At 43.1% G+C, this 57,671-nt stretch carries 54 protein-coding genes and 3 tRNA genes (1 of these 57 running past the window's edge); 47 read left to right on the top strand and 10 right to left on the bottom strand.

Features of this window, described 5'->3' with window-relative positions; translation table 11 throughout:
* The 6 genes from BMY75_RS14205 to BMY75_RS14180 all read left to right on the top strand — a co-directional run.
* On the top strand, nucleotides 1–426 hold the 3' portion of the coding sequence (locus tag BMY75_RS14205; RefSeq protein WP_074834986.1) for an amino acid ABC transporter ATP-binding protein. 303 nt of this gene lie to the left of the window's left edge; the window shows 426 of its 729 coding nt (coding positions 304–729); the start codon falls outside the window, past its left edge; its stop codon occupies nucleotides 424–426.
* 417 nt (nucleotides 427–843) lie between these two features.
* Nucleotides 844–1,317: a glutathione peroxidase gene (locus BMY75_RS14200; RefSeq protein ID WP_074834983.1), complete on the top strand. Its 474-nt coding sequence runs from the start codon at nucleotides 844–846 to the stop codon at nucleotides 1,315–1,317.
* Between the two features lies 1 nt (nucleotide 1,318).
* Nucleotides 1,319–2,404: a radical SAM protein gene (locus tag BMY75_RS14195; protein ID WP_074834980.1), complete on the top strand. Its 1,086-nt coding sequence runs from the start codon at nucleotides 1,319–1,321 to the stop codon at nucleotides 2,402–2,404.
* Nucleotides 2,405–2,835: 431 nt separating this feature from the next.
* Complete coding sequence (locus tag BMY75_RS14190; RefSeq protein WP_074834977.1) at nucleotides 2,836–3,495, top strand: epoxyqueuosine reductase QueH; 660 nt, start codon at nucleotides 2,836–2,838, stop codon at nucleotides 3,493–3,495.
* Between the two features lie 180 nt (nucleotides 3,496–3,675).
* Nucleotides 3,676–4,656 carry a dockerin type I repeat-containing protein gene (locus BMY75_RS18505; protein ID WP_074834974.1) on the top strand — a complete coding sequence of 327 codons (981 nt, stop codon included), beginning with the start codon at nucleotides 3,676–3,678 and terminating at the stop codon, nucleotides 4,654–4,656.
* Between the two features lie 90 nt (nucleotides 4,657–4,746).
* Nucleotides 4,747–4,819, top strand: a tRNA-Thr gene (locus tag BMY75_RS14180).
* 113 nt (nucleotides 4,820–4,932) lie between these two features.
* On the opposite strand, the gene BMY75_RS14175 is transcribed toward BMY75_RS14180, so the two are convergent.
* Together BMY75_RS14175 and BMY75_RS14170 are read right to left on the bottom strand one after the other, a co-directional pair.
* Nucleotides 4,933–5,796 (bottom strand): phosphoribosylaminoimidazolesuccinocarboxamide synthase, encoded by an 864-nt coding sequence (locus BMY75_RS14175; protein WP_074834971.1) that lies wholly within the window; start codon nucleotides 5,794–5,796, stop codon nucleotides 4,933–4,935.
* Nucleotides 5,797–6,038: 242 nt separating this feature from the next.
* Nucleotides 6,039–6,127, bottom strand: a tRNA-Ser gene (locus BMY75_RS14170).
* A gap of 166 nt (nucleotides 6,128–6,293) precedes the next feature.
* Here BMY75_RS14170 and BMY75_RS14165 point away from each other — a divergent pair.
* From BMY75_RS14165 to BMY75_RS14155, 3 genes are read left to right on the top strand one after another with little or no spacing between them, the layout of a single operon-like run.
* On the top strand, nucleotides 6,294–6,773 hold the full coding sequence (locus BMY75_RS14165; protein WP_074834967.1) for a MarR family winged helix-turn-helix transcriptional regulator: 480 nt from the start codon (nucleotides 6,294–6,296) through the stop codon (nucleotides 6,771–6,773).
* Entirely contained in the window at nucleotides 6,770–8,497 is a 1,728-nt protein-coding gene (locus BMY75_RS14160) for an ABC transporter ATP-binding protein (RefSeq protein WP_170844312.1), read from the top strand. Before BMY75_RS14165 ends, BMY75_RS14160 begins: the two co-directional genes overlap by 4 nt.
* Nucleotides 8,497–10,332 carry an ABC transporter ATP-binding protein gene (locus tag BMY75_RS14155; RefSeq protein ID WP_074834964.1) on the top strand — a complete coding sequence of 612 codons (1,836 nt, stop codon included), beginning with the start codon at nucleotides 8,497–8,499 and terminating at the stop codon, nucleotides 10,330–10,332. Before BMY75_RS14160 ends, BMY75_RS14155 begins: the two co-directional genes overlap by 1 nt.
* Nucleotides 10,333–10,410: 78 nt before the next feature.
* Here the strand turns inward: BMY75_RS14155 and BMY75_RS14150 are convergent, their stop codons facing one another.
* Both BMY75_RS14150 and BMY75_RS14145 read right to left on the bottom strand, forming a co-directional pair.
* Nucleotides 10,411–10,764 (bottom strand): hypothetical protein, encoded by a 354-nt coding sequence (locus BMY75_RS14150; protein ID WP_074834961.1) that lies wholly within the window; start codon nucleotides 10,762–10,764, stop codon nucleotides 10,411–10,413.
* Nucleotides 10,765–10,912: 148 nt separating this feature from the next.
* Nucleotides 10,913–11,803, bottom strand: a complete 891-nt coding sequence (locus BMY75_RS14145; RefSeq protein WP_074834958.1) for a DUF445 domain-containing protein — start codon at nucleotides 11,801–11,803, stop codon at nucleotides 10,913–10,915.
* Between the two features lie 320 nt (nucleotides 11,804–12,123).
* On the opposite strand from BMY75_RS14145, the gene BMY75_RS14140 reads away from it, so the two are divergent.
* From BMY75_RS14140 to BMY75_RS14055, 18 genes are all read left to right on the top strand, one after another.
* Nucleotides 12,124–13,494, top strand: coding sequence for a carboxyl transferase domain-containing protein (locus tag BMY75_RS14140; RefSeq protein WP_074834956.1), 1,371 nt, complete (start codon nucleotides 12,124–12,126; stop codon nucleotides 13,492–13,494).
* Nucleotides 13,495–13,525: 31 nt separating this feature from the next.
* On the top strand, nucleotides 13,526–13,897 hold the full coding sequence (locus BMY75_RS14135; RefSeq protein WP_037284343.1) for a biotin/lipoyl-containing protein: 372 nt from the start codon (nucleotides 13,526–13,528) through the stop codon (nucleotides 13,895–13,897).
* 32 nt (nucleotides 13,898–13,929) lie between these two features.
* A complete protein-coding gene (locus tag BMY75_RS14130) occupies nucleotides 13,930–15,327 on the top strand; it encodes an oxaloacetate decarboxylase subunit alpha (RefSeq protein WP_074834953.1) in 1,398 nt (465 codons plus the stop codon).
* Nucleotides 15,328–15,596: 269 nt separating this feature from the next.
* A complete protein-coding gene (gene gap, locus BMY75_RS14125) occupies nucleotides 15,597–16,637 on the top strand; it encodes a type I glyceraldehyde-3-phosphate dehydrogenase (RefSeq protein ID WP_074834949.1) in 1,041 nt (346 codons plus the stop codon).
* A gap of 124 nt (nucleotides 16,638–16,761) precedes the next feature.
* On the top strand, nucleotides 16,762–17,634 hold the full coding sequence (locus BMY75_RS14120; RefSeq protein WP_074834947.1) for a dipicolinate synthase subunit DpsA: 873 nt from the start codon (nucleotides 16,762–16,764) through the stop codon (nucleotides 17,632–17,634).
* On the top strand, nucleotides 17,613–18,224 hold the full coding sequence (locus BMY75_RS14115) for a dipicolinate synthase subunit B (RefSeq protein ID WP_081350569.1): 612 nt from the start codon (nucleotides 17,613–17,615) through the stop codon (nucleotides 18,222–18,224). The genes BMY75_RS14120 and BMY75_RS14115 overlap by 22 nt, the downstream gene beginning before the upstream one ends.
* 79 nt (nucleotides 18,225–18,303) lie before the next feature.
* Nucleotides 18,304–19,392 carry an AAA family ATPase gene (locus BMY75_RS14110; RefSeq protein WP_074834945.1) on the top strand — a complete coding sequence of 363 codons (1,089 nt, stop codon included), beginning with the start codon at nucleotides 18,304–18,306 and terminating at the stop codon, nucleotides 19,390–19,392.
* A gap of 166 nt (nucleotides 19,393–19,558) precedes the next feature.
* Nucleotides 19,559–21,841 (top strand): Tex family protein, encoded by a 2,283-nt coding sequence (locus BMY75_RS14105; RefSeq protein ID WP_074834943.1) that lies wholly within the window; start codon nucleotides 19,559–19,561, stop codon nucleotides 21,839–21,841.
* Between the two features lie 195 nt (nucleotides 21,842–22,036).
* Nucleotides 22,037–23,026 (top strand): hypothetical protein, encoded by a 990-nt coding sequence (locus BMY75_RS14100; protein ID WP_074834941.1) that lies wholly within the window; start codon nucleotides 22,037–22,039, stop codon nucleotides 23,024–23,026.
* A 193-nt stretch (nucleotides 23,027–23,219) separates the two neighbouring features.
* The gene (locus tag BMY75_RS14095; RefSeq protein WP_074834939.1) at nucleotides 23,220–23,840 is read left to right on the top strand and encodes a hypothetical protein; all 621 of its coding nucleotides are present in this window, start codon (nucleotides 23,220–23,222) and stop codon (nucleotides 23,838–23,840) included.
* Between the two features lie 12 nt (nucleotides 23,841–23,852).
* Nucleotides 23,853–25,160 carry a glutamine synthetase family protein gene (locus tag BMY75_RS14090; RefSeq protein ID WP_074834937.1) on the top strand — a complete coding sequence of 436 codons (1,308 nt, stop codon included), beginning with the start codon at nucleotides 23,853–23,855 and terminating at the stop codon, nucleotides 25,158–25,160.
* A complete protein-coding gene (locus tag BMY75_RS14085; protein ID WP_074834935.1) occupies nucleotides 25,160–25,384 on the top strand; it encodes a hypothetical protein in 225 nt (74 codons plus the stop codon). Before BMY75_RS14090 ends, BMY75_RS14085 begins: the two co-directional genes overlap by 1 nt.
* 84 nt (nucleotides 25,385–25,468) lie before the next feature.
* Complete coding sequence (locus BMY75_RS14080; protein ID WP_074834933.1) at nucleotides 25,469–26,041, top strand: ANTAR domain-containing response regulator; 573 nt, start codon at nucleotides 25,469–25,471, stop codon at nucleotides 26,039–26,041.
* Between the two features lie 115 nt (nucleotides 26,042–26,156).
* Nucleotides 26,157–26,690, top strand: coding sequence for a hypothetical protein (locus tag BMY75_RS18065; RefSeq protein WP_074834931.1), 534 nt, complete (start codon nucleotides 26,157–26,159; stop codon nucleotides 26,688–26,690).
* Nucleotides 26,691–26,703: 13 nt separating this feature from the next.
* On the top strand, nucleotides 26,704–27,411 hold the full coding sequence (locus tag BMY75_RS14070; RefSeq protein WP_081350568.1) for a hypothetical protein: 708 nt from the start codon (nucleotides 26,704–26,706) through the stop codon (nucleotides 27,409–27,411).
* 154 nt (nucleotides 27,412–27,565) lie between these two features.
* Complete coding sequence (gene fba, locus BMY75_RS14065; RefSeq protein WP_024857302.1) at nucleotides 27,566–28,429, top strand: class II fructose-1,6-bisphosphate aldolase; 864 nt, start codon at nucleotides 27,566–27,568, stop codon at nucleotides 28,427–28,429.
* 97 nt (nucleotides 28,430–28,526) lie between these two features.
* Nucleotides 28,527–29,030 carry a QueT transporter family protein gene (locus BMY75_RS14060; protein WP_074834929.1) on the top strand — a complete coding sequence of 168 codons (504 nt, stop codon included), beginning with the start codon at nucleotides 28,527–28,529 and terminating at the stop codon, nucleotides 29,028–29,030.
* A gap of 186 nt (nucleotides 29,031–29,216) precedes the next feature.
* Nucleotides 29,217–29,303, top strand: a tRNA-Leu gene (locus BMY75_RS14055).
* 401 nt (nucleotides 29,304–29,704) lie between these two features.
* On the opposite strand, the gene BMY75_RS14045 is transcribed toward BMY75_RS14055, so the two are convergent.
* Complete coding sequence (locus BMY75_RS14045) at nucleotides 29,705–31,279, bottom strand: leucine-rich repeat domain-containing protein (protein WP_074834925.1); 1,575 nt, start codon at nucleotides 31,277–31,279, stop codon at nucleotides 29,705–29,707.
* Nucleotides 31,280–32,042: 763 nt separating this feature from the next.
* Nucleotides 32,043–32,489, bottom strand: coding sequence for a dockerin type I repeat-containing protein (locus tag BMY75_RS14040; RefSeq protein WP_074834923.1), 447 nt, complete (start codon nucleotides 32,487–32,489; stop codon nucleotides 32,043–32,045).
* 415 nt (nucleotides 32,490–32,904) lie between these two features.
* Between BMY75_RS14040 and greA the strand changes: the two genes are divergently transcribed.
* From greA to BMY75_RS14000, 7 genes are all read left to right on the top strand, one after another.
* Nucleotides 32,905–33,381: a transcription elongation factor GreA gene (greA, locus tag BMY75_RS14035; protein WP_074834921.1), complete on the top strand. Its 477-nt coding sequence runs from the start codon at nucleotides 32,905–32,907 to the stop codon at nucleotides 33,379–33,381.
* The gene (locus BMY75_RS14030; protein WP_074834919.1) at nucleotides 33,381–33,728 is read left to right on the top strand and encodes a hypothetical protein; all 348 of its coding nucleotides are present in this window, start codon (nucleotides 33,381–33,383) and stop codon (nucleotides 33,726–33,728) included. Before greA ends, BMY75_RS14030 begins: the two co-directional genes overlap by 1 nt.
* A 41-nt stretch (nucleotides 33,729–33,769) precedes the next feature.
* Nucleotides 33,770–34,216, top strand: coding sequence for a hypothetical protein (locus BMY75_RS14025; RefSeq protein ID WP_074834917.1), 447 nt, complete (start codon nucleotides 33,770–33,772; stop codon nucleotides 34,214–34,216).
* Nucleotides 34,217–34,276: 60 nt separating this feature from the next.
* Nucleotides 34,277–35,854: a lysine--tRNA ligase gene (gene lysS, locus BMY75_RS14020; protein ID WP_074834914.1), complete on the top strand. Its 1,578-nt coding sequence runs from the start codon at nucleotides 34,277–34,279 to the stop codon at nucleotides 35,852–35,854.
* 748 nt (nucleotides 35,855–36,602) lie between these two features.
* Nucleotides 36,603–38,507: a P-loop NTPase family protein gene (locus tag BMY75_RS14010; RefSeq protein WP_074834908.1), complete on the top strand. Its 1,905-nt coding sequence runs from the start codon at nucleotides 36,603–36,605 to the stop codon at nucleotides 38,505–38,507.
* A gap of 115 nt (nucleotides 38,508–38,622) precedes the next feature.
* Nucleotides 38,623–38,871 carry an excisionase gene (locus BMY75_RS14005; RefSeq protein ID WP_170844311.1) on the top strand — a complete coding sequence of 83 codons (249 nt, stop codon included), beginning with the start codon at nucleotides 38,623–38,625 and terminating at the stop codon, nucleotides 38,869–38,871.
* 64 nt (nucleotides 38,872–38,935) lie between these two features.
* Nucleotides 38,936–40,177 carry a tyrosine-type recombinase/integrase gene (locus tag BMY75_RS14000; RefSeq protein WP_074834905.1) on the top strand — a complete coding sequence of 414 codons (1,242 nt, stop codon included), beginning with the start codon at nucleotides 38,936–38,938 and terminating at the stop codon, nucleotides 40,175–40,177.
* Nucleotides 40,178–40,391: 214 nt separating this feature from the next.
* On the opposite strand, the gene BMY75_RS13995 is transcribed toward BMY75_RS14000, so the two are convergent.
* The gene (locus tag BMY75_RS13995) at nucleotides 40,392–41,531 is read right to left on the bottom strand and encodes a hypothetical protein (RefSeq protein ID WP_074834903.1); all 1,140 of its coding nucleotides are present in this window, start codon (nucleotides 41,529–41,531) and stop codon (nucleotides 40,392–40,394) included.
* A 532-nt stretch (nucleotides 41,532–42,063) separates the two neighbouring features.
* Between BMY75_RS13995 and BMY75_RS13990 the strand changes: the two genes are divergently transcribed.
* The 3 genes from BMY75_RS13990 (at nucleotide 42,064) to BMY75_RS13980 (ending at nucleotide 45,385) form a co-directional block, all read left to right on the top strand.
* Nucleotides 42,064–43,203, top strand: coding sequence for a hypothetical protein (locus BMY75_RS13990; protein WP_074834900.1), 1,140 nt, complete (start codon nucleotides 42,064–42,066; stop codon nucleotides 43,201–43,203).
* The gene (locus BMY75_RS13985; RefSeq protein ID WP_074834899.1) at nucleotides 43,187–43,369 is read left to right on the top strand and encodes a helix-turn-helix domain-containing protein; all 183 of its coding nucleotides are present in this window, start codon (nucleotides 43,187–43,189) and stop codon (nucleotides 43,367–43,369) included. The genes BMY75_RS13990 and BMY75_RS13985 overlap by 17 nt, the downstream gene beginning before the upstream one ends.
* An 864-nt stretch (nucleotides 43,370–44,233) precedes the next feature.
* Nucleotides 44,234–45,385: a CHAP domain-containing protein gene (locus BMY75_RS13980; protein ID WP_074834897.1), complete on the top strand. Its 1,152-nt coding sequence runs from the start codon at nucleotides 44,234–44,236 to the stop codon at nucleotides 45,383–45,385.
* A gap of 164 nt (nucleotides 45,386–45,549) precedes the next feature.
* Here BMY75_RS13980 and BMY75_RS13975 read toward each other — a convergent pair whose 3' ends face one another.
* A complete protein-coding gene (locus BMY75_RS13975; RefSeq protein ID WP_242940246.1) occupies nucleotides 45,550–45,702 on the bottom strand; it encodes an IS66 family transposase in 153 nt (50 codons plus the stop codon).
* On the opposite strand from BMY75_RS13975, the gene BMY75_RS13970 reads away from it, so the two are divergent.
* Nucleotides 45,683–46,060 carry a DUF2130 domain-containing protein gene (locus BMY75_RS13970; protein ID WP_081350567.1) on the top strand — a complete coding sequence of 126 codons (378 nt, stop codon included), beginning with the start codon at nucleotides 45,683–45,685 and terminating at the stop codon, nucleotides 46,058–46,060. The genes BMY75_RS13975 and BMY75_RS13970 overlap by 20 nt on opposite strands.
* 184 nt (nucleotides 46,061–46,244) lie before the next feature.
* Here BMY75_RS13970 and BMY75_RS13965 read toward each other — a convergent pair whose 3' ends face one another.
* Nucleotides 46,245–47,183 (bottom strand): HNH endonuclease, encoded by a 939-nt coding sequence (locus BMY75_RS13965; protein WP_074834893.1) that lies wholly within the window; start codon nucleotides 47,181–47,183, stop codon nucleotides 46,245–46,247.
* A gap of 355 nt (nucleotides 47,184–47,538) precedes the next feature.
* Entirely contained in the window at nucleotides 47,539–47,712 is a 174-nt protein-coding gene (locus BMY75_RS13960; RefSeq protein WP_013497820.1) for a helix-turn-helix domain-containing protein, read from the bottom strand.
* A gap of 255 nt (nucleotides 47,713–47,967) precedes the next feature.
* Here BMY75_RS13960 and BMY75_RS13955 point away from each other — a divergent pair, with 255 nt between their 5' ends.
* The 9 genes from BMY75_RS13955 to cas2 all read left to right on the top strand — a co-directional run bounded on the left by BMY75_RS13955 (nucleotide 47,968) and on the right by cas2 (nucleotide 57,528).
* Nucleotides 47,968–48,921, top strand: a complete 954-nt coding sequence (locus BMY75_RS13955) for a YqaJ viral recombinase family nuclease (RefSeq protein ID WP_242940245.1) — start codon at nucleotides 47,968–47,970, stop codon at nucleotides 48,919–48,921.
* Nucleotides 48,918–49,454 carry a hypothetical protein gene (locus tag BMY75_RS13950; RefSeq protein WP_074834889.1) on the top strand — a complete coding sequence of 179 codons (537 nt, stop codon included), beginning with the start codon at nucleotides 48,918–48,920 and terminating at the stop codon, nucleotides 49,452–49,454. Before BMY75_RS13955 ends, BMY75_RS13950 begins: the two co-directional genes overlap by 4 nt.
* Nucleotides 49,455–49,509: 55 nt before the next feature.
* Nucleotides 49,510–50,628, top strand: a complete 1,119-nt coding sequence (locus BMY75_RS13945; RefSeq protein WP_074834886.1) for a zinc-binding protein — start codon at nucleotides 49,510–49,512, stop codon at nucleotides 50,626–50,628.
* 1 nt (nucleotide 50,629) lies between these two features.
* Complete coding sequence (locus BMY75_RS13940; protein ID WP_074834885.1) at nucleotides 50,630–51,598, top strand: class II glutamine amidotransferase; 969 nt, start codon at nucleotides 50,630–50,632, stop codon at nucleotides 51,596–51,598.
* A 15-nt stretch (nucleotides 51,599–51,613) separates the two neighbouring features.
* Nucleotides 51,614–51,928, top strand: a complete 315-nt coding sequence (locus BMY75_RS13935) for a DUF960 family protein (RefSeq protein WP_074834884.1) — start codon at nucleotides 51,614–51,616, stop codon at nucleotides 51,926–51,928.
* Nucleotides 51,929–51,966: 38 nt separating this feature from the next.
* Entirely contained in the window at nucleotides 51,967–52,362 is a 396-nt protein-coding gene (locus BMY75_RS13930) for a hypothetical protein (protein WP_074834882.1), read from the top strand.
* 519 nt (nucleotides 52,363–52,881) lie between these two features.
* The gene (gene cas9 / locus BMY75_RS13925; protein ID WP_074834880.1) at nucleotides 52,882–56,331 is read left to right on the top strand and encodes a type II CRISPR RNA-guided endonuclease Cas9; all 3,450 of its coding nucleotides are present in this window, start codon (nucleotides 52,882–52,884) and stop codon (nucleotides 56,329–56,331) included.
* Nucleotides 56,292–57,212 (top strand): type II CRISPR-associated endonuclease Cas1, encoded by a 921-nt coding sequence (gene cas1 / locus BMY75_RS13920; protein WP_081350565.1) that lies wholly within the window; start codon nucleotides 56,292–56,294, stop codon nucleotides 57,210–57,212. Before cas9 ends, cas1 begins: the two co-directional genes overlap by 40 nt.
* Nucleotides 57,205–57,528, top strand: coding sequence for a CRISPR-associated endonuclease Cas2 (gene cas2, locus BMY75_RS13915; RefSeq protein WP_074834874.1), 324 nt, complete (start codon nucleotides 57,205–57,207; stop codon nucleotides 57,526–57,528). Before cas1 ends, cas2 begins: the two co-directional genes overlap by 8 nt.
* The last annotated feature ends 143 nt before the right edge of the window (nucleotides 57,529–57,671 follow it).

Below are 57,671 nucleotides of genomic sequence, written 5' to 3'. Positions count from 1 at the left end.
GCACCAGTAAAGCTGGGACTTATGACAAAAGAGGAAGCAGATGTAAAGGCTGAAGAGCTTCTGAAAAGGGTTGGTCTGCCCGATAAGGCAGACGAGTATCCAACCAGACTTTCGGGTGGACAGAAACAGCGTATCGCCATAGCAAGAGCGCTGGCTATGAATCCCGAAGTTATACTTTTTGATGAGCCGACCTCGGCGCTTGACCCTGAAATGGTGGGCGAGGTGCTGGAGCTTATGAAACAGCTTGCTGACGCAGGTATGACCATGGTCGTGGTAACTCATGAGATGGGCTTTGCAAGGGAAGTGGCATCGCGTGTGCTGTTCATGGCTGACGGCTATGTAATGGAGCAGAACACTCCCAAGGAATTCTTTGAAAATCCTCAGAATCCAAGGCTCAAGGAGTTTCTCTCAAAGGTACTTGTATGATATTTCAATATATATCTTATGAAAGCAGTCACAGAGATGTGGCTGCTTTCTTTCGTCAGAATGGCTAATTGAAAAGGTGGAAAAAACAGTAAAAAAGAGGTGGATAATATTAAAAATATTACCGAATTATGCTGTAATATATATTAATATTTTAATATTCTGCCTATAGATTATTTCGCAAATCATTTAACATATCGCCTAATGAGTGAGAAATGCGCCTAGATAGGCACTTTTATCAATATTCTACAAATGGCAATGAATGTATAGCACATTTTGACCTTATCGCTAAGTTAACGTTAGTATTATTTAGAGAAAATTCACAATTAAGTATCAATAGTTACTTGAATATTTTGAGGCTGTCGGATATAATTATAGCAACAGGAATATAACAATTACTCGCGAAACGGAGGTTTTGTTATGGGCATATATGATATTACAGTGAAGGACGCAAAGGGTAACAATGTTTGTATGTCAGAGTACAAGGGCAAAGTGCTTCTGGTAGTCAACACCGCAACGCGCTGCGGATTCACTCCGCAGTACGAGGGATTGGAAAAACTTTACGAGAAGCACAAGGACAAAGGGTTTGAGGTGCTTGATTTCCCCTGCAACCAGTTTGCGAATGAAGCCCCCGAATCCGAGGAAGAGATCATGGCTTTCTGCTCAGCACATTTCGGCGTGACTTTCAGGCAGTTTGCCAAGATCGACGTTAACGGTGAGAACGAATCGCCGCTGTACACCGCACTGAAATCCAAGCGCGGCGGAGTGCTGGGCAACAATATCAAGTGGAATTTCACTAAGTTCCTCGTTAACCGTGAGGGTGAGGTCGTGGAGCGTTTCGCTTCTGCAACTACCCCCGAAAAGCTGGAGAAGAAGCTTCTGGAGGTGCTGTAAGATGGACAGCTACGCGCTGGAAAGCTTTCTGGCTCAGGGCGTGGAGCGCTTAATGCGGGATATTATACGTGTGAGCGCCCGCGACCCTAGATCGAGTGCGTTTATACTGAAGTTTTCAGCCGAATGTATGAGAGCTTCAAAGAAAAGAGAACGTTCAAACAGGAAGGGCAGCCATGTGCCGCCCTTTTTGATATGCAGTCTGACCGATGACTGCGGTATGGACTGTGAGGGCTGTTATGCTAAGATAAACAGCTGTCACAATGCGGAGGGGGAGAGCCTCAGTGCCAATGACTGGCTCGATGTTTTTGTTCAGGCGGCGGAATGCGGTGTGAATTTTATACTGCTGGCGGGCGGTGAGCCGCTTCTTCGGCGCGATGTTATCTTTACAGCGGCAAGGTGTAAGAATTTATTTTTCCCCATCTTTACTAGCGGCACAGTCATAGACAGCGAATATGTGGAGCTTTTTGACAAGCACAGGAATCTTTTTCCGCTGATAAGCATTGAGGGCGAGAAGATATCCACCGACAGCAGACGCGGTGACGGTGTTTATGACACAGTTACTGAGAAAATGGTGGAACTTAAAAACAGCAGCGTCCTTTTCGGTGTGTCGGTCACGGTGACTAAAGAGAATGTCAAAGAAGTCTTCGGCGATGAGTTTATCAGTGATCTAAATGAAAAAGGCTGCAAAGCCGTGGTGTATGTGGAGTATGTTCCCGTTGACGGCAGAGATGAGATAGCGCCTGATGAGGAAACACGCGCCTATATGGCACTGCGCCTTGCCGAACTCAGGAAAGACCATCATGAGATGATGTACATATCCTTTCCCGGTGATGAAAAAGCATCGGGAGGGTGTCTGTCTTCGGGCAGAGGTTTCTTTCACATCAATTCCCGCGGCGGTGCTGAGCCATGTCCATTTGCGCCTTATTCAGACTGCAACGTTCGGGACATGACCTTTGATGAGGTGATGAAGTCCCCGCTCTTTTCAAGGATACGCGATTTCACTCTGCTTGAATGTGAGCATGGTGGCGGCTGTGTGCTTTTTGAAAGGCAGGGGCTGATAAATGCTCTCATGCCTGAGGATCGATAGGCTTATATTTTTTGATCTCGGGTGACAGCGATTTGTGCTGCCACCTGTTTTTTTGATCTGTTCATCCCTTGACACGTTGGCGCAGGGGTGATATAATCTACTTATCGGCTCTATGAGCATAGTTCCCACCACAAAATTGACAGGGTAGTACGGAAACTTTAAAAAATAAATTTACCATATATTGGATAATAACTCCTATTTTTACATTTTTATGGCTATCAAATTCATGAGAGAGCGTACCACTGTCAACTTTGTCAATTTTCTAAAAAACACAGCTAAAACCCCGTAAAATAGGGCTTTTAAAAGTTGACAAAACAGTGTCAGTTTGTGTCAATTTTGTCAATTTTCGTATTAACACACTAAAGCGAAATATGACTGACCGATGATATTGCTCGGGATAGTCAGTGATCTTTTATCAGCGAGGTAAGTACATGGAACAGAAAGTTAAGATCAATTATCAGCGCAAGCTTGATGATATCATTCGCGGGCTCGACCCTGCATCTCCGCCGCCGAGGCTTTTGCTGCACAGCTGCTGTGCGCCCTGTTCCTCCTATGTGCTTGAATATCTCTCGCAGTATTTCAGTATCACGGTGTTTTACTATAACCCGAATATCTACCCGCCCGAGGAGTACGACCACAGGGTCAAGGAGCTTGAACGCCTTATCGCGGAGCTTCCGGTGAAGAACCCGATCACCCTTGTGGAGCGTGGCTATGACCCGAAAGAGTTTTATGATGCTGTAAAGGGGCTTGAAAATATCCCCGAGGGCGGAGAGCGCTGCTTTGCCTGCTATCGTTTGCGCCTTGAACGTACTGCTCAGCTGGCTGAAGAGCTGGGTGCGGACTATTTTACTACGACCCTCTCCATATCGCCCTACAAAAATGCTGCAAAGCTTAATGAGATATCCGAGGAACTTGCGCAGATATATCCCACAGCGGCACTGCCTGCTGATTTCAAGAAAAAGAACGGCTACAAGCGTTCAGTTGAGCTTTCGGAGATATACGGACTTTACCGTCAGGATTACTGCGGGTGTGTATTTTCAAAGCGTGAGCGGGAAATATCGGTAAATAACAAAACGCCCCATGAGCATTGAGCTTATCGGGTGTTTTTCTTTTATTCTATTATATAAGTTCTTTGAACGTTGTGTATACAATTTCTGCCAATTTCATAGAGAAGGTTGACAAAGCGGTGCGAATGTAGTAAAATGTAGAGGTACAACAAAATCGAACACCTTTGTGAAAAGAGAAAAATGTGTAAAAAACGGAGGATTATCATGAAAAAGAAAACAATAGCATCATTACTGACAGCGCTGGCTGTTTGCGCAAATACAGCAGTATGTGTATCTGCTGAAAAAAAGACAGTGTATAATGTACGCACTGCGCTGGCAAGTTCAGACCTCAGTCTGCAGTCGTGGGACAATATCACGATATCCGAGGGTCAGAATACTCTGACATTCACCACGCCCAAGGATGGTAAGGGCGACTATTCAAACATCAAGGGCATAGGTTTGCTTGCGATCGACCTTGAAGACTGCTATTTTGATATAGGTACAGTCAGGGTCGACAGCATTGTCGTTGATGGCAAGCCTCTCAAATTTAATTCTGATGCCGTAGTATACGGTGCAGATGACGGTGCGAATAATAATGATTTCCGTATAGAGCTATTTAACAGTTTCGGTGAGACCAAGAATGATCCGCCTTTTAATGCATCATCTGTGACTGTCAATGAAAAGGTTGAGGTTACTTTCACTTTCAGCACTGAGGGCTACAGCGGCGGCACCCGCAGGATAGGCGGAAATGTTATTGAAAAGAAAAAGACATCAAGCCCTCAGGCTCTTAAAGGCTGCAGCGTTAGTCTGAACAGGCACAAAAAGGACGGCAGCGCTTCGCCTGACGAAGAAGTGACCTGTACAGTCAGCGGAGGTCAGTTCTATGCCGATGTTGAGCGCGGCTACTATGATGTTACCATAAGCAAGCCCGGTTATGCCACCAAGAGGATCGAGAACGTTCCGGCTGGCAAGCGTATGCCTTCCGAACTCAAGAATGTTGATCTCAGAGCCTACGGCGATGTCAACGGCGATGGCAAGATAAACATTACTGATGTTACACTTGTTGCGGCTTATGTTAAGCAGGTAAGGATGTTCAGTGATAAATATCAGTTCAGCGTAGCGGACGTAAACCACGATAACAAGGTAAATATAACCGATGTTACTACGATCGCGGCTGCTGCAAAAGGACTCAAAAAAATAAAATAAAAAAATTGAAAAAAAGACTTGACAAATCAAGTTAAATGGTGTATAATATATAAGTCGGTTGACGAGAGTGATCAAAACGACCGACTGTTAGCTGCTATGGCTCAGGTGGTAGAGCACATCCTTGGTAAGGATGAGGTCCCCAGTTCGAATCTGGGTAGCAGCTCTTTTATGACCGATATCCTTTATGGATGTCGGTTTTTTGTTTTGTAAAAAATAGTGTAATAAAAATAATGTCCCGCAGACTTTTCTGACTGCGGGACTGTTTTTATATTTGTATTACTTGTAGGAATCTCTGCCTGTGATCTTGGTGTAGCATTCCTTGTAGAGAGCAGCGGTTTTCTCTGCGATCTCCTCGGGGAGCTTGGGAGCGGGTGTAACACCGTTGAGGTTGTTCTCGATGAGCCAGTCACGAACGAACTGCTTGTCGTAAGATCTGGGAGATACGCCTGTCTTGTAATCCTCAGCTGCCCAGAAACGGCTGGAATCGGGAGTCATTACCTCATCACCCAGGGTAAGAACGCCGTTCTCATCGTAACCGAATTCAAACTTGGTGTCAGCGATGATAAGACCCTTCTTCTGAGCGTCCTCATAGCACTTGTTGTAGATCTTAACGCAGATATCAGCGATCCTGTCAGCTTCTTCAGCACCGATCTCAGCTCTGAGTCTGTCGAGAGTGATGTTCTCGTCGTGACCCTCATTATTCTTAACGGAAGGTGTTACCATAGGCTGAGCAAGCTTTTCAGCAAGCTGATATTCGCCTTCAACGGGCTGACCGCAGAATGTCTTGGTCTTCTGGTATTCGCCCCACATACTGCCGAACATATAGCCTCTTACAATGAACTCGTAGGGGAGCATCTTCAGCTTCTTGGACATGATAGTTCTGCCCTCGTACTGCTCCTTATCCTGTGATATTTCAGCAGGCATTTTGGAGATATCGTCTGTGATGATGTGGTTGGGAACGATATCCTTTGTAAGGTCGAACCAGTAAAGTGCTATCTGATTCAGCGCCTTGCCCTTGTTGGGTATGGTGGAATCAAGAATAACATCGAATGCGGAGATCCTGTCGGTGGTGACCATGATAAGCTCGCCGCCGTCTGTTTCGTATACCTCTCTTACCTTGCCTGAAATGATCTTCTTCATAATGAAACACCTCGAACCTTTCTGTTTTAGATAAGTATATCCAAATGTTCTGATGCAGCGGATATGCCATAGAGATTATCGCTGATCATGATGATACCATTCTATTATATCACAGTTGAAACGGATAATCAATCCTTTTTGTGATTATTTTTCTGTGTTTGTCTGAATTTTTTCTGGTTAAATCGATGAAGAATAAAAAAAGAAAAGCTCTCTCACATATCCTGCAAGAGAGCATTATAGAGCGCAGATGGAGAGATTTGAACTCTCGCGACGGTATTACCGCCCTACCGCATTTCGAGTGCGGACCCTTCAGCCACTTGGGTACATCTGCGTACTGTATTAAAACAGCTTAATTATTATAGCATACTTTTTCAGAAAAATCAAGTGGTTTGAAGAAATTTTTCGGCGTGACGGGAAAAATCATGAAATACGGTTGACAAATTTCTTGCGCAGTGATATTATTAGTTAGTAAACTAACTAATATAGGAGGAGAGTTGATGGGTCACAAAAACGATCACACAAAAATGCCGCGTATGCTGCTTGAAAGACCCGATGCAAAGCCGTCGATGTTCATCAATGACATCTCGCGGCTGTTTATGCACCGCGTAAGGCGCGAATGTGAACGCTGCGGGATATCCCACGGGCATCACAAGCTTCTGATGGAGCTTTTCCAGAATGAGGGCGCGACACAGCTTCAGCTGGTTCAGCGCACTCATCTTACAGCACCCACTGTTTCTGTGGCGCTGGGCAAGATGGAAAGCGAGGGACTTGTCCGTCGTGAAGCCGATACCGAGGATATGCGTCAGGTGAAAGTCTACCTTACAGACGAGGGACGCGAAAAAGTCGGTCAGGTGCGAAGCATATTCCGCGGAGCGGACGCTGATATGGTGAAAGGCATACCGCAGGAGGAGCTTGATGCCATGACGGCGACAATGCGGAAAATACTGAAAAATCTGCTGGAGGAGGAAGATAAGTGAAGCTTGCAAAATACATAAGACCATATCTGCCTTTTGTACTGCTGGCACCCATCAGCATGGTGGGAGAAGTATCCATGGACCTGCTCCAGCCAAAGCTTATGTCCAAAATAGTGGACGATGGTGTTCTGGGCAGTGATTACGGGTTGATAATAAGAACGGGCATATTAATGCTGTGTACCGTTATTTTCGGAGCTCTCTGCGGCTCGGCATCTGCGTTTTTTGCGGGGTGCGCCTCACAGGGATTTTCGAGAGATGTGAGGAATGACCTCTTCAAACGTGTGATGGGGCTGTCATTCCAGCAGACGGATAAATTCACCACAGGTTCGCTGGTAACAAGGATAACCGCCGATGTTACTGCGATACAGCAGATGGTGGATTTTCTCATACGAGGATTCGTGCGAAACATAATAATGTTCATCGGCGGCATAATAATGATGCTGACCCTTGCAAGGAGCTTCGGCACGATAATCGCAGTGGCGCTGCCTGTTGAAGCTCTTATCGTTATACTGATAATGCGCAAGGCAAATCCGCTTTATGCCGTAGTTGCAAGTCGGCTGGACAGCGTGAACTCCGTTATGCAGGAGAATGTCACAGGTGCCAGAGTGGTAAAGGCGTATGTACGTGAAAAGCACGAGCAGGAGCGTTTTGAGGGCGCAAATATGGGTCTTACCGTAGCTAACCTGAAAGTACAGGAGCTTATGGCACTGCTTTCGCCGATACTTATGGTGATAATGAACCTCTCGGTGATAGCGGTCATATACATCGGCGGCTGGCAGGTCCAGGCTAAGGAGATGAAAGTCGGCGAAGTAATGGCGGCTATAACCTATCTCACTCAGGTGCTCCACGGTATTATGATGATCTCCATGATGTTCCAGACCATGGCAAGGGCGAGCGCGTCTGCAAAGCGTATCAACGAGGTGCTTGATACCGAGCCTGTTATAAAGGACGGCAACGGCGGAGATATCGGTACTAAAAAAGGTACAGTTACATTCAGGGACGTTACCTTTGCATATCCCGAATCCAGCGGTGAGCCTGTGCTTACGGACATTGACCTTGATATCGCAGCTGGGGAGAACATAGCGATCCTCGGTGCCACAGGTTCGGGCAAATCATCGCTGGTGAACCTGATACCCCGCTTTTACGATGCTGACCAAGGCGAAGTTCTGGTGGATGGTGTAAATGTCCGTGAATTTGGACTGGAAGATCTCAGACAAAGGGTGGGCATAGTTTTGCAGAAGAGCGAGCTTTTCTCTGCTACGGTAGCTGAAAATATCCGCTGGGGCAAAGACGATGCCACCGATGAGGAAGTCATCGGCGCGGCGAAGATAGCTCAGGCTGACGAATTCATAAGCCGTATGCCCGATGGCTACGACAGCATGATAGCGGAAAAAGGCGCATCACTTTCGGGCGGACAGAAACAGCGTATGTCCATAGCGAGAGCGGTACTGAAAAAGCCCGAGATACTTATATTTGACGATTCGACATCTGCCCTTGACCTGGGCACGGAAGCAAGGCTGAGAGCTCAGCTGAGAGAAAGGCTCAAAGGCACAACGGTCATAACCATCGCACAGCGTATCGCCAGTGTAAAAAGCTGTGACAGGATAGTGGTTCTTGACCGCGGCAGGATAGTGGGCTGTGACAGCCATGACGCACTGCTGAAAAACTGCGAGGTCTACAGAGATATTTACAACTCGCAGATAAAAACTCAGGGAGGTGAAGCATAATGCCCCCTATGCCACCAAATCCGAACGGCAAGCAGCAGCTCGGCGGAAGACAGTCTGCTCTGATAAACGCAGAAAAGCCCAAAAACGCACGTGAAACTCTGGGCAAGCTGCTGAGATACATCGGCAGGAGCAAATACCTGTTCTTCGGGCTTATGGCTGTTATGCTGATGATAACTCTGCTTGGTCTGGCTGCACCGTACATCCAGCAGATAGCCATAGACTGCATAACCCTTGATGATAAGAAGCTGAATGTTGATACCGAAAAGCTCATTAAGATACTTATAGCCCTTGGCACAGTTTATCTGCTGAACTCGGTATTCTCGTATATGCAGGGGATATTCTCCGCAAGGCTTTCACAGAAGACGGTATCGACCATGAGGCGCGACCTCTTCGGCGACCTTGTCAAACTTCCGATAAAGTACTTTGATACTCACCGCCACGGTGACATAATGAGCCGTATGACCAACGATGTTGAGAATATCTCAAACACGGTTTCGCAGTCCATAGGCTCACTGATATCGGGTGTACTGACGGTCGTGGGTTCTATAATAATAATGCTGACCTACTCGCCGCTGCTTACGCTGATATCACTTTCTACCGTAGTGCTGACTGTTTTCGTATCGGCAAAGATGACCAAGTATATGCGCAGATATTTCCTGAAACAGCAGATAATACTGGGCAAGCTGAACGGTCATGTTGAAGAGATGGTCACGGGACACCGCACTGTTGTTTCTTACTCAAAGGAACAGGCGGCTGTTGAGGATTTTAACGTTATGAGCGATGAACTGCGCAGGACGGGTATCCGTGCGCAGATATGTGCGGGCGTTATGGGTCCGCTGATGAACTGCATAGGAAACTTCGGCTTTGTTATGATAGCAGCATTTGGCGGATGGTTCAGCTATAAAGGCTGGATAACCGTGGGCACGATACAGGCGTTCATACTCTACTCAAAGCAGTTTTCAAGACCAATAAATGAGATTGCGAACCAGTATGCGAATATCCAGACTGCCATCGCAGGTGCCGAGCGTATTTTTGAGGTAATGGAAACTCCTCCCGAAACGGACGAGGGCACAAACGCCATGACAGCTGAGGACATTCGCGGCGAGATAAAGTTCGAGGACATACATTTCAGCTATGATCCCGAGAAGCCTGTGCTAAAAGGGCTTGATCTCGATATTGCACAGGGTATGAAGATAGCAATAGTTGGCGCGACAGGTTCGGGCAAGACCACTGTTGTAAATCTGCTGACCAGATTCTATGAAGCCGACAGCGGCCGCATAACCGTTGACGGCGTAGATATCAGGGATATGCGCATGGACGAGCTGAGAAAGTCGGTCGGTATAGTTTTGCAGGATACTGTGCTTTTCAAGGGCAGTATCGAGGAGAATATCCGTTACGGCAAGGAAGATGCTCCTGATGAAGCTGTGCGCCGTGCAGCGGCTCATGCAAATGCAGATGCGTTTATAAGGCATCTGCCAGAGGGATACAAAACTCAGCTTGCTGAGGGCGGCTCGAATCTATCTCAGGGACAAAGACAGCTTCTTGCCATAGCAAGGGCAGTTCTTGCAGACCCCAAGATACTTATTCTCGATGAAGCCACATCCAGCGTTGATACCAGAACGGAGATGCACATACAGTCCGCTATGGTGGCACTGATGAAGAACCGCACATCGCTGATAATCGCACATCGTCTTTCAACCATACGCGATGCTGATATGATAGTCGTCATCGACGGCGGAAAGGTCGCCGAAAAGGGAAGACACGAGGAACTTATCGCCCAGAAAGGCTGTTACTACGAGCTTTATCGTACACAGTTCGCGGGCAACAAGACCTGATATGATCACAATAAAACAAAAATCGGAGAACGGCTGTACTTTTTTGTACGGCTGTTCTCCGTTTGTTTTAGTATTTCATCAGAGCTTTATCTGCCAGTAGTAGCGGCGGTTTGAGGCGGGAAAATCCGACATCACTCCGTGTTCGGGGTCGTAGAAAGTCCCCTCACAGTAAAGCGACCAGTGCCAGCATCTTGGAGTTTCAAGGCTGAGCATACACAGGGTCGGGAGCTGTTCTTTGTCTGTGACTGGTACGCGCTCATCGGATATCCACGCGCCGTGGCTTCGCAGATATGATTTCATTTCTTTTAGAGTGGTCTCGCGGTCGTTGTTCAGGTCGCTTACCACTTGTTCGACGGAAAGTCCCAGTACCATAGCAAGCACAGCCTGCCCGCACTGAAGGTCGGTGGGTTCGTGGATATATGTGATATTCATCGGTATGCCTCGTTTCGGTAGTATTAGAAATTATCATTCTATTCTAACATGAGATATTTGGTCTGTCAATAGGCGTGGAACTATCGGATAAAAAATATGGGATGACCATTACAGCGGTCATCCCATTTATCTTGTCTGAATTTATTTGTCATTTCAGGATAAGGTTGAAAAGTCCGAGGACGAAACCTATCAGCGCACCGAGGTTTACTATGGTGCTCAGTTCCTTTTTCATTACAGTCTGCACAAGGTCTTCCATTTTTTCAACGGACATATCGTTGATCTTGTCTTCCACCATTACTGCAAAATCCAGCTTTTCAAAAAGCTTGTCGATGTAGTTGTTAACGGCACTGCGGTAGACTTTTCCTGCCATTTCTGTAAGGCGGGCCTCATCTACATTTATCAGTTCAAGCAGTTCAAGTCCGCTTTTCTCGCTGATATCCGAGATCTTGTTCTCAATGACAGGCTTCACACAGTCCATTCCGTCGCGGTCGATCATAGAACGTATCTTGCCGACCAGTGGGGCGGTGAAAGATTGTATCTTCTCCTCGGGGATAAGCTTTGCGAACATGGTATTACTCAGCTTTTCTTCGATGGAATCGTTGCATTTATTAACAACTATCTCGGGCAGCTGAGAAGCCGAAAGTTCATCGACTATCTGGCGGCTCAGCATCTCGCTGAGCTTTGAACTGCCCTCTGCGTAGGTCTCATCGGAGCATTTTGTCAGCTTGCATATCTCATCACGGATATTGTTTGAAAGCTCCTGCGTTATAGCCCCTGTTATGCGTTCTTCGATCTCGCCCCCCAGAAGCTTTGCTTTGATGTCGTCTTTTGTGACAAGCTCATTGCCAACGACCCTGCCCACAGCTTTTGCAAGACGAGGTTTGCCCTTGGGTATGGCACCCGGGGTGAAGGGAACGCGGTGTCCCAGCAGATATACCTCGTGATGAGGGAAGAAAAGCATCTTCACCGCGATAAAGTTCGTAAAATAACCAATGACCGCACCTATCAGCGGCGCAGCCAGCATTTTCAGTATCTCCATTTGTATGCACTCCTCGTTTGTTGTCTGTTTTGCTGTTCTTTTGTTTTGAAGTATTTCTTTATTGAGGAATAGTATAGCATTTATTTCAGCGGTTGTCAATAAAAATTAATGTCATTATGAGGTATGAAAAGTTAAAAATCAGCTTTGAATTTGTATCAATATTTATCGAAATGTTAACAAAAAGTAAAAAGAGGTTTTTTCGCAGATTCGGGCTTGAAAAGTTGGAAGATAAATGTTATAATGGTATCCGTGTAATTATGATAAAAACTATATTATGTAAGTTTTTTATCCCGCAAATTAAATCGATTGGAGGAAACTGTATGTCTGAAACAAAAAAGTCTCTGGCAGAGCTTCAGGCGCTTATCGCTGACAGCGCTGCGAGAACAAGGCTGACATATCTGTTTGATGAAGGAAAATTTACCGAGCTTGACGCTTTCGCGGGCGAGGCTGCGGGCGTTATAACTGCCTACGGCTATGCTGACGGCGAACCTGTCTATGCGTTCTCTCAGGATGTTTCCGTTAAGAGCGGCGCTATGACCGAGGCAGGCGCAAGAAAGATAGCTAAGATCTATGATCTGGCTGCCAAGACAGGTACTCCTGTTGTAGGTATTTACGATTCTTACGGCGCTGATGTCAATGACAGCGCTGCTGCACTGAGAGCTTACGGCGAGCTGATGCTGTGGACTGCTAATCTTTCCGGTGTTGTACCCCAGATAGCTGTTGTAGCAGGCGTATGCTCCGGCACTGCCGCACTGCTGGCTGAGGCTGCTGATTTCGTTGTAATGGCTAAGGACGCAAGCTTGTATGCCGCTCCCAATGCTAAGAGCAACGGTTCTGCTGAAAATGCTGCTGCAAACGGCACGGTATGTGCTGTTTGCGATGATGATAAGGCTGCTGTTGAGAAGGCGAGAGCTATCCTGCTGAAGCTTCCTGCAAACAACCTTTCTCCTGTACCCGTATATGAGTATGAAGAGCCCGCTGCTGCTGCAGGCAGCGATATCGAGAGCCTGACAAAGGCTGTTTTCGATGCTGACAGCGTTATCGAACTCAGCGAGGGCTTCGGCGGTGCTGCTTATACAGCTCTGGCAACTGTAAACGGCGAGACTGTTGGTGTTGCTGCAACTAACAAGACTAAGGACAAGCTGACAGAGGACGACTGCGCTAAGCTCGCAAGATTCGTTCGTACCTGTGATGCTTTCGCTGTTCCTGTAGTTACCTTCGTTGATACCGAGGGCTTCGCAGGAAACGATGAGACCGAGGCTGCAGGCGCTGTAAAGAGCATGAGCAAGCTGGCTCACGCTTACGCTGAGGCTACCACCGCTAAGGTATCCGTAGTTACAGGCAAGGCTTACGGCGCAGCTTATATAGCACTTGCAGGCAAGGGCGCAAATGCTGATGTTGCATATGCTCTGCCCACAGCTGTTATCTCCGCACTTGACCCCGTTACCGCTGTTGAGTTCATGGAGCATGACAAGCTTGCAGGCGCATCCGATCTTGCTTCTGCAAGACAGGCACTGGCTGATGAGTTTGCAAAGACTCAGGCAAGCGCAGCAAATGCTGCTGTGAACGGTCTGGTAGACGGCATCGTTGATGTTTCTCAGCTGAGAACAGCTGTTGTTGACGCTCTGGCTATGATGAGCGGCAAGAGGATATCCAGACTGCCCAAGAAGCACAGCAATATCCAGCTTTAATAAGTAATTAATTGTAAAGGACGGTATAGTTATGAAAAGATATAATATCACTGTTAACGGTAAGGCTTATGATGTAGCTGTTGAGGAGGTAGGCGCTGACGCTGCTGCTCCTGTGGCTGCTGCTCCCGCACCTGCTGCAAAGCCCGCTGCTGCACCTGCACCCGCTGCTGCTCCCGCAGCTAATGTTGAGGGTACAAAGGTAACTGCTCCTATGCCCGGCAACGTACTTGATATAAAGGTAGCTGTTGGCGATACAGTTACAGCAGGTCAGGCTATCGTAGTGCTTGAAGCTATGAAGATGGAGAACGACATCAATGCTCCTGTAGCAGGCAAGGTCCTGAGCATCAATGCTACAAAGGGTTCACAGGTTGATACAGGCGCAGTTCTGGCTGTTATCGGCTGATGACATCTTATCACTGAAAGGAACGATATATAATGGCTAAGCTTAAAATTACCGAGACAGTTCTCCGTGACGCTCATCAGTCTCTGCTGGCAACGAGAATGTCTATGGACGATATGAAGCCGATCCTCTCCGCAATGGACAAGATAGGTTTCTATTCCGCCGAGTGCTGGGGCGGTGCTACATTTGATTCCTGCATACGTTTTCTTAATGAGGATCCCTGGGAGAGACTGAGGACACTCAGAAAGGAAATGCCCAATACCAAGCTGCAGATGCTGTTCAGAGGACAGAATATGCTGGGTTACCGTCACTATGCTGACGACCTGGTTGAGTACTTTGTTCAGAAGTCTATTGCTAACGGTATCGACATCATCAGAATATTCGATGCACTGAACGATATCAGAAACCTCCAGACAGCTATCAAGGCTGCCAACAAGGAGAAGGGTCACGCTCAGGTAGCTATCTCTTATACTCTGGGTGAAGTATTCACTCATCAGTACTATATGGATTATGCTAAGCGCATCCAGGAGGCAGGCGCTGACTCCATCTGCATCAAGGATATGGCTGCGCTGCTGACTCCTTATGAGGCTGAAACACTGGTTAGAGATATCAAGTCTGTTGTTTCCATACCTGTACAGCTGCACACTCACTACACCTCAGGTCTGGCTTCCATGTGTATCATGAAGGCTGTTGAGGCTGGTGTTGACGCAGTTGATACCGCTATGTCACCTCTGGCACTGGGTACTTCTCATGCACCTACCGAGTCCATCGTTGCTACATTCCAGGGCACCGAGTATGACACAGGTCTTGACCTTGTTAAGCTGAACGAAGTAAGAGATTACTTCATGGGTCTGAGAAAGAAGTACATCGACAATGGTCTGTTGGATCCTTCCATGCTGGCTACAAATACGAACGCACTTCTGTATCAGGTTCCCGGCGGAATGCTTTCCAACCTGCTCAGCCAGCTGAAGCAGGCAGGCAAGGCAGATCAGCTTGAGGACGTTCTGAAGGAAGTTCCTAAGGTTCGTAAGGATTCCGGCTTCCCCCCTCTGGTTACTCCTACTTCCCAGATCGTTGGTACACAGGCTGTGTTCAACGTTATCATGGGCGAGAGATACAAGACCGTTACCAAGGAGTTCAAGGGTCTTGTAAAGGGCGAATACGGCAAGACTCCCGTGGCTATCGATCCCGAGTTCCGCAAGATGATACTCAAGGGCGAAGAGCCTATCGACTGCCGTCCTGCTGACCTGCTCAAGCCTGAGTTTGAGACAATGAAGAAGGAATGCGCTGAGTGGACAGAGCAGGAGGAGGATATCCTGACCTACGCTATGTTCCCGAAGGTAGCTCCCAAGTTCTTCAAGGACAGACGCGACAAGAAGTACGGTGTTGACGGCGCTCATTCCGACGCTGACAACAAGGTACACCCTGTTTAATAGATTATTTACGTGCGGAGAGCTGATGCTTTCCGCACGTTTTTGTGTGTACGGGAACGATATGCATCAGGTGAAAAGGTATATGTATATAATGTGATTTGTTATATATGATATGTGAATTTGGTATGCTGTACCGAAATATCAGCCGTAATGCGCATTTTTCGGGAAAAGATGTAAAAAATAATAAGTTTTTTTGGAAAAGGGCTTGAAATATTTTCTGAAATGGTGTATAATAGATTCAGAAATTTTTTTCTAGGAGGTACAATACAATGGCAAATGTAAAAGTTGCAATTAATGGTTTTGGTCGTATCGGCCGTCTGGCTTTCAGACAGATGTTCGGTGCAGAGGGTTATGAGATCGTTGCTATCAACGACCTGACTAAGCCTTCCATGCTGGCTAACCTGCTGAAGTTCGACACCGCTCAGGGTGGTTACTGTGGTAGAATAGGTGAGAATACTCACACTGTTTCTGCTGATGATGAGGCTAACACCATCACTGTTGATGGCAAGACTCTTCAGATCTATGCAAAGGCTAACGCTGCTGAGCTGCCTTGGGGCGAGCTGGGCGTTGACGTTGTTCTGGAGTGCACAGGTTTCTACTGCTCTAAGGCTAAGAGCCAGGCTCACATCGACGCTGGCGCTAAGAAGGTAGTTATCTCTGCTCCTGCAGGCAATGATCTGCCTACAATCGTTTTCTCTGTTAACGAGAAGACTCTGACTAAGGATGACAAGATCATTTCTGCTGCTTCCTGCACAACTAACTGCCTCGCACCTATGGCTAAGGCTCTGAACGACTATGCTCCTATCCAGAGCGGTATCATGAGCACAATCCACGCTTACACCGGCGATCAGATGATCCTCGATGGTCCTCACAGAAAGGGCGATATGAGAAGAGCTAGAGCTGGCGCTGCTAACATCGTTCCTAACAGCACAGGTGCTGCTAAGGCAATCGGTCTGGTTATCCCTGAGCTGAACGGCAAGCTGATCGGTTCTGCACAGAGAGTTCCTGTTCCTACAGGTTCTACAACTATCCTGACTGCAGTTGTTAAGAAGGCTGACGTTACTGTTGACGGCATCAACGCTGCTATGAAGGCTGCTGCTTCTGAGAGCTTCGGTTACAACACCGATCCTATCGTTTCTTCTGACGTTATCGGCATGAGATATGGTTCTCTGTTCGATGCTACTCAGACAATGGTTTCCAAGATCTCTGATGACCTCTTCGAGGTACAGGTTGTTTCTTGGTACGACAACGAGAATTCTTACACATCTCAGATGGTAAGAACTATCAAGTACTTTGCAGAACTGGGCTAATCCCAATTAATTGCAACAATATATCCCCCGAGGTCTCAGGACTTCGGGGGATTTTTTGTACGCATTCACCCGACCTGTCTCTCCCGCATACTATAAAATACAGTAACGAACGGGAGGTCGCGGCATGGAAAAAGCTGTGTTTTTATGTGCGGGCGGAGACCTGCGTCAGGTATATATGTGTGAAGAGCTATGCACTTTCGGAAAAGTATACGCGCTGGGTATAGATGGGGCGGAGGAAACAGAGAAGCTGATCTCATTCGAGGATATGCCCGAAATGGCAGATGTGCTTGTACTGCCGCTTTTATCGGGCGGTGACAGTATCGATATCGGCGGTGAGAAGATAAGCCTTGAAAAGCTGGCTTCTCAGGTGAAATCGGGCGGTCTTGTACTTGGTGGCAGGATCTCCGCCAAGCAGGAAAACCTGTTTTCGCAGATGGGTCTGCAAGTCGAAGATTATTTCAAGCGGGAAAGCTTGGCTGTTAAAAATAGTATCCCCACGGCTGAGGGTGCGCTGATGATAGCAATGGGTAACAGCGCAGACACTGTTTTCAGCAGCAAGGTGTTGATCATCGGTTTTGGAAGAACAGGCAAGTGCTGCGGGTGGCTTTTTAAAGCGGCGGGAGCAAAATGTTCAGTCACCGCAAGACGACCCGAAGTACTTGCGCAGGTATGGTCGGAGGGTTTCGACAGTTTTCCGATGACAGAACTTGCTGAGAATATCGGCAGATTTGATACTATTATAAATACAGTCCCCGCGATGGTTCTTACGGAAGATATTCTGGCATCGGTCAAGACCGGGTGTACGGTGATAGACCTGGCTTCAAAGCCCGGCGGAACTGACTTCGCGGCGGCAAAAAGATTAGAGATAAATGCGATACACGCTCTTGCACTGCCTGGAAAAGCCGCACCTGCGGCGGCAGGCAGGATTATCGCGGAATCGATAAGGGAGATAACAGACGAGAGGGGGATAACAAATTGCCGACAGAAAACAGACTGAAAGGTGTCAGGATAGGCTATGGGCTGTCGGGGTCTTTCTGCACATTTGAGAAAAGTTTTTCCGCGGCTGAAAGGCTTCGGAATATGGGCGCGGAGCTTCTGCCAATAATGTCATTCAATGCCGCAGAGGTGGATACTCGATTCGGAAAAGCGGCAAACAATATCAAACGGCTGGAAAACATCGCAGGCAGAAAGGTCATAAAGACCATCGAAGATTCGGAACCTATAGGTCCGAAAAGAATGTGCGATGTAATGGTCGTGGCACCTTGTACAGCGAATTCGGCGGCGAAGCTGGCGGTGGGCATAACCGACACGCCATTGACCATGGCTGTGAAAAGCCATCTGCGGAGCTGTCTGCCTGTGGTGATAGCCATATCGACAAATGATGCGCTTGGAGCTTGTGCAAAAAACATAGGCATTTTGCAGAATTATCGCAACTACTATTTTGTGCCCTATGCTCAGGACGATATCGTGAAAAAGCCTGCTTCCATGGTTGCTGACCTTTCGCTTCTGCCCGAAACGGTGGAAATGGCGCTGAAAGGCGTTCAGATACAGCCTGTTGTCGGAGTTAAACAGGGGCGTGACTATTGACTTTTGAACGGCGGTGTTTTATAATATAATTGCGTGAGCGGCTTGCCGCCTGCGTGAGACATCGTCTGGAGGTCAGGGTATGGATATCAAAAAGATAGTAATCACGGGCGGACCGTGCGGAGGAAAATCAACGGCTATGAGCCGTATTATGAAAGAGTTTGACAAACTGGGCTACACAGTGCTTTTCGTGCCCGAAACAGCCAGTGAGCTGATAGGCGGCGGAGTTGCGCCCTGGACTTGCGGCAGCAACGTGGATTTTCAGAAGAGCCTGTTTGCTTTGCAGCTTGAAAAGGAAAGAGTTTTCCAGCGTGCGGCTTCGACTATGGGCAAGGATAAGTATCTTATCGTATGTGACAGGGGTGCTCTGGATAACAAGGCTTATATGTCGAAAGAGGAATTTGCCGAGGTGCTTGACAGCATCGGCATGAAAGAAGTCGAACTCCGTGACAACTACGATGCGGTGTTCCATCTGGTGACTGCGGCTAAGGGCGCTGAGAAGTTCTATACGCTGTCCAACAATTCAGCGAGAACGGAAACTCCCGAGCAGGCTTGTGAGATAGATGAAAAACTCATAGCTTCATGGACGGGTCATCCCCATCTCAGGGTAATAGACAATTCCACCGATTTTGAGGGAAAGATGCAGCGTCTGATGTCGGAGATAGCTTCGTTCCTTGGAGAACCTGAACCTCTGGAGATAGAACGTAAATTCCTTATAGAGTACCCCGACACAGTTCAGCTTGAAGCTTTGCCGAACTGTTCCCGTGTGGAGATAATCCAGACTTATCTTAAATCGGATAACGGCGACGAAGTCAGGGTGCGCCAGCGCGGTACAGGCGGAAGCTTTGTGTATTATCTCACCAGAAAGAAAAAGATTACGGATATGAAGCGTGTCGAGATAGAGCGCAGGCTGACTCAGGAAGAGTACCTCGCACTGCTGATGGATGCCGATACCTCCCGCAGGCAGATAAGAAAGACAAGATACTGTCTTTCGGAGAATAATCTGTATTACGAGATAGATGTTTATCCATTCTGGGACGACAAGGCTATTGCTGAGATCGAACTAAGTGACGAGAATACTGAGATAGTTTTCCCTGATTTTATCAAGGTGATAAAGGAAGTCACTGATGATGAGAACTACAAAAATGCGGCTCTGGCGCTGATAAAGTGATATTTGCCCGAAAGAGGTGATCGCCTTTTTCGGGCTTTTTCGCGTTGTGGACAGGCTGACTGGAATATTTGTTCATCTGCGTCTTTACAATCTGCTCATTTTGTGGTATAATTATTAGATACCGCATGATACCGCATGTGAAGTCTGCGGGGAAAGGAAAGAAAATATGGATATTAATAAAGTTCTTGCACAGGAATTCAATTTAAGACAGGAACAGGTGGACAACACTGTTGCCCTGCTGGATGACGACAAGACCATACCCTTTATTGCCCGTTACCGTAAGGAAGTTACGGGTTCACTGGACGATCAGGTGATCCGTGAGCTTTATGACAGGCTGACTTACTTGCGCAATCTTGAAAAGCGCAAGGAGGAAGTCGTTAACGCCATAACCGAACAGGAAAAGATGACCGACGAGATCGCCGCTGCTATCGAAAAGGCTGTTACGCTGGTGGAAGTTGAGGACATCTACCGTCCATACAAGCCCAAGAGAAAGACCAGAGCTTCTATCGCACGAGAGAAGGGTCTTGAACCTCTTGCTGAACTTATCATGGCACAGTCTGCCGATACCGATCCCAACGCTGAAGCTGCTGCTTTTGTTAATGAAGAAAAGGGCGTTTCCGACGCAGCTGCGGCTGTTCAGGGCGCTATGGATATAATCGCTGAGGACGTTTCCGATAATGCCGAGCTGAGAAAGGCTCTGCGTGAAGCTTATAACAAGTCGGGCAAGATAACCTCTGCTGCAGCTTCCGAGGAAGCTGACGTGGTTTACAAGAACTACTTCGAGTACAGCGAGAATGTATCGAAGACTGCGGGTCACCGCGTACTTGCACTTGACCGCGGTGAGAAAGAGGGCGCGCTGAAAGTCAGCATAGATATCCCCGAGGGAATGGGCGAAGAGATATGCCGCGGACAGTATGTTAAGAATGATTCCGCCTGCGGCAAGCTGGTGGCTGCTGCCTGCGATGACAGTTTCAGCAGACTTATCGCTCCATCTGTTGAGCGTGAGATAAGGGCTGAACTTTCTGCGAATGCGCAGGAGGGCGCTATCAAGGTGTTCTCGTCCAATCTTCGTCAGCTGTTGATGGCACCGCCTGTTAAGAATACCGTAACACTTGGTCTTGACCCCGGATATGCCCACGGCTGTAAGGTGGCTACCGTTGACGAAACAGGTAAGGTGCTGGATACTGCCATAGTCTACCTGACTCAGAGCGAGCGCCGCAAGGAAGAGGCAAAGAGCGTTCTCACAAAGATGATAAACAAGTATGGTGTTACTACCATCGCTATCGGCAACGGTACAGCTTCCCGTGAAACTGAGGATTTCACCGCTGATCTTATCCGCGGGATCGACCGCAAGGTCAGCTACATGGTGGTATCCGAGGCAGGTGCTTCGGTTTACTCAGCTTCAAAGCTGGCAGCTGAGGAATTCCCCGATTACGATGTTTCGCTGAGATCGGCTGTATCCATCGCAAGACGTTTGCAGGATCCCCTTGCGGAGCTTGTAAAGATCGATCCCAAGGCAGTAGGTGTTGGACAGTATCAGCACGATATGCCCAAGGCAAGAATGGACGATGCTCTCAAGGGTGTTGTTGAGGACTGCGTTAACTCGGTTGGTGTTGATGTAAATACAGCATCTTATTCTCTGCTTTCGTACATTTCGGGAATCAACTCCGCTGTGGCAAAGAATATCGTGCTTTACCGTGAAGAGAATGGCGCATTCACCGACAGAAAGCAGCTGCTGAAAGTCAAGAAGCTTGGTGCTAAAGCTTATGAGCAGTGCGCTGGCTTCCTGCGTGTGCCCGAGGCTAAGAATCCCTTTGACAATACAGGTATCCACCCCGAGAGCTACGCAGCTGCAAAGGCTCTGCTGGAGAAGTGCGGCATAGATGAGAGCGATGTTGGCAACACCGAAAAGCTGACCTCTGCTATGAAAGACCGTGACCTTGCGGCTCTTGCTAAGGAACTGGATACAGGTCTGCCTACCCTTACGGATATCGTCAAGGAGCTTGAAAAGCCCGGACGTGACCCCCGTGATGAACTGCCTCCTCCCCTGATGAGAAGCGGCGACGTTATGGAACTGAAAGATCTCACACCGGGTATGGAGCTGATGGGTACTGTAAGAAATGTTATCGACTTCGGTGCGTTTGTTGATATTGGTGTGCATGAGGACGGTCTGGTACATATCTCCCAGCTTTGCGACAAGTTCATCAAGCACCCGCTGGAAGTTGTAAAGGTCGGCGACGTCGTAAAGGTATGGGTACTGGATGTTGATATGCAGCGCGGAAGAGTATCCCTGACTATGAAAGACCCCTCCAAGCCCACAGCACCCAAGCCCGAGCGCAGACAGGGCGGCGGAAAGAAGAAAAAGCAGTCCGACAAGAGGGATAACAGAACTATCGAGTCCATAGGCTCCAACCTCGGCGGCATACAGGTGAGAAGAAGAAAGAGCTGACGGAATTTTCTGGACACTTTTGCGAAATTTCCCCGAAAATGCCCCGTATTTTGTACAACATGATATATGATGAAATTTTTCCGATTTTTTTGTTAAAAACGGTTGATTTTTACGGATATTTATGCTATCATATTAGTATGCCCCGATGAGGGGTACTATATTTGGAACTACATTACTGAGGGGAATGGTATATAAATGAAAACAAAAACTTGTCCGTACTGCGGTAAGGAGCTTTCAGGTGAGGCTGTACTTTGCAAGTTCTGCCACAATCTGCTTATCGATGAGGACGGCAATATGACATCTGAGGGCGGTGTCGGTGACGAGACAAAGGTATTCAAAAAGCCCGATGATGATATGACGAAGCGTTTTGTTCTGCCTGAAAATGCAAAGAACAACAGCAACAGCGATGTCAGCCGCGGCAACAGCAACGGCGGTAGCAGAAAGAAGAGTGCTCCTGTTATCGATGATGACAGAGCAGATGATGATTTCTTTGCAGGCGACGACTTCGATGATTTTGATGATGGTTACGATGATGATTACGAGGAAGAGTCAGCAAGAAAGCGCCTGTTCATCATAACTGCTGTTATTACCGTGGGAGTGCTGATAATCGTTATCGCAGCGATATTTATCGGCATGAGACTCTTCGGCAAAAAGGGCAATGATAATGGTACTGACAATGCAGGAACTGCAAGACCTGTTGCAACAAGTGCAGCTGAACAGCAGCCTCAGGATCAGACACCTGTTGACGACGGCATAGACGATGAACCCGCTGTAACCGATCCCGTTGATACAAATGCTCAGCCTACAGAGAGTGCAGTATCTACTGAATCTGCTGCACAGTCTATCGAGAGCGTTGCTGATACTTCATCACAGAGCGACAATGACAGCAGTGCAGTAAACTTTGCTGAACCCGGTGACAGTTCATCAGCTGCACAGAGCGGTGACGGCACTTCGTCCCAGGCTTCTGACAGCAGCAGTCAGGCAGAAGTAGATATCTCAGATCTTGAAAATACAGTACGTACAGCAGTTGCAGGTAGGATCAATGGCGATATTACAGGCAGCCAGTTCAGATCAGAAGAAAATGGTTATGCGTACTACTACTTCTTCACCGACAATGGTGCACATGGTTACAGTGTTGCTTACAACATCGCAACAGGTGATTTTGTCTGCGATCAGAACTACTAATTAAAAGATATGCACAGGCGATGTTGCCTTTCTATAGGCGGATTGTCTGTGCTTTTTTTGTAAAACGCACTTGAATTGCAGTGGGAAATATGGTATAATTCTTTGTGGAGTTCAAGGCTAGTGCGTTATGAGATAAAGCGTTCTCAGCGGTGATATCCGAGTTGATTTCAGAAGTATCCATGGAGAAAGCAGTATGGTCGAAAACGGTACACTTATTGAAAAGATCGAAAAACATCCGCGGTTGTGGTGCGCTGTGGCGGCAGTTATCACACTTGTATGTCTTTTAAGCGGGCTGATGGGACTTCTGGTAAAGTCTGAGGTTGATGTAAAAGATATTGAAAAAGCTCCTTTTTATGGTCATGTTGAATTTGAGATCACCGATCGTGACACCAAAGAGGATTTTGAGATAATAAACAGCTTTTGCAGGTACATACCTACGGGTAATGATTACTTTTACAGTGTCTGTACCAAGGACGGCACATGGCTGTTTGTCAGGGCTGACAAGAACGCTGCTCTTGATAAGAAAACCGTGATCGACGGAAGAGTGCGGAAATTCGGCGGTGAGGAGAAAAAATATCTGCTGGATAAATTTGCACTGGATATGGATAATTATATTGATATGACATGGCTTCGTATCAGTTTATTGCAGATAGCTTCCGGGCTGCTGATGGCATTTGAGATATTGCTTGGTGCGGCGATGATAAAGGATAAGATATCTGCGGAGAGCAAAATGCGCAAAGCGGCTGAGATAGTTTTCTGTGCTTTGCCTTTCCCGTTCGCGGCGATATGGATATATCTGCTGTGTCATATTTAAGGAGGTAGTGAAATGAAATATACCGAGAGGGAAGTACTTCAGTTCGTTGAGGAAAATGATGTAAAGTTTATAAAGCTGATGTTCTGCGACATTTTCGGGGCACTTAAAAGTATATCAGTACCCGCTTCGGAACTGCCGAAGATATTCCAGAAGGGACTGCTTTTTGATGCTTCAAAGCTCAGCGGCTTTATGAATTTTTCAAGCACCGATTTGCTGCTTTTCCCCGACCCGGATACGCTGTCGCTGCTGCCGTGGAGACCTCAGCAGGGCAGGGTAGTGAGATTTTTCTGTACAATAAAATACACAGATGGCACTGTCTTTGACGGCGACGGCAGAGCATTCCTGAAAAATGCTGTGGAGTATGCAAGAGGAAAAGGCTATAATTTTCAGATAGGCACTTCCTGTGAGTTCTATGTCTTCGAGAAGAACGATAACGGTCAGATAACAAAGATACCTCACGATTATGCGGGCTACTGTGATATTGCACCTGCTGATAAGGGTGAGAATCTGAGAAGAGATATCTGCCTGACTCTCGAACAGATGGACATTTATCCCGAAAGCTCCCGCCATGAGAGCGGACCGGGTCAGAACGAAATAGATTTCCGTTACTCCAACGCCCTTAATGCGGCGGATAATCTGGTTACATTCAAGAACGTAGTAAAATCAGTAGCGGACAGAAACGGTCTGTATGCTACATTCATGCCCAAGCCACTCTGTGACAGACCTGGTTCGGGTCTGCATATCATGCTGCTTTGCATGAAGGGTATGGAGAATATTTTCATGCCCCGCAGAGGTGATCTCGGCAGCGAGGCTAAGTCCATGATAGCCGGTATACTCAAAAGAGTCAGGGAGATAACTCTTTTCCTGAACTCTACTGCAAGTTCTTACAGCAGACTTGGAACTTCCCGTGCACCTAAGTATATCACATGGTCTCACGAGAATTTCGCACAGCTGATAAGAGTGCCCATGATAAATACCGATGAGAATGCCATGATACTCCGTTCTCCCGATAACACCTGCAACCCTTATTTTGCATTGGGTCTGGTGATCTATGCCGCACTTGAGGGTGCGCTAAACGGTGAAGAGCTATGCTCGGCTACCGACCTTTCACCCGACAATATCGCGGAGCTTACCGAAAAGCTTCCTGCAACTCTCGATGAAGCTATCGAAGCGGCAAGGGGCAGTGAATTCCTTGCAGACAGGCTTTCCGAGAATCTTATTTCTCATGTTCTGGACGAAAAGGAGAAGGAAGCCAAGGAGTATGCTGTCTGCGAGAACAAGGAAATGTTCGAGACAGTGAGATACTTCTACACTCTGTAATGGTATCAAAAAAAGGAAAACGCAGGATAGTTTACGATGACAGGGTGTACTACTGGTTCGTCAGGGTCACTGAGGAAAGTCACCGTATAAACATAATTTCCGAAGATAAGAAGATCAGGATATGTGCGCCGTTCCGTGATACCGAGGAAAGTGTCACACCGGGTATGGTGCGGGAGCTTCTTGAAAAGCATTTTGCCGATCAGAAAGCTGAAACAGAGATATGATCTTTCTTGATCGGGAACAGAGCAGAAATGCTCTTTTAAAGATAGAAACACTTATAGCCTATTATTCTGAAAGGGGGAGAAATTTTGGACAGGATACTTATAGCCGCAGGGTCTGACAAGCACGTATCTGCACTTGTAAGTCAGCTGAAAGAGATTTTCCCCGGGGTAAGGTTCTCGACTGTTTCAACGGGACGTGACGCAAGGCGTGTAATATCGGAGCAGGATTTTGATATGATAGTGGTAAGCTGTCCGCTGCCAGATGAGAACGGTTCCGATCTGGCAGAGTTTGTTTATTCCGCATCTGATGCGATGTGCGTACTTTTGGTAAAGAGCGATATTTACGAAGATGTTGCGGACAAGGTGGAAGACGTGGGTGCTATGGTAATATCAAAACCCCTGAACCGCGAGCTTTTCTATCGCGCAATGAGATTCACAGCGGCGGCGAGAAAGCGTATGCTGGGCATAAAGTCAGAAAACATAAAGCTGCAGAAAAAGCTGGAGGAGATACGTTCAGTGAACCGCGCAAAACTGGCACTGATGCAGTATCTTGGTTTCACCGAACAGCAGGCGCACAGGTATATCGAGAAAGAAGCTATGGATATGCGCTGCACAAAGCTTGAAGTTGCACGCAAGGTCATTCAGATGTACGAGGTTTGAGCAATTCATAATTATTGGCAGTGACGGACATTTGCTGTTCTTAGGATAGAATGGCGACAGCACCGAAACTATGATGCACACAAACGTATGCGATTTGGAAAGAACGAGGTGTGATATGGCTAATACTTTTATGGTTCACAGAAATTCTCCCGCTGAAGAATGTTTTCGTTTAGGCAATGCGGCATCGGACGAATTTCTGGACGCGATAGTTCTGGCGGGGTCTGCACTGGCTGAGACAGAACGTGAAAAGCAGCTTATCATCTGGCTGACTCTACAGCATACGAATATATGTGGGATGGGCAACGTAGGTTTTGAGATAGCGGAAATGCCCTGGACAAAGGCGGGCTTTGATAGCGAGAAAGCGTTCATACTGCGTTGCATAGAGGCTGCCAAAACCAAGCTCTGGTGGGACAGGCGCAGATATCCGCTCATAGAAGAGCTTGTTATACCGTGGCTCGAAAGCTTCGGTAAACTCGTCGATCAGATGACGGTGGAATATGTAAATGAAGATGAGCTGAACGAATGGCTGTCATGGTTCCCCGAGATCGGCAAGGAGTATATCCTGAGAGATTTCCCGACTTGTGAAAAGCATAAGGGTATGCTGGTATCTTTGTATGGGTGCAGGCTTTGTCTGGAGGAGAAAGGATAAGTGATAAACAAAAATGGAGACAACGATAAAAAAGCCCGATAGGGCAAGAAAAAAGCAGCTGATCGCAGATCTCATCATTATCGGATTGGTGAGTTTTGCGGTCTTGCTTTTTGCAAACAGAATAAACGCATATTCATATGACCTCAGCAAACCGTTGATGAAAAGGCTGTGCGTGACGGCGCTTTGCGGTCAGTTTGCGATAGCGGGGCTTGGCATAACGATAGTCTGTATCTTAAGGCGTGAGAAATTTACGAAATTCGGGCTGAATACCAAAAATCTTCTGCCTGCACTTCTTTTAAGCCTGTTATGCTGTGTGCCCGACTTCATCTATAATCTGGCAAGAGGACACGTTCATCCATGGTTCCCGTTTTACGATATGTCCATGACACCGCAGCTTTTGGAAGAAAGCCTGCCCATCAAGGTGACGGGACTTCTGATAACCGCGCTGTTCTGGGGATTTTTTGAGGGCTTCAACTATGTGGTCATACGCGACAAGTTCAGCGAACTGTTTCCCTCAAAATACAGGTTCTGGGACACGGGCGCATTCTTCTGCGCTGTGATGTGCATATTGGTCCACGGTGTGGTAGGTGTTACACCTGATGCTTTCCTTGAAATGGTGTGTGCGCTGATACTGATTTACGGTATGCTGATAGTCAGAAAAGAAACAGGAAATGCCTGGGGCTGTGTGCTGATATTCTTTGTATACTGGAACGCTCTGTAATATCAGAACGGTATGACAGTCAGTTATGACTAACCGTGTTAAGAAAATGTAGACAGAATGTTAAATCAGGGAAATACACTTGAAATCCATGTTGATATGATGTATAATAGATATGGCAAAAAATCCATAATTATTTTTTTGGAGGTATTTTATAATGTTAGTTAATGCTAAAGAAATGCTTGATAAGGCAAGAGCTGGTAAGTACGCAGTTGGTCAGTTCAACATCAACAACCTTGAGTGGACAAAGGCTATCCTGCTGACTGCTCAGGAGCTGAATTCGCCTGTTATCCTCGGTGTATCCGAAGGCGCAGGTAAGTATATGTGCGGTTTCGAGACTGTTGCTGCTATGGTAGCTGCTATGGATAAGTCTCTGGGCATCACTGTTCCTGTTGCTCTGCACCTTGACCACGGTTCCTATGAGGGCTGCTACAAGTGCATCAAGGCAGGCTTTACTTCTATAATGTTCGATGGTTCTCATTTCCCTATCGACGAGAACGTTGCTAAGACAACCGAGCTCGTTAATGTAGCTCACGGTCTGGGTCTCTCCATCGAGGCTGAGGTCGGCGCTATCGGCGGCGAAGAGGACGGCGTTATCGGTAAGGGCGAGTGCGCAGATCCTGCTGAGTGCAAGCAGATCGCTGATCTGGGTGTTGACTTCCTGGCTGCAGGTATCGGCAACATCCACGGTGTATATCCCGATAACTGGGAGGGTCTGAGCTTTGAGACTCTCGAGGCTATCAACAAGACTGTTGGCGATATGCCTCTGGTACTGCACGGCGGTACAGGTATCCCCGATGATATGATCACTAAGGCTATCTCCCTGGGCGTAGCTAAGATCAACGTTAACACTGAGTGCCAGCTGGTATTTGCTGACGCTACAAGAGGCTACGTTGAGGCTGGCAAGGACAAGCAGGGCAAGGGCTTCGATCCCAGAAAGCTGCTGGCTCCCGGCTTTGAGGCTATCAAGGCTAAGGTCAAGGAGAAGATGGAACTGTTCGGTTCTGTTGGCAAGGCTTAATTCAAGTAAATTATTCGGTCAGCCTGCTGCTTTATGCGGCAGGCGGCTTTTTTAAGAACGGGTTTGTGATCCTGTACGCTGAAACGGAGGGCTGGCGATGGAACTTATCAATTCACGAAGAATGATGAACATCGGTGTGATGACAGCGCTGTACGTGCTGCTGACCATATTGTGCGCACCGCTTGCCTATGATCAGGTGCAGCTGAGGATTTCAGAATTGCTGATGCTGCTGTGTTTTTTCAACAAGGATTATATATTCTCCCTGACGGTAGGCTGTTTTATTTCAAATATGATGAGCTCGCTGGGCTTTGCTGATGTGGGATTCGGCTCAATGGCTACCCTTGCCTCTGCGGTTCTGATATACGCATTCAGAGAAAAGATCAACCTGCTGGTCGCGTCGATATTCCCTGTGGTGATAAATGGTTTTGTGATCGCCGCCGAACTGCATTTCATACAAGGTCTGCCATTCTGGGAGAGCGTAGTGTACGTATCCCTAGGTGAATTTATCTGTGTAAGCATTATCGGCGTTTTCGTTATAGGAATACTGAGCAGGAAGAAAGGCTTTATGAAAGTTATAATGACCGGAAACGATATTCCATAAACTTGATATATTAAGGCACCCTGCGCGGGACAGCGCGGGGTGTTTTTTATCGTAATAAATGTTAAGTCGCAAAAGCAATTCACAAAAGGTTTTTAATAAAAATTTTCAAAAGGGGTTGACTTTATAGGAAGACTGTGATATAATAGATACTGTTGTGAGGGACACAACAAAAACAAAATAAAAAATGCAGGTATGGCGGAATAGGCAGACGCGCTAGCTTCAGGTGCTAGTGGGGGCAACCTCGTGGAAGTTCAAGTCTTCTTACCTGCACCATTCAAAACTCGTAAACGATTTGTTTACGAGTTTTTTTGTTGCCTTGTTTCCTGAAGATATCATACCCAGCCTTGAAATGACAAATATGCTCATGAAAGAGGCTGATATCATAGGTTTCTGTACTGCCAAAAAGCCGAAACCCTGGTGGACGCTTATGGCAGGGAAGCCCTCGAAAAGACCATCACCGATGCGATATCGGTACTTAAAATGTGACCTGTTGTTTTTGCATAACTGATATATACTGAGAAAAGATATCGCGTTCATACCGAACGGTGTGATGCCTTTTTTCATTATGGATTTTTTTGAGCATATCCGAATAACATGAAAAACCGGCAGTCCCGAATAAGACCGCCGGCTTTTCACCAAACAATGTGGTTATATTTTTTGGAAGTTGTTAAAGCTTACTTTATGGTAACAGTAACAGCTCTCTTGCTGAGGTTGGAAGTATCCCACTTGCCGTTTACCTTAGCAGCTACAACGACCTTGTAGGACTTGCCGGGAGTCAGCTTGGGAGATACGAAGGTAGTATTAGAAGCAGCTATGCTCTGGGTCTGTACCTTCCATCTGCCTGCCAGGTATACAGCAATACCGTAGTTCTGAGCACCTTCTACAGGTGTCCATGTGAGCTGGAACTGATGATACTGAGAGTTGTACAGAACGTTTGTTACAACAGGATATGTGCTTGCTGAAGAATTGTTGTAAGTGATAGCAGCGCCAGTCAGAGCAGTGTTGTCAGAACCTACAGCTATAGAAGCCAGCTGAGCCTTTGTGCCGTTGTATATAACGTTTTTCAGAGAAGTACAAGCGCCGAATGACTTGTCACCGATGGTAGTCAGGCTCTTGGGCAGAGTTACCTTGGTGAGTGATTTGCAGGTATAGAATGCTGCGTCATCGATATCAGTTACGCCCTCGGGAATTGTGAAAGAAACTATGCCTGTTGTAGCGAAAGCAGCCTGAGGGATAGTGGTGAGCTTCTTGGAGTATATGTCTACCCCTTTCAGTGCGTGGCAGTTTGCAAATGTTCTCTTGCCCAGAGTTGTAAGGTTCTCAGGAAGTTCAACTGCTTCGAGCAGTTTGCAGTTAGCAAACGCATCATTGCCGATAGAAGTCAACTTTGTAAAAGGGATCAGATTCAGTTCAGTTAATGCAGTACAAGAACCGAAAGCAGAATTTCCAATAGTTTTCAGACTTTGGTATCCATCAGAGAGTTCACTCAAGCTTGAACAACCGAAAAATGCATAATCGCCGATAGTTTCCAGCTCTGGGCATTCAGACAGTTTGCTCAGGCTTGAACAACCGTAGAATGCGTAATCTTTGATATCAACAACATCACTCATATATTCTATAGTTGTAAGTTTCTCGCAATTGTAGAAAGCTTTCTTGCCGACAGTGGTACCGGAAATGCCAACTTTTTCAAGATTTGTACACTCCTGAAAAGCGCCTGTACCGATATTTTTAACATTCGTAGGAATCAAAAAACAAGTAAGGCTGGTACATCTCTGGAATGTACCCTCTTCTATAGTTTCCAGTCCACTGAAATTATAAAGATCAGTGAGACTTGTGCAACTTGCGAAAGCGCCGCGTCCGATAGTTTTAACGTTGTTGCTGCAATACACGGTCTTAAGAGCAGTACAGCTGCAGAATGCAAATTCACCGACCGAATTAATGGAATTGGTAAAATATACCTCTGTTATATTTTTGTTGCCCATAAAAGCCTGGTTACCGATCTTAGTAACGGTCTTACCATCGATCTTAACAGGGATCTCAACTTTGCTTTCGGTACCGGTGTACTTTGTGATACTGATAGTGCCGTCGGAAAGCTCCTCATAGGTGTAATTGCCGCTTACTACTTCAGCGCTTGCGGTTATAGCTATAGGTGCGATGGTAGTGCCGATAACGGAACCGGGTACGAATGTTGCTGCACTGATTATAGCCAGCGCACTGGCGAGTGTTTTTTTCATAATTCTGTTGGACATAATTGTCTTCTCCTTAAAAAATAAGTTTATGTTTTTTTGTTTTGCGGTGGATAGTGTCGCCGTACTTTTACGGATCGGCGCACAGTCATAGTAAAATTGGAGTCGCAAACGTTTACTCTTTTACCTTATACATTATATCACGGTGATTTAGTCATTTCAATAAAAGAGATGTGATGGATTTGCAAATAAACTATACAAAACCACACAGTATAATATGAATAATATAATATAATATGAATATAATAAATATTTTACCGTTCAAACTATCTAATTATGACTATAGGTCATTACTGAATGTACATATGGATAATTCGGATATTTCCGCCTGGCTACGCACTCGAAAACGTTTTTACGGCAACACCTTTTCATCTTATCACCGACGAATGATCTTCATCCATTTAAAAACAGACAGTATCAACAAATATATGCACTGGCTGCTCGATGTACATTTTTAAGAAGATTGGTGCAGAGTATAGGTAAAGATGTTCAGCAAAGTCTGAATATGTTCAGGAAAGCAGCTATCAATTTAATTAAAACCTTTAAAACAAGGAACAATTCCAAGACCGTTATCTCGAATATTATGTTTGACTGCCTTATGGAAACTCAGATGATTTTGAATATCGTTTTTTAAAATTGATTTCTGTGGATAATATCCACCCTAAGCTTGTCAAATAACTGACGTAGTAATGAACGGAAAAAACAAAAAAACACCCGGAAAATTCCGGATGTTTTTGAAAAACCAGATAGTTACTAATGAAGAGGATTATTCAAAAATAGCCAATTTAACATCAGCTGTATTTATAGAATGCCAATATGGTTCGTTAAAATTACTTACTCCCGTTATTTTATCAGAAAGTATGAAAAAATCTGCTTCATTAATATATTTATCACCATTAACATCAGCACGGCAAAGTTCTTTCGGATTTAATGTAGTTTTCTCTCTAATTGCAGCAGATATCTTAACTATATCAGTAACATTTAACTGTCCGTCTCCATTAACATCACCACGACGATACGTTTCTGAAGGTCTGTGGCCTTTATATACTATCCTAACTTGATCCATAGTTAAATCGTATCTTATAACGTCTCCAAAGTACGGTTTAACAAATTTTTTAAATTTTGTAGCATTTGCATTTGCAGATATAACTCCGAGGGCGCTGAAAGCAGTTACTGCGCTAACAAGACCTGCAATAATCTTTTTTTTGTTCATTGTGTTTTCCTCCATGCATAAAATTATTTAGTAAGTTAACCTTATTGTTAACTTAACGGTTAACTATTATATCACATTAATTTTGTTATGTCAACAACTTTTTTATTGTATTTTTATTATGCTTATTGATTAGAAATAATAAATTGTACTAAACAACAAGGGGATTATTCATTACAAAGTGACTTTTTCGACAATGACAACAAAGGGCGGATAATTAAGCATTGCTAATCAAATTTATGATTTGGATTGTGATGCTATATGCGGAGCTTATCGTCCTTACAGATCAATATTTCTGACCCCAAAAATAGAATACCGTGTTTTCGGGTCGCAGTGACTTGACAAAACAGCGGGAATATAGTATAATATTAATTTGAAGTATACCCAAAATACAAATACTATATAGGAGTGTTTTATAATGGAAATCAACAAGACAGTATCAAAAGCCGGCTACGACAAACTGGTTGAAGAAAAGGAATATCTGGTAACAGTCAAGCGTAAAGAAGTCGCACAGAAACTGAAAGAAGCACGTTCTTTCGGCGACCTTTCCGAGAACGCTGAGTATGATGAAGCAAAGAACGAACAGGCTATCCTGGAATCCCGTATTAACGAACTGGAGATCCTCATTTCCAACGCTACAGTCGTTGATGATGATGAGATATCCGTTCATGAGATCGGCGTAGGTTCTTACGTTAAGCTGAGAGATCTTGAACTTGATGAGATCGAGACTCTTCAGATCGTTGGTTCTACCGAGTCTGACCCCGACAACGGCAAGATATCCGATGAAAGCCCCATAGGCAAGGCTGCACTTCACATGAAGGTCGGCGATATATTCGAGGTAGAAGCACCTGCGGGCATGATCAAGTTCGAGGTACTGGAGATCACAAGAGAATAATGGACGTCATTCTTCCCTTTTCCTTTGAAGAAATCGATCTCGGCAGCGGCAGGCTCATGTTTTATATGAACAGCTGTGATGAGGACTCCTCGCTGCTGGCGCACATCGAATATCCCGATAATTTTGATATCATGGTGGAACACCATGATGAAAAGATATTCACTGCAACGCTTTACTGGGGGATAATGGATCACTGTCCTCCAGTGGCGGTCTTTCGTGCGGGCGATATCGCTCTGCTGAAAAAAGCATTGTCGGAGTGTATCAAACGTGCTGAAAGGGAAGTGGAAGAAAAACGTTTCTCGTATTACGGTAAACTCTGGGATACAGATTATATCGAAGTTAAATAAGCCTGTCGCGGTTTTGAATACAGTTTACAGAGGTGATAAAAATGCGCAGGACGGCTCTTGCGGCAGTGATAGTATCTATGACGATGCTTTGCGGCTGTATGGGGAAAAGTATAAGCGCAGTGGACTATGATAAATTCAGCAAAACTTTGCTGGAGGAAGGTTACTGCGCGGAAGACAGTATTTCTACCACCGATACCGAGGACGGAACTTCTTCTGTCGTTCTTACCGATAACGGCTGGCTGGCAGGTTTTTATGAATGTGCCGACGAGGAGATCGCTGAGAACGAGTTTTACAACGAATGTGATGCGGCAGGTATAGACGATGTCAGGACCCTGGGCAGAAACGGTCTTTCAGCTGAGAAAGATACCGATGAAGGTCATGTGCTGTACATCAAGGTCGGTAAGACCCTTCTTATGATGATGGGTCCCGATGATACTTTGGTAGAGATGAAGAATTTCGCTAAAAAGCTCGGCTATTCCGATAAATAGCGGCAGTATCGGCTATCGGTGCTGCTTTACGATAATACCATTACAGAAAGGAAGTAAAATATGAGCGAAGAAATAATGAACAATGCTCCCGAAGAGGAAGAGCTTACTCAGGAGCAGGTCAATGAATATAAGAAGATAAGAATGGAAAAGCTCAAGGCTTTGCAGGACGAGGGTGCAGACCCTTTCCAGATAACAAAGTATGATGTTACTGCAAGCTGTGAAGAGGCTAAGGCACTCTATGAGAAGGCAGAAGCCGAGTGCAAGGCTCAGGCAGGCGAGGACGAAGAAGCTCTGGCTGCTAAGCTGGAGGAGAACCGCGTTCGAGTTTCCATTGCAGGACGTGTTATGTCCAAGAGAATGATGGGCAAGGCAAGCTTCATGGATCTACGTGACAAGAGCGGTAAGATACAGCTCTATGTCCGCATGAACGAGGTCGGAAAGGAAGCTTTCGACAGATACGTAAAGAAGGGCGATATCGGTGATATCGTCGGCGTTGAAGGCTTTGTTTTCAGAACAAGGATGGGTGAGATATCCGTTCACGCTGAGAGCTTTACACTGCTGTCCAAGAACCTGCAGCCCCTGCCCGAAAAGTGGCACGGTCTGAAGGATCAGGATACAAGATACAGACAGCGTTATACCGACCTGATATGCAATCCCGAGGTCAAGGATACCTTCATCAAGAGATCCAAGATCATCTCCACTATCAGAAGATATCTGGATGAAAGGGGATTCATGGAAGTTGAGACTCCCATGCTGGTAAGCAACGCAGGCGGTGCTGCAGCAAGACCTTTCGAGACCCACTACAATGCTCTTGACGAGGATGTTAAGCTGAGAATATCTCTCGAACTTTACCTGAAGAGACTGATCGTCGGCGGACTTGAAAGAGTTTACGAGATCGGCAGAGTGTTCCGTAACGAGGGCGTTGACGCAAGACACAACCCCGAGTTCACACTTATGGAGCTTTATCAGGCATACACCGACTATCACGGCATGATGGATCTGACAGAGGATATGTTCAGACATCTTGCTGAGACTGTATGCGGCGGAACAACCATCCCCTACGGCGAGCACGAGATCGATCTTGGTAAGCCTTTTGAAAGACTCACCATGATCGAGGCAGTCAAGAAGTATGCCGGCGTTGATTTCAATGAGGTAAAGACTACCGAGGAAGCTAAGGCACTTGCTAAGGAGCGCCACATAGAATTCGAGGACAGACACAAGAGAGGCGATATACTCAACCTCTTCTTCGAGGAGTATGTTGAGGAGCACCTGATCCAGCCTACATTCATTATGGATCACCCCATCGAGATCAGCCCCCTGACCAAGAAGAAGCCCGATGCGCCCGATTATGTTGAGCGTTTTGAGCTGTTCATCAACGGTTGGGAGATGTGCAACGCATACAGCGAACTGAACGACCCCATCGACCAGCGCGAGCGTTTCAAGGCACAGGAAGAAGCACTCAGCAGCGGCGACGAAGAAGCAAACCGCACCGACGAAGACTTCCTGCGCGCACTGGAGATAGGTATGCCCCCCACGGGCGGTATCGGTTACGGCATCGACAGACTCGTTATGCTGCTGACAAATTCTCCCGCAATCAGAGATGTTCTGCTGTTCCCGACGATGAAGAGTATCGACTGATAAAAGTGCGTATTTAGGCGGTTTCAGAACAGAAAAACCACAGTTTTTTACACCATTTACACCAAATTTACACCACTTTCCCGAAAAGCTGTATAAAGCTATAATGCTTTCTCAGTTGTACTACAGCTTGGATTTGCTGCAAAGAACCGATATGTAAAAGAATGGTGTATACAAATATGTATTTGAATAAAAGGTTGCGTAACTTGTGCGGTTACGCAACCTTTTTGTATTTTCATAGTGTTTGTTGTAACAGTAGTTGTGTCAACAATGAAATTAGTTTGAAGGATATATAAAAAAACATCGAGATTAGTTTGAGGATATAAAAATTTTCATCGAAGAGCTTTGCTGCGGCAAGGCTCTTTTTTTGTATCTGCACAATCATAGTGAAAACGATCAAGATATCAGAGATAAAGGTTTTAAAGGTATATTCAATTATCACTTTCAACTTACGATTACTATCTCTTACCAATTGTTATTATCGCAGCATTCGTAAATACTAGGTTAGTTAGCAATATTTGAAACAATTGCTTTTGCTTAGGATAGTTGCAAAATATGTCGTTTTCATCACAATTTGCATAGTAAGCATTATGTGCTATAATAGGATACAGAAGGTAACACTTCGAGAAAACATTCAACAGAGTTTTGTATCTGCCTACAGGATGTTATGAGTATCGATATCTTTCATCTGATAAGATGTTGTTCGTACACCAGTATGTAGCTGCAAACAAACCAAACAGGAGGTCATTTTATGATCATTTCACCCATGAACAATTCACCGCCGTTACCGTTATATCCTCTGATGCCGAAGGATATGGAGACTGATCTTGAGAATAATATCATTACTTACAAGGGGTTCCCATTCAGTAATGGTACATACTTTGTAAATCGGGTCATCGATGCTTACAGTGATAGAAATGAACATATACGGATCGTTGAGCTTGGTTTTCGAGTCAATGACATCTCCGATGGCAGAGCAGGATCCATTGATGCTCCACCTGACGCTGAAGCAAAGATGATCGATCTGAGCAACGCCGATCCGCCGGACGTACCATCGGACGATCCGGATGATGAGAACGAAGGATCTGAGTCTTCAAATCGTGTTACTGACGGCAATTATAAAAAGTATGTGGGACTGATCAGTATCGAAGAACTGAATGCCGGAGTGATCTTTAATGCATTTCCCGATACTTTTTGTTTTGCGAAACCCAGAACTAAGAAACTTGAAAAAATAATATGTGAGTCTATCCTGGCTGTCATTATTCAGGTAACCAAAGTAACACAGGCGTATCTGCTTCATCAGGGATACAATATGCTGTATCAAGACAGGTATGTCTATCTTATGGGTAATAAGGTACTTAACGGTTCTGATGATGAATGTTATGTATATGAGTCTGAATTCATGTTAAAGCCGTCGGTCACAGATGAAAATGCTGGCAGACAGTATATCATTTATCTGCTGGAGCGTTCCGGAATCCCGAATGTGCTGTTTATATTTGTTATAGCAACTCTGATAAAGCATTTCATCCCTGAAAAATACATTGATGACAGCGACTTCATACTCTACCTTCATGGTGATACCGGTACAGGCAAGTCGATGGCTTTGGAATTGCTTATGGGGATATTTTACAATGAAAATTCCAGAAACTATAACATAGTTCAGCTGTCAGGTAATATGGAAGAATTGTTTGACAGGCTAAACAAAGTTCAGGATTTTGGTGTGGTCACTGACGACTATCACCCTAATGAGGTAGCCTATGGCGGCAAACGCGGTCAGATAACTACTGAAGAGATCATACACAGCAAGAATGTTCCCGGTGACAGCCCACATAAAGGGAAGAATCGCAAACTATTACCTATGGCAGCGATTTCTGCTGAAGATGTCATCAGGAAGAGTAATAAGACTAATCGATGTGTGATGGCGACAATGAGCGACGAGCTGAACAGCAAGGTGATAAAAGCGCTCAAAGATAACAAGAAGATCTACATTGGCTGGTTAAAAACCTTTGTTATCTGGATATGCAATAATCCTGAGATAGTCTCACATACGATAAAGAAGGTATTTAAAAAATTCGATTATCCCTCAGATGAGCGTGATAAGTATTACGGCTATGATAGGATCATGAACAGCAAGCGGTTCCTGTATGCTTCGATCGAGGTTTTTTGTGCTTATTTCTGTCCTGAAGAAGAAGATACGATACTTGAGCCTATATGGAAAAAGCTGCGCGATTCTATCGACGAGAATATAAAATTAACTCTTGATTATAACAGGCGGGATATGCTCACAAAGTCTGTGTTCGTGGACTTTATCAAGGAATTTGTTAATGCCATAGGTAAGTGGTTAACAACTGATTATTCCCGATTCAAGTCGTGTTGTAAAAATTCTGAAAGGATATCCGATGATTGTATTTATTATAATAACGACAAGGATAAATATTATCTGACCGCTGACCATGCACACAATCTGATCGAAAAAGACTATATGATATCCAAGAAAGAACTGGGAAAATTACTTGATATGGGAAACCTGATCAGAACCAATGAATCCGTATCCGGAAAGACAGAACGGGCTATCAAGTATAATGACCTTGGAAAAAGAGTATATGAGATCGATGGCAGCAAGCTGAGAGAATACAGAAATATCCTTAAGATATGACGATTCGGTTTTTGCAACTTCATGATTATACATAATTTTAGTATAACCACACCGGAAGTTCCTCATTCACAGAGGGGCTTCCGACAACTACACATTATTGAAAGGAGGGTCGAACATGAGAACCAAGGAGATCCTGGCACAGCGCAACGAGACTGTCTACCTGTTGGACAGCAAGACAGTCCCTATCTGGGAAAAGAGTAATCTTACCATAGCGGAAGCTGCCGAGTATTACAACATCGGGCAGAACAAGCTCAGAGAGCTTACAGCCGACGAGCATTGCCCATTTGTGATTTGGATAGGTAACAAGAGGCTCATCAAACGTAAGCCGTTTGATGAATTTATTGCTAATGCCTATTCTATCTAGCAAATTGACTATACGGCGGACGTTAGATTTAGCGTCCGCCGTTATTTATAAAGGAGGAATTCATATGGCAGAAAGACGAAAGGACAGCAAAGGTAGAGTTCTTAAATCCGGTGAGTCAGAGCGCAGTGACGGCACATATATGTATCGATATACGGCATCGAATGGGAAACGACACTGCGTATATGACAAGACACTGGAAGGCCTGAGAAAGCGTGAAGATGATATCAGCCGCAACAGAGCTGATGGTATCCGAACTGAAGCCACAATGGTAACAGTTAATGACATATACTATATGTGGTTACGTCTTAAGAAGGGGTTAAAAGACAATACTTTCCAGAACTACAAGTATATGTACGAGTCATTTGTGGAGCCTGATCTGGGCAGATACAGGATAGCAACGCTTAAACACTCCGATGTGCTTCGCTTTTATAACACACTCGCTGATGAAAGGCTGCTGAAAGCGAACACCATAGACAACATTCATACTGTCCTTCATCAGGTGCTTGATCTGGCGGTGCAGGACAATTATCTCAGAACTAACCCATCTAACAATGCGCTAAGGCACCTTAAGCATGCGAGAAACTTTGAAAACGAAAAGAAACGTGCCCTTACCCGGGAGGAACAGGATATTTTTCTGAACTATCTTTCCCGAAACGGGAAGTACCATCACTGGTATCCTATTTTCTACATAATGCTCAATACCGGCATGAGGGTAGGCGAGATAACAGGGTTACGCTGGGAAGATGTTGATCTTGACGGTGGATTCATCAGCGTGAACCACACGCTGGTATATTACAACCACAAGAAGAACGGGTGCTATTTCAACATACATACACCCAAGACAAAGGCAGGAGAAAGAACGATACCTATCCTCAATGGCGTAAAAGAGGCTTTTATACAGGAAGAACACTATCAGCGTGAAGCCGAGATCCAATGCGCTGTCACGATAGACGGTTACACTGATTTTGTGTTCGTTAATCGATTCGGTAATGTACATAATCAGGGTACACTGAATAAAGCTATACGCCGCATCACTCGTGACTGCAACGAAGAGATCATAGTCAAGTCAAGGGGAAAAGCGAATGTCACGCTGTTACCAAGATTCAGCTGTCATTCACTCAGGCACACTTTCGCCACACGTCTGTGTGAGTCAGGAGTTAACATCAAGGTCATTCAGGATGTATTAGGTCATGCAGATTTTAATACAACGATGAACGTCTACACGGATGCCACCAAGGATCTGAAGCAGAGAGAGTTTAAGGAATTTGATCGTTTTCTTAATAACGGCGGCAATGAAGAGGAGTAAGTGATCACGCTGATATCGCAGCCATCAAAGATCAATACAGCTGATATGACCAAAAGAGAGATACTTCATCAATGATGTGATGATGAAGGTATCTCTCTTTTTTTACTCGAAACGCCTCGACGAAATCATAACTGCGATAAACTAATGATCTGAATTATCAGCGGAGACGTAGTATTAATCAATATGTAATACTTTTCTGACATAGCCGAAACTTCTAAGGAAAGTATAGCTTCATTCTTCTGAGTATATCGTTTTTACTTAATAGTGCAATCAGATAACGATCTTCTATTTCATCTTGAATAGCAAGGTCAAGCAGTTTAGTGAAAGACATAAGCTTTGGATTATAATCAGGATCTTCATCATACCCATCTGGAAATGAAAAGTCCGGAATATGCTTGGATATAAACTCGCGCTTTATTTCCTTCCTTCGATCATTGATCTGCTTCGTGAGTTTGATGAACTCTTTTTCAACATCTCTTAGTAGTTTTTTCTTCTTTTTCCCTGATAATTTACATAGTTCTTCTTCCAAGTTTTGTAAGTGGACATCATTTTCATAAGCATCTATTAGTTCTTCGCTATACAGAAATTCTATTTGAGTAAGCTCTGGGTTTTCTTTTTCAGCGGCTGCTGCGATTTCTTCTGTTGAAAATACCTCAGTCGATCGTATAGAACTCATCCTACCAAAAATATCGTTCCATGTTTTTATGAAATTCTCATATGAAAGACAAAATGCCATTTCCCAGTATAACTTTTCAGTCATTCCCATACCAACAGAAGGAGTATCTATGTTTTTATTTACCATTTTTTTGCATTCGTCAAAAACAGAATCCAAGCGTGATTCCAACTTTATCTGAGGAATATCCAGTCGATTCCATAGTTTAATTTTTACGCTATCGAATGTTTCTTTATCGGCATTTGAATCATAGAAAATATCAAGTATCCCAGTGTATAGTTCCATATAAAAAGAGCCGTCGGAAGCATTAATCTGTCCTCTTCGCAAGGAATCCAGTTTACCATCATATTCCTTGAATAATAAGAGTATAAACTCTTTATTTCTCTTTGAAAAAGAATACGTTCTTCCTTTTTTTAGCTTTTTAAATTCATCTTGAATTTTCAGACAGCTAAATATTTCTATTAGTTGTTTGAATCTTTGGATATACCAAATCTTCTTTGAATCAGTGCCGTATAATTCTTCTTTCATATCTTTTTTTTTCAGAATATCAAATTCTTCGTTGGTAATTTCTCGGAGAGTGTAAAATTTTTGTGTATCTGTTTCATTTTCGGAAGTTGCATCATAAGCTAAAATTTTATTAATTTCTTCAAGCATTACATCCTTTGATTTATTATTGCGCATAATTAATACGACCTTTCACGCTAATCTAAAATTAATTAACTAAGACTCGGTATAATAAAAGCTCTTCTAATTTATGTCATACTTATTATACCACAAAATCAAATAAAATTCAACTATGAAAATAATAGAACTTTTGTGCTGATGTTAGTATAGGTATGCTTAAGATATACAGCAAAAAAATTAAATTAAAATATTTCCGCAATAATGGCGGAAATAATCCGCGAAAATGGCGGAATTTTTATTAAGAAAAAAATATTCGTCTTGTAAATAGGGATACTGTTTTCAAATAATAGAAAACTATGTATATATAGGTGTTAAATCACAGGTTAAAAATACAACTAATTAACTGTAGTTTCCCCCTACCCCAAACATTCTTATTTTATTCTATGTGTGTCTTATCTAATAGGATTTTATAGTTAGCTTCTTCTTTGTGTTCGTTTGACTGGTTAATAATAAATCTAATTAAACCATTGTTGTAATTATTTTTTATTATTTTACAACAATGGTATAAAATAAATTTGGAGGTGCTTTTATGAGCAATGTATTTATAGATACTTTTGAATTAACATATAAGACGGATTTTGATACCATGAAAAAGATGACAGAAAATTTCAAAAAATATAAGACACATAAAAACAATGTAGAATATGTATGTGTTGAATTTGCAGCAATGGGCTTTATTATAAAAAGCAAAAAATGCTCTGATAAAGAACGCAGAGACAGAAATAAGAATTATAGGATAAGTATCATAGTAGATCCCAACAGGGTATACATACCTCATACAAATATTAAGCATATTTGCAATACAGAAGATTTTGATAAAATGATCGATAAAATGGATATGTTAATTTCATTTTGGTTTGAAGATGCCGGGATCACTCTAAATGATTTTACGCTCACAAGGATAGATATTACAAAGGATATTCATGATATTCCCGAAAAGATAATCAGAGAATATATAATGATAATGAGAAGAATGACACTGTACAGCGGCTATGAACTTAACAGGCAGCTTGAAGAAAATACAGAGAATTTCAGACCGGAGGATTCTTTTAATGCTATAAATGTATCTCGGCAAGTTGAGTTTGTGGTATACAATAAGCATCGTGCAGCGATTGATCAGAATTATTCTGATGAGGACAAAGAGTACTACGAAGATACAATGAGAGTGGAGGCTCGCTGTACTAAGGGCTTTATAAAAAAGAAGACAAAGCATATGTCTGTTTCAAGGGCTTTAAGGCACATTTTCGGTAGACGATATGAATATTTAAATGATATATATAACTCTGTATTTTTGTATTATACCGATACCTGCTTTGTACAGAACTATTGGCAGAACAAGATTATCAAAGATAAATTTCAGACCAAACAAAAAAGGGTAGAAAAAATGCATTGGCTGATTATCAGAATGAGTAGTAAGCAAAATTATACTTTAGCTAAGGCATTGGAAAACTACAAAGGGAGCGATGACGCAAAGCTGAATCTTCTGAATTATTTTGATAAAGCAGGTATTTCACCGATACCTATCCAAAGATATGATATTCCATTTATGCAGTCTATTGACTCAATACTTGAATTTGATGAACCAAATGAAGCAGACAGAAAATATTCCAATTACCTAAAACAGAAAACAAGGAGTAAAGAGGTGTTTTTTCATGAACCTGTCAGATGAATTACTTACAGTAAATGAGACCTGCAAGCTGCTGAAAATAAGCAGACCGACTCTGATAAGGCTGCTTAAAAGCGGTGAGATAAAGGGATTCAAGATAGGGAAAAGAGTATGGAAGATCCCTAGATACTACTTATCGGAATACATAAAAAACGGTGGTGGAAAATGATATCACACCATTGTGTGCAGATCAGCTGACCCTCTCGGAGCTTGATCTGCACACGATCGGAGTTCTTGCACTCTGCTCTTCTGTTTCATTTTTTCTCTTTCTGCTCATAATTAAAACCTCCAAAGTAGTGTATCTTCTATTATACACTACTTTGGAGGTTTACACAAATTTTAGGATAGACTCAAGTCTGTGAAACGAGTAAGTCAAAATAAAGAACTCTTGAAAAAAATTATTCCACACTGTTAAAACTGTTGATAATTCAGTAGTTTATTGAATATATTTCGCGATTTTTTTAGACTTTGTGTTCAATTACTGAGTAAAGATTATAAAATATTTCATTGTTTTGCGAAGCTAAAAGACTAATTACGTTTTCGGGATTATTCTGTTCTTTTATTCGTAAAACTGTTTAACATGTTTAACTTTTCGTAAAATTGATAAGCACTGTTTTCTGAATATGTTTGTTTGGTCGGGTTTAGGATGAGGAAACTTTTATTTGCGAGAATGAAAATTTGAAAATTACAATTTCGATTGCATGCAAGTTTGAATAGATAGTCAAGGCACGCATGTTTTATTCAATGAAGTTTGAACTAAGATTTTACAAATTACTTGACATTGGAAATTATCCGTGATATAATATAGCTGATGGATGAGATGAAAAATGCGTTTGCATTTTTCAAAATCTGCTGTTATTACAAAATAGGAGTTGGTAAAAATGGTTTTTTAACTCCTACCACTGATTTGCGTTCTCCATATTAGATTTATGTATAATCCGTGGTAGTAGTAAAATATGGTATATCACTATAAGTATTTGTAGTCAGTAAAACACAGGTACAAACTCTGTGTTAAAACTAAGGAGGACTTAATATGTCAATAAAGTTCAAAGGTAACTCAGGTTTCATCAAGTTGATTGCTTCGTTTTCGGCAGCTGTTTTGCTTTCCACGGGAGTGGTTACTCCGTCTGCGTCGGATGGAATCATTAAGAATCTCTGCGTTCCCACTACAATAACAGCATCGGCTGCTTCGAATCTTTATGTACCCAATCTTAATGGGTCTAATAGAATAGTATGGAAGGCTACATCGTGGGTACCTGTATATGCCTATTCCAATCTGAGTGCAAGAGGTAACTTTTCAAATTTAAATGGCAGTGGAGTAAAGACCTACAGCACGGCTTGCATTGATGCAGGAGACGACTGTTATATATACCGTATGGGCAATAGTGTATCTACTGTTTTTTATCCTGCCGGGAATACATACAAATACGCATACGTCCGGACAAGCGATATTACAAGAGGAAATCGTAACGAAACCAGAAATGCATTTAAGGCTGCTGCAGGTGTAAATACATTTACTTACAATTCTAATGGTGGAACCTTCAATATAGGGTCGATCGATAAAAACGATACTTGCTATCTCCTGAATAAAGTTAATAATGCCTATCAGCTGATATACCCCATTTCCGGAGGAAATTACAAGATAGGTTGGGTAAGTGCAAGTGACTATGCAAGGTTGACCAATTCGGGCGGTGGAAGTATTTCAAATGCTCGTCAGAACGTAGTGAATACTGCACTTCGTGAAGTTGGAGTTGCAGAAACTGGAAATAACAATGTTAAATATAATACTTGGTATTATGGACGAACTATTAACGCAACAGGATATGCTTGGTGTGATGCCTTTGTTAGCTGGGTAGCTAATCGTTCAGGGGTTTCTACGAGCATTATTCCTAAATCAGCTTCCGTTTCCAATACACTTAAATTCTATCGAAATTGTGGTAGATTTTACAAATCACGCTACTATGGCGGTAGTTATACACCCAAAGGAGGTGACTTAGTATTCTACGGAACCAACGGTGGTTGCCATATCGGTATAATTATAGCAAGTCCTGTTAACGGCTATCTTCAGGTGGTTGAAGGCAATGTTCTTTTGAATGGTAAATATCAGGTTGCTAAATTTACTGCAAACAGCAAGCGTACAGTCAACAGCAGCTACGTATATGGTTACGCTTCTCCGAACTATTAAAATTATACTATGAAAAAGAAACCTTCAATCGTGAGTCTTATAGGATATAACACACCATATGCTACAAGGATACAAAGACATGATTAAGTATGTAGATGTATTCTGAAATTCAAATGCGATGAATAATTGAGCCCATGCCGGAGAGTTTGATTCTCGGCAGGGGCTCAATTTGAGGTGTGCAGTATTTTAAGTTTACGAATCGAATAAAAGTAACCGTCACAGATAAGGTAGCCAGTAAAATCTTTCAGAAAAGTCGAGAAATGCTCACCCTTTCTTGTCGGCTGATAATCGAATATTATGTATGATGATTCTGTCACTTATCTTATCGTTGATGTGTCATATAAGTACCAAAAGATGTACGTTATCAGACCGCAGTTTATTATTCCGCTTATTTCATTCTTGAGAAACGCTGCATTAAAATCACTTGAGTATAAAAAACAGCTGCTGATGGTTCAGAATCAAAAGGCTGATCTCACTACATTTGAGAATAATCTCGTAACTTTTAAGAATAGTTTTCTCTATACCTATGAAAATGCTAAAAAGAAGCATCAGGAAGCTATTGACGGTATCGATAAGGCAATAGTTCAGCTTACTAAAATCAAGGAATCTTTGCAGATTTCAGATAAGCACCTTAATGCTGCTAATAATAAGCTTGAAATCGGAATTAACTATTAAACGCCTTACTAAAGATGCAGATTATGTATATGATAAGTTGATAGAAATTCGAGAAGAAAAATAATTATTCGATCAATCATATTGATTAAAAGCGCTCCCCGAGATGTTTGGACAGCTTGGGGAGCATAATTTTAGAATAGCCTAATTTGGTGTTTGGTTAGAGTTTTGAAAACTTTGATATGTTTTAACCTTTAAAGTATTGTCTGTGATAGTGCAAATAGACTTTCATTTCTTCACAAATAAATTCATCAGGTATTCTCATCTTATCGTTGACGTTCAAAAAAAGCTTATCCGTGTCGCTAAGTTGATTTGAAATCATTATTTGCCCATTATCAGAAAATGAGATATAACCTTTATCAAAGAGTTTATCATGGTTAGGACACAGTAGTAATCCATTGAATATGGAGAGCTTTTCATTAGGGTCACTTTTTGACCAAGGTTTAATGTGACTGGCTATTAAAAATGATGCGTTAGAAACACTGCAAAGTGCACATTTACAATGGAATCTCTCAAGTATTTGTTCCCTGAAAACGCCTTGATTAACACGTTGCTTAACAAGACACTCATATTCTTCGCCTTTAATATCAGAATTTGCTTCAACACTACAAATATAGTCATTTAGAGATTTTTGATAATCTTGGAGATATTTCAGCACCTTTTGGTCCATGTCATCATTGCCGTACCAGATATTGCAACGTCCCATTCCAGTGACTGCTATCTTTCTTTTATCACTTGGGATTAAGATTGCTTGTTTCGTTATAATATTATATCCTGCTCCCTCGCATTTTGAACGCTGTGCAGCTATATTATTAGGTATCGGTTGTTTATTTCTATACACAGTAGCATCTATGTAGAAGCCAACAATCTTCGATTGGTGACATACCCAGACAACGAGCACATTATCAATGGAATCGGAATTTGGTGAAGCACCAAAATTTTTTTGAATATTTATAGTATCGTGTGTAGACTGAACATAACCATAGTATAGATTACCATGCCTAGTGAAATTATTAACTTCAAGCGGAACTTTATTTTCGGTATAAGATCCGCCACCGTGATAACCATCTATTACATAACCATTATATTCGTCCATTTCTCTTACGTTGCAATAAAGTATTTTCATTAGAATCACCTCTTGAGAGAAAATTTTTTCAATTATATCATAATATAGTGAAAAAGTCAATAATTGAAAGGAGTGAAACCGCATAGCAAACAGAATCAAGGGCATCACTGTCGAGATCGCCGGCGATACTACCAAACTGCGAAGGCGCTGGAAGGTGTCAATAAAAACATCAAAATAACGCAGACGCAGCTCAAGGTTGTACAGAGACTGCTGAACTCGATCCGACCATAACAGAAAGGATATTGCTGAAAAGTACGGTGTGACTTATTGATATGCTGGTCGTGGGAGTATGAAAAAGGAATAACCTGACATCGTGTTAAAAGTGAGATGCAATGGATCTGCATCTCACTTTTTTCTATCTTCTCATAATAAAATCAATCACACTATACTTATAAATCCTCCACCTGTTGCCGATCTTGAATCCCTCCAGTTCACCTGAATGAAGATATTTCAGCATAGAATTTTTCCCTATTTTCAGAAGCTGCATACACTCCTTGGGGGTAAGGATATCCGGTACTTTTTCAAACATGATAAAACTCCTTTCGCATGAAAAATGTTGGTTTAAAACGGTTTGTTATGTGTTATTTAAGTGTTCAATAAACTGTACACTATTAAAATCGTATAACGAGTTTTTACAGCTATACATTATCCTTTTGTAAACCATTGGTTTAACTGAAAAGGAGGTTTTAATAATGAAAACAAAAGGTATCATGATGCTGATCGGTTCGGTGCTGATGAATATAACAGGCAGACTGATCATCAACGCAGTAAAGAAGAAGGTGAGATGAACATGAATGCAAAAGTATTTGCAGACACATCTTCAATGAGCCGTGAGGAGTGGCTGAAATATCGAACAATGGGTATAGGCGGCTCGGACGTTTCTGTTATCGCAGGGATAAATCCCTATCGTTCGGTTTTTCAGCTGTGGCTGGAAAAGACAGGTCAGACCGAGCCATTCGAAAGTGGGAACGAGTGTACACATTTTGGTACAGTTCTTGAACCCATAGTCAAGCAGGAATTTACCGAAAGAACAGGTATTGAGATAGCTGAACCTAAGTTCATTTATCAGCACCCCGACTATCCTTTCATGTTTGCAAACCTTGACGGTGTAGTCAACGTTGACGGAGAAGACTGTATCTTTGAAGCAAAGACAGCATCAGCCTACAAACAGAACGAGTGGAACACAGGCGTACCGCCTGAGTATATGATACAGATACAGCATTATATGGCTGTAACAGGACTGAAAAAGACGTACATAGCCGCTCTTATAGGCGGTAATCATTTTGTCTATAAGACCGTTGAGCGTGACGATGAAATGATCGCAGATATCATCGAAATGGAACGCAGATTCTGGGAAGAAAATGTCCTTGGCGGTGAAGAACCTTTACCCGACGGCTCCGAGGGTACAACATCATGGCTGAGCGAACACTATTCCGAAAGCAACGGTGAAAGTGTTGAATTACCTGAGGATACAGTGTTTATTTGTGAGGAATATGAAGATATTTCCGAACAGATAGAAGCACTGTCAGCTGAGAAAGACGCTCTTGGCAACCGCCTGAAAGCTATGCTCAAAAATAATGAGACAGGTCTGGCAGGGAAGTACAGGGTCAGCTGGAAAACTGTAAACTCCTCCCGCTTTGACAGTACAAGGTTCAAGGCAGAGAATCCCGAGCTGTACGGTAAATTTGTAAAGCAGTCAAGTTCACGAAGGTTCGGTATATCGGGAGGTGCTACATGAATAACCTTAGCATCAGACTTCTTCGTGCCGATGAGATCGAATGCCGTATAGGTACCATAAGCGATAAAGGACTGTCCCTGCTGCTTTACACAGATGCCCGTGCAGATATGAAGATACTGGACGAGACCTTTGGTATTCTTGGCTGGAAAAGATCTCACCAGTGCATAAACGGAAATCTCTACTGTACCATCGAACTATGGGACGAGGATAAAAAGCAGTGGATATCCAAACAGGACGTGGGAACTGAAAGCTATACCGAAAAGGAAAAAGGTCAGGCTTCGGATAGCTTCAAAAGAGCCTGCTTTACTGTAGGTATAGGAAGAGAACTATATAGCGCTCCTCATGTATGGGTGTCTGCTCAGAAGTGCAGGATACAGAGGCGCGGAGATAAGTTCGTCTGCTTTGATAAATTCTCTGTAGGACATATCGTGTACAGCGATGAACGTGAGATAGTCGGGCTCACTATAATCAATTCCGATACAGGTGAAGTGGTCTATAACGGCTACAAGAGATCACAGAAGAAAACAGCATGAGTTATGCCTCTTGGCGATGATCGTCAAGGGGCTTTTTGTATTTGGAGGAACTTTTATGAATGAGATCTATGAGTGTGCAAACTGCGGATGCACCATTGAAAATGAGGAAGACCTTTACGAAGTTGAAGACCAGATAATATGTGAGGACTGCTTCAACGATGAGACATTTACCTGCAGTCACTGCGGAGACAGATTTTTCTACCGTAATTCTGTATCCGATGATAATACAGCTATATGTCAGAACTGCTATGACAACTACTACCGCCGATGTGAACGATGCGGGTGTATCATCCATGATGATAATGTGTACTGGGACGGTGATTATCCCTATTGCAGTGACTGCTATGATGAAGAAGAACAGTGCAGGCATATCCATGATTACGGATATAAGCCTGTGCCTATCTTTTACAGATGCAGTGATGAAGGTGAAAATGTCCGCTGTTACGGAGTTGAACTGGAGATAGACAGGGGAGGGAAGGACGATGACAACGCAGATACCCTTGAAAGCATTTCAAACAGGGAAGAAGAGATCCTCTACATAAAATCGGACGGTTCTCTTGACGAGGGTATGGAGCTTGTAAGTCATCCCTGTTCTTTATATTTCCACAAGTATGACTTCCCCTGGGAAGAGATAATGAAAAGGGCAGTACGTCTGGGATACAGGTCACACAACACAAGCACCTGCGGTCTTCATGTACATATAGGCAGGTGTTCCCTGGGTAACACATACGAACGTCAGGAAGATGTCATAAGCAGGATACTGTTCTTCTTTGAGAGCCACTGGAACGAACTTTTCAGATTCAGCAGACGTTCCGAAGAATCTGCTGAACACTGGGCAGCAAGACACGGCTACGAAGACAGACCTAAGGAGATACTAGAAAAAGCCAAGAAGAGCAGCAAGGGCAGATATGCCTGCGTGAACATAACCAACATCAGCACAGTGGAGATAAGGCTGTTCAGAGGTACGCTGAAGTGGAATACCTTTATGGCATCTCTTGAACTTGTGGACGCTATATGCGAAAACGCTATACGACATAGTGATGAAGAACTGCATAAACAGTCATGGGCAGATTTTGTTATGGATTTAAGCCCAGAATATACCGAGCTGATAACCTATCTGAAAGAGAAAAGGCTCTATGTGAATGAGCCGGTTGAAACTGAGGAGGAAGATTGATATGTGCGCTATATTTGGATTTGTGAACTACCGTCATGCAATAAGCGGAAGGCATATGAAAGAACTGGTAAACAGGCTGGCAGTTGAATCTGAAGTCAGGGGGACGGATGCAACTGGTATAGCCTATGTAAAGAATGATGAACTGAAGGTCTACAAAAGACCGAAGCCTGCCCACAAGATGAGGTTCTATTTCCCCGAGGATACTGCGATACTGACTGGTCACACAAGGATGACCACACAGGGCAATGCGAAATACAACTATAACAATCACCCTTTTACCGGACATACTGCGGAGGGTGATTTTGCGCTCTGTCACAACGGAGTTTTATTCAATGACGATATTCTTCAGAAGGATGAAAACCTTCCTGAAACACATATAAAGACAGATACCTATGCGGCTGTACAGCTGATAGAGAAATACGGCAATCTCAGCTTTGAGACCATAGCTAAGATGTGCGAGACAGTCAAAGGCAATTTCGTATTCACCATTCTTAATGATGACAATACACTTTATCTGGCTAAGGGTGACAATCCTCTGTGCATCGTACATTTCAAGCAACTGGGGCTGTATGTGTATACCTCTACCAGAAAGATAATGGAGGAAGTGATAGAGAACACATTCCTGAAAATATACAAGTTCGATTTTGTAACATCAGAGGAAGGAGATATTATCCGCATAGACAAGAACGGCGTACTGACAAGGAGCAAATTTGAATTTGAGGACTATTTTGCACTTGAACGTCATTGGAATCATGCATCATACGGTCATCACCCTGATTATCTTTACGAGCTCTGCAATCTGTTCGGGCTGACGGTGGACGATATTTCTCTTCTTTATGAAATGGGTTACTGCGATGAAGACATTGAGATGATGCTGGATGACAGGGATTATCTAAATATGTGTCTTGAAGAGGCTAAGGAATACTACGGAGACTGGCTTATGGAAGAAAGCTATGGTGTTAAGGTTTAGGGAAAGGAGATAGCTATGGGTTACAGATTTGACGGAAACAAGTATATTACAAGGGGAATAGAAGCGGAGATACCTTCTGCTATACAGGTTATGATGTTTGAAAGCCTTGCGTTAATGGAGCGCAAGGCAGGAGAGCTGGACAGGCTGCAGGTATTTAAGCTGACTACAACAGAAAAAGACGGTACCTTCCTGCTTAACATAAGGCACGAACAGGAGATACCGGAAGCGTCGATGGATTACTTTATGCCGGTGGATGCGGCGATCAATACTAAGGTCTATATTATTGATGATGTGGATCATGTTACTATGCTTTTGGCGGAGGAGTATTAGTTTCTATGTATCTTTATTTATGAAAGGCGTGATAAAAAATGGTAGTAATGAATCCGAAAGGTGAGGTAGTTATCGCTCACCGCGGCAAAAAGGAACTTCGTGTAAAGTTTTGCAAGGACGGGATCAGAGCACGTTCAGAACTTGGGTACAAGTCCTTTTATCTGTACAATAAAGATATGTATATAAGATCGACAGATAAAGGATATGTCACTGAAAATATGCAGTTCGCACTTATAAGGATCGAGAGATTCCTGATAAATGCTATTAACGTGATCGGTGCCGGGTTTGAAGAAAATGCTATACCATCCGAATCTCATAAAGCTGCTGAATTGCTTATGCAAAATGTAAGTGATACTAAAATGACTTCAATCGAAAGATGGGCAGATTTCAACAAAAAGGTTGATCGTTTGGGTGGATGGTTAGCAAACTGGTAGCATAAATGATAAAGATCACGGTCTATTATGGGCTGTGATCTTTTTTAGTAGTGAGATCATAAATTTAAGTTCGTAGAATATCTGAGTCAAGGGGTATTTAAGATAAAAACGCACACTGATTTTTGATGTATATCACAAAATCTTTCTTTGATTAATCTAATATAATTTGATATTATTGACAGTTTATTATTCTCGTGATATACTATATTATTAGATGAATAATTGTGCTATTTTAGAGTTTATGGCGTTATATAAACTATATCAACAGAAAAAGAAAAGGTGCCATTAACACGAATGGCACCTGACTATTCAACATTAGGCGGATTAGATGGGATACCGCCATACCCTACGGCATATAAAGCCTTATCTTAGAACTCTGATGAATATTGATAAACTAATAAATCAATGCGTTTAAAAATAAGCCTCTGATGAATATTGATAAACTAACAGCAGTTTTCTAAGTTCAAGTTTATTATATCACGAAATTTTAATTTTGTCAACACTTTGGGAGGAAAAAACATGGGAAACTATTACCTTGGTCTGGATGTAGGTATCGGTTCTATAGGTTGGTCTGTTATAAATATTGAAAAGAAACGTATAGAAGATTTTGGTGTAAGACTTTTTGATTCAGGTGAGGACGTAAAAAATAAAAATAGCTTTTGTCAGCAGAGAAGATCCAAACGCGGGATTCGCCGTCGTTATAGGAGGAGAAGTCACAGAAAACTGCGTTTGAAAAATTACTTGAGTGTTATAGGTCTGACTACGTCAGAAAAAATCGACTATTATTTTGAAACTGCTGATAATAATGTAATACAACTGAGGTACAGGGGCTTATCTGAAAAACTGACACCCGAAGAGATAGTGGCTTGTCTTATTCATATCTGCAATAATCGTGGATATCGGGACTTTTATGAAGTCAATATAGATGATATTGAAGACCCTGATGAGAGGAAAGAATATGGTGCCATAGATGATATAAAAAGATTGATGGACGATGGAGAATATCGAACTCCTGCTGAAATGATATGTAAATGCAGCGAGTTTGATGAACCCAATTCTGTATACAGAAAATATCATAATTCTGCTGCTTCTGAAAAGCATTATTTGCTGACCAGACATATGCTAGAGAAAGAGGTCAGTCTTATCCTTGAGCATCAAAGCAAGTATTATGATATTCTAGATAATAAAGTTATAGCTTCAATCAAAGATATTATTTTCGCACAAAGAGATTTTGAAACGGGTCCCGGTAATGAAAATGACAAGTATCGCAAATTTACCGGTTATCTTGATAGCTTAGGAAAATGCCAATTCTTTCAAGATCAGGACAGAGGCTGCAGATTTACTGTTATTGCGGATATTTATGCTTTTGTAAACGTATTATCGCAGTACACATATACAAATAGCAGTGGAGAAAACAAATTTGATGCAACATTTGCAAACGAACTGATAAATAGTGCCCTTAAAAAGGGTTCTATGGATAAACGAGAACTGAAAGCTATTGCTAAATCCTATCATATTGATATTAATGATAAAACCGGTGATACATCGCTGACTAAATGCTTTAAATACATTAAGATTGTCAAACCTTTTTTTGAAAAATATGGTTTTGATTGGGATAAAATAATTGAGAACTATACCGATACAGATAATAACATTCTTAACAGGATAGGAATTGTTCTTTCTCAGGCACAGACACCAAGACGAAGAAGAGAAAAGCTTAAAGCGCTGAACCTTGGACTCGATGAAAGCTTGATAAATGATCTGACTAAGCTGAAATTATCAGGTACTGCCAATGTGTCTTACAAATATATGCAGGGAAGTATTGAGGCTTTTTGTGAGGGCGATCTATACGGAAAATTTCAAGCAAAATTCAATCAGGAAATTCCTGATGTAGATGAGAATGCAAAACCTAAAAAGCTTCCGCCATTTAAAAATGAAGATGACTGTGAGTTCTTTAAAAATCCTGTTGTGTTCAGATCGATAAATGAAACCAGGAAACTAATAAATGCAATAATTGACAAATATGGTTATCCCGCAGCGGTTAATTTGGAAACAGCAGACGAGCTAAACAAAACGTTTGAAGACAGGGCAATAGATACAAAGAGAAAGAATGATAATGAAAAGGAAAATGATAGGATAGTTAAGGAGATATGTGAGTGTATCAAATGCGATGAAGCCCAAGCGCGCCATCTAATAGAGAAGTATAAGCTTTGGGAAGCTCAGGAAGGCAAATGTTTGTATTCAGGCAAAACTATAACTAAAGAGGATATGCTGAGAGATAAGGACAAGCTTTTTGAAGTCGACCATATCATACCCTATTCTTTGATACTGGATAATACAATTAGTAATAAGGCATTGGTATATGCAGAAGAAAATCAGCGTAAGGGTCAGCGTACTCCTTTGATGTATATGAATAATACTCAAGCATCAGATTATCGCATAAGGGTCAATGCGATGCTTAAAAGCAAAAAATGTAACAAGAAAAAGTATCAATATTTGATGCTTCCGAATCTTAATAATCAAGATCTGTTAAGTGAATGGAAAAGTCGTAATCTCAATGATACAAGGTATATATGTAAGTATCTTGTTAATTATCTCAGGAATAATCTTAGATTTGACAGATCGTACGAATCAAAAGATGAAGAGGATATAAAAATACGAGATCACGCCAGAGTGTTTGCGGTCAAGAGCAGATTCACCTCAACGTTTAGACGGTGGTGGCTCAATGAAAAAACATGGGGTAGATATGATAAAGCCGAACTTAAAAAGCTTACATATTTAGACCATGCTGCTGACGCAATAGTTATTGCTAACTGTCGTCCGGAATATGTTATTCTGGCAGGCGAAAAGATGAAACTGAATAGAATGTACCATCAGGCAGGTAAAAAGATTACTCCAGAATATGAGCAGAGCAAAAATGCTTGTATAGAAAGTCTTTTCAAGTATTACAGAATGGACAGACGAACTTCGGAAAGATTACTTTCAGGTCATGGTAGACTTTCGCCAATAATACCTAATCTGAGTGATGAAGTAGATAAACGTCTTTGGGATAAAAATATCTATGAGCAGTTCTGGAAAAATGATGAAGATAAGAAAAGCTGCGAAGAACTGTACCGTGAAAATGTTATGTCTCTTTATAAAGATGATCCCAAGTTTGCAGCATCGCTAAGAATGCCTGTGATCTCGCTAAAACCCGATCATAAGTACAGGGGCTCAGTAACAACCGACAATGCTATCTGCGTAAAAGAAATTGATGGTAAGATGATTCAGTTGAGCAGGAAATCAATATCGTCTATAACTGAAAAGGATATTGATAAGATATACACTGATGACAGAATACTCATAGATTCATTGAGAAGTATTTTTGAACGAGGGAGCTATAAAGATGTTGGAGAGTATTTGAAAAAGACTGATCAGACATTCTTTACTACAAGCAATGGTATGCGTGTCAACAAAGTTACTGTAAAGAGCACAGCACCTGGAAGATGGCTCAGAAAGGATATAGATGGCAGCAACTTCTCAATGCTTGATGACAGGAGTTATTATTGCATTGAACTCTATAAGGACGGTAAAGGTAATAACAACTTACAGGGCATAGCTATGAGTGATATCGTTCATAAAAACGGTAAGCTGTGGTTAAAACCGGATTTTAAGTATCCTGATGATTATAGTGCTCATGTTATGTATTTTTTCCCGGGAGATTATATTCGTATAAAAACATTTAGTAAAAAGTCTGGTGAAAAGTTGAAATTTGAAGGCTATTTTAAATCAATTAAAAGTGTAAATGAGAACAGTTTTAGGTTTATTTCTGATAACAAACCTTGTGCTGAAGATAAGAGGGTAGCCGTTGCTCAAAAGGATATCGTTATTAAGTTGACTGTAGACCTGATGGGAAAAATTCAAGGAGAAAATGATGGAAGGGGGATATCATGTGGAGAACCGTTATCGTTACTAAAGGAGAAAAGCTAATACTCCGAGATAACTGGCTCGTAGTGTATTCAGATCATACAGAACAGCGTGTTCCGTTGGGAGATATATATTCTGTTGTAATAGATAACAGAGCTGCTTTGGTAAGTGTCAGCCTTATGGCTGCACTTGCTGAGGCAAACATCCATGTAATATTCTGTGATAACAAACATATACCAACTGCTCTTATGCTTCCTATGAATACACACTACAAACCGTTTGGTGTCATTAAACGACAATTGGCACTGTCAGACGAGTTTAAGGCAGTGTTATGGCAGCGGATAATTCAACAAAAATTGACAAATCAAATAATATGTCTAAAGCTGGCGGGTTTATCTACTGATGAAATAGAACCTATTGAAGAAATGGTCAGTGAGGTACTTCCGAATGATAAGACAAACCGCGAAGCTGCTGCAGCTAAAAGATATTTTATTGCTTTATTCGGTAATTCATTCAGACGGATAAAGGATGATGTAACTAATGCTGCACTGAATTATGGTTATGCTATCATTCGCTCTGCTGTTGCAAAAACACTTGTAGCCTACGGTTATAATTGTGTGCTGGGAATTCATCATATAAATGAACAGAACGCATATAACCTTGCTGATGATATGATGGAGCCCCTTCGCCCATTGGTCGATCTATGGGTAGATAACTCTCGTGACAATCTGTTTGAAGAGCTTTCCAAAACAAACAGGCGAGATCTTGTTGGTCTTGTAAATGTTCCGATAAAAATGGGTAAAAAGAAGACAAGAGTGAGATATGCAATAGATAAGTATATTTCAAGCCTGACAAGTGCAATAGAGAAAAACGATCCGGGATTACTACAGCTTCCTACCCTTATACAGATAGATGAAATGTTCGAGGATGATGAGGATGGTTAACAGGTTTATGAGAATAATGGTGTTTTTTGATCTTCCTGTTGTTTCAAAAGCGGACAGGAAAGAATATTCGAGATTCCGAAAATTTCTTATAAATGATGGATTTATAATGATACAGTTTTCTGTTTATTCAAGAACTGTCAGAAATCATGATGATGCTAAAAAGCATTGCAAAACAATCGAAGCCAATCTTCCTCCAAAAGGGTCGGTAAGAGTTCTTACGGTCACAGAAAAACAATACGATTCGATGAAACTCCTTGTCGGAGAAAGGTTAAAAACAGAAAATCTTCTTGACAAAAAAGATATAATTGAGTTATAATAATTATAACACATATTATAGTGATGAGCATGGTTTATAATGCAATACTCATACCTTAACAACGCTGATGATTATTGTAGATTGTTTTGATTGACGAAATCATCGGTTTTAGTCCTCTGATGAATATTGATAAACTAATACAA

The sequence above is a fragment of the Hominimerdicola alba genome, assembly GCF_900109655.1.
In the GTDB taxonomy this organism is placed as follows: Bacteria; Bacillota; Clostridia; order Oscillospirales; family Ruminococcaceae; genus Hominimerdicola; species Hominimerdicola alba_B.
Note: the sequence above shows the minus strand (reverse complement) of the source record. Positions and strands in the feature narration are given on the sequence as shown.

Coding starts and splice junctions, on each gene's coding strand:
- BMY75_RS14175 (WP_074834971.1), bottom strand. CDS start 5,796: ATGAAGAAGATCATTTCAGGCAAGGTAAGAGAGGTATACGAAACAGAC.
- BMY75_RS14130 (WP_074834953.1), top strand. CDS start 13,930: ATGGCTAAGCTTAAAATTACCGAGACAGTTCTCCGTGACGCTCATCAG.
- BMY75_RS14200 (WP_074834983.1), top strand. CDS start 844: ATGGGCATATATGATATTACAGTGAAGGACGCAAAGGGTAACAATGTT.
- BMY75_RS18065 (WP_074834931.1), top strand. CDS start 26,157: ATGGCTAATACTTTTATGGTTCACAGAAATTCTCCCGCTGAAGAATGT.
- BMY75_RS14090 (WP_074834937.1), top strand. CDS start 23,853: ATGAAATATACCGAGAGGGAAGTACTTCAGTTCGTTGAGGAAAATGAT.
- BMY75_RS14085 (WP_074834935.1), top strand. CDS start 25,160: ATGGTATCAAAAAAAGGAAAACGCAGGATAGTTTACGATGACAGGGTG.
- BMY75_RS14105 (WP_074834943.1), top strand. CDS start 19,559: ATGGATATTAATAAAGTTCTTGCACAGGAATTCAATTTAAGACAGGAA.
- cas1 (WP_081350565.1), top strand. CDS start 56,292: ATGTGGAGAACCGTTATCGTTACTAAAGGAGAAAAGCTAATACTCCGA.
- BMY75_RS14110 (WP_074834945.1), top strand. CDS start 18,304: ATGGATATCAAAAAGATAGTAATCACGGGCGGACCGTGCGGAGGAAAA.
- BMY75_RS14000 (WP_074834905.1), top strand. CDS start 38,936: ATGGCAGAAAGACGAAAGGACAGCAAAGGTAGAGTTCTTAAATCCGGT.
- BMY75_RS14135 (WP_037284343.1), top strand. CDS start 13,526: ATGAAAAGATATAATATCACTGTTAACGGTAAGGCTTATGATGTAGCT.
- BMY75_RS14150 (WP_074834961.1), bottom strand. CDS start 10,764: ATGAATATCACATATATCCACGAACCCACCGACCTTCAGTGCGGGCAG.
- BMY75_RS14145 (WP_074834958.1), bottom strand. CDS start 11,803: ATGGAGATACTGAAAATGCTGGCTGCGCCGCTGATAGGTGCGGTCATT.
- BMY75_RS14060 (WP_074834929.1), top strand. CDS start 28,527: ATGGAACTTATCAATTCACGAAGAATGATGAACATCGGTGTGATGACA.
- BMY75_RS13955 (WP_242940245.1), top strand. CDS start 47,968: ATGAACATGAATGCAAAAGTATTTGCAGACACATCTTCAATGAGCCGT.
- BMY75_RS13990 (WP_074834900.1), top strand. CDS start 42,064: ATGAGCAATGTATTTATAGATACTTTTGAATTAACATATAAGACGGAT.
- BMY75_RS13965 (WP_074834893.1), bottom strand. CDS start 47,183: ATGAAAATACTTTATTGCAACGTAAGAGAAATGGACGAATATAATGGT.
- BMY75_RS13960 (WP_013497820.1), bottom strand. CDS start 47,712: ATGTTTGAAAAAGTACCGGATATCCTTACCCCCAAGGAGTGTATGCAG.
- gap (WP_074834949.1), top strand. CDS start 15,597: ATGGCAAATGTAAAAGTTGCAATTAATGGTTTTGGTCGTATCGGCCGT.
- BMY75_RS14100 (WP_074834941.1), top strand. CDS start 22,037: ATGAAAACAAAAACTTGTCCGTACTGCGGTAAGGAGCTTTCAGGTGAG.
- BMY75_RS13985 (WP_074834899.1), top strand. CDS start 43,187: ATGAACCTGTCAGATGAATTACTTACAGTAAATGAGACCTGCAAGCTG.
- BMY75_RS14165 (WP_074834967.1), top strand. CDS start 6,294: ATGGGTCACAAAAACGATCACACAAAAATGCCGCGTATGCTGCTTGAA.
- cas9 (WP_074834880.1), top strand. CDS start 52,882: ATGGGAAACTATTACCTTGGTCTGGATGTAGGTATCGGTTCTATAGGT.
- BMY75_RS13935 (WP_074834884.1), top strand. CDS start 51,614: ATGGGTTACAGATTTGACGGAAACAAGTATATTACAAGGGGAATAGAA.
- BMY75_RS14045 (WP_074834925.1), bottom strand. CDS start 31,279: ATGTCCAACAGAATTATGAAAAAAACACTCGCCAGTGCGCTGGCTATA.
- BMY75_RS14095 (WP_074834939.1), top strand. CDS start 23,220: ATGGTCGAAAACGGTACACTTATTGAAAAGATCGAAAAACATCCGCGG.
- BMY75_RS14195 (WP_074834980.1), top strand. CDS start 1,319: ATGGACAGCTACGCGCTGGAAAGCTTTCTGGCTCAGGGCGTGGAGCGC.
- BMY75_RS13970 (WP_081350567.1), top strand. CDS start 45,683: ATGTATGATGATTCTGTCACTTATCTTATCGTTGATGTGTCATATAAG.
- cas2 (WP_074834874.1), top strand. CDS start 57,205: ATGGTTAACAGGTTTATGAGAATAATGGTGTTTTTTGATCTTCCTGTT.
- BMY75_RS14025 (WP_074834917.1), top strand. CDS start 33,770: ATGCGCAGGACGGCTCTTGCGGCAGTGATAGTATCTATGACGATGCTT.
- BMY75_RS14120 (WP_074834947.1), top strand. CDS start 16,762: ATGGAAAAAGCTGTGTTTTTATGTGCGGGCGGAGACCTGCGTCAGGTA.
- BMY75_RS14070 (WP_081350568.1), top strand. CDS start 26,704: ATGGAGACAACGATAAAAAAGCCCGATAGGGCAAGAAAAAAGCAGCTG.
- BMY75_RS14155 (WP_074834964.1), top strand. CDS start 8,497: ATGCCCCCTATGCCACCAAATCCGAACGGCAAGCAGCAGCTCGGCGGA.
- BMY75_RS13940 (WP_074834885.1), top strand. CDS start 50,630: ATGTGCGCTATATTTGGATTTGTGAACTACCGTCATGCAATAAGCGGA.
- BMY75_RS14190 (WP_074834977.1), top strand. CDS start 2,836: ATGGAACAGAAAGTTAAGATCAATTATCAGCGCAAGCTTGATGATATC.
- fba (WP_024857302.1), top strand. CDS start 27,566: ATGTTAGTTAATGCTAAAGAAATGCTTGATAAGGCAAGAGCTGGTAAG.
- greA (WP_074834921.1), top strand. CDS start 32,905: ATGGAAATCAACAAGACAGTATCAAAAGCCGGCTACGACAAACTGGTT.
- lysS (WP_074834914.1), top strand. CDS start 34,277: ATGAGCGAAGAAATAATGAACAATGCTCCCGAAGAGGAAGAGCTTACT.
- BMY75_RS14005 (WP_170844311.1), top strand. CDS start 38,623: ATGAGAACCAAGGAGATCCTGGCACAGCGCAACGAGACTGTCTACCTG.
- BMY75_RS13930 (WP_074834882.1), top strand. CDS start 51,967: ATGGTAGTAATGAATCCGAAAGGTGAGGTAGTTATCGCTCACCGCGGC.
- BMY75_RS14040 (WP_074834923.1), bottom strand. CDS start 32,489: ATGAACAAAAAAAAGATTATTGCAGGTCTTGTTAGCGCAGTAACTGCT.
- BMY75_RS13945 (WP_074834886.1), top strand. CDS start 49,510: ATGAATGAGATCTATGAGTGTGCAAACTGCGGATGCACCATTGAAAAT.
- BMY75_RS14140 (WP_074834956.1), top strand. CDS start 12,124: ATGTCTGAAACAAAAAAGTCTCTGGCAGAGCTTCAGGCGCTTATCGCT.
- BMY75_RS14010 (WP_074834908.1), top strand. CDS start 36,603: ATGATCATTTCACCCATGAACAATTCACCGCCGTTACCGTTATATCCT.
- BMY75_RS13995 (WP_074834903.1), bottom strand. CDS start 41,531: ATGCGCAATAATAAATCAAAGGATGTAATGCTTGAAGAAATTAATAAA.
- BMY75_RS18505 (WP_074834974.1), top strand. CDS start 3,676: ATGAAAAAGAAAACAATAGCATCATTACTGACAGCGCTGGCTGTTTGC.
- BMY75_RS13950 (WP_074834889.1), top strand. CDS start 48,918: ATGAATAACCTTAGCATCAGACTTCTTCGTGCCGATGAGATCGAATGC.
- BMY75_RS13980 (WP_074834897.1), top strand. CDS start 44,234: ATGTCAATAAAGTTCAAAGGTAACTCAGGTTTCATCAAGTTGATTGCT.
- BMY75_RS14030 (WP_074834919.1), top strand. CDS start 33,381: ATGGACGTCATTCTTCCCTTTTCCTTTGAAGAAATCGATCTCGGCAGC.